The organism is Herpetosiphon giganteus (genome assembly GCF_016907925.1).
GTDB classification, from domain to species: domain Bacteria; phylum Chloroflexota; class Chloroflexia; order Chloroflexales; family Herpetosiphonaceae; genus Herpetosiphon; species Herpetosiphon giganteus.
This window is the reverse complement of the sequence record NZ_JAFBCZ010000037.1, coordinates 1-54,939: the sequence shown is the minus strand read 5'-3', so window position 1 is coordinate 54,939 and position 54,939 is coordinate 1. Positions and strand designations below refer to the sequence as shown.

The following is a 54,939-nucleotide window of genomic DNA, read 5'->3' as shown; positions in this document are numbered from 1 at the left end:
CGGTTTTGCTCTGGGTTTGGTTTCGTCACCATCCAGTATACCAAACCGAGGTCGTGCTGTATCCCCTGGTTGAGCGTCCCTGTCCGCCCTTAAACGCCTGGAGGCGGGACGGAAGGGTGGTGATCAACAATGCTGAGTAACAAACTGATTTTGCTCCCCAAGCAGCGCGAATGAACACAGAAATATCAGCAGTAGCATGGGGATTACGATCTTAATTTAATCATAATAGATTAACGAGATTTTACCCCACATGGATTTTGCCCTATAATACGAGCACCGCACCGCTCTGGATCAGTGGAGATGACGAGTGTAAGACTATCGTAGGAACGCCTAGCTTAAGGAGGTCTCATGTCTTTCCGTAAACCGGGTAAGCGTTCGATTGGCTGGCTCTTGCTGCTGGTATTGATGATACCGCTGATTGCCGCCTGTGGCGCAAGTGCCACCCCAACTGCCACCGTTGCTTCAACTCCTGCGACTGGTGGCGAACCCACTGCCGCCGCAACTACCGCTCCTACAGATGACACCGCCGCAGCCACGCCAACCGAAGCCGCTGCCGCAACCGAGGCTCCAACCGCTGGCAATGCCGATGATTATTTGGTCTTTGGTGGTTCGGGCGAGCCAGATTCGCTCGATTCAATGGATACCACGACTGGCACAGCCTTGATCGTGACCCGCCAGATCCAGGAATCATTGCTTGGTTTCAAGCCAGGCACCTTGGACGTACAGCCAGAATTGGCGACCAAATGGGAACCAAACGCCGACTCGACCGAGTGGACGTTTACCCTGCGCGAAGGGGTCAAATTCTCAGATGGCACCGACTTCAATGCTGATGCAGTTGTCTTCAACTTCCAGCGCTTGTTCGTGCCCGATTTTGAGTTTGGCTTCCGTGCCGAGGGCAAGCAATACAACATCGTGCCCGACATCTTTGGTGGCTATGCTGGCGATGCCAACAGCGCTTTCAAAGAAGTTGTGGCGGTTGATCCAACCACGGTCAAGTTTGTCTTGACCCGCCCTGTGCCGTTGTTGCCAAGCTATTTGGCTGCTTCGTACTTCGGGATTTCATCGCCAGAAGCGGTGAAAGCTGCCAAAGAAAAATATGGCTCGCCTGAAGTTGGCGGCGTTGGCACTGGCCCCTTCAAATTCGAGCGCTGGGATGCTGGCCAAAGCATTACCTTGGTGCGCAACGAAGACTATTGGGGCGACAAGGCCAAAATGCCAGGTGTGGTTGTACGCTTTATTGCCGAAGCTCCCCAACGCTTGGCCGAGCTAGAAGCTGGCACGATTGATTTCACGATCAACTTGAGCGCCGATAGCCGCGATAAAATCGCTTCGAGCGCCGAGTTGCAAGTTGTCGATTTGACTCCGTTCAACATCGCTTACTTGTCGTTGAACATCAACAATAAGCCATTTAACGATGTGAAAGTTCGTCAAGCAGTGGCCTATGCAATCAACAAGCAAGAAATTCTCGATGCCTCATATGGTGGCGTTGGCTCGATTGCCGACGACTTCTTGCCCGATGGCTTGTCGGATTATCGCCCAAGCGATTTAGAGTCATATGCCTATGACCCTGACAAAGCCAAAGCCTTGTTGGCCGAAGCTGGCTATGCCGATGGCTTTAGCACCATGGTCTTGACCGATGGCACCGAATTGCCTTTGGAATTGTGGTATATGCCGGTTTCACGGCCTTACTACCCCGATGCAAAGTCGGTGGCCGAACTCTACGCCGCCCAACTCTCCGACGTTGGGATCAAGGTTGAACTCAAAACCGAAGATTGGGGTGTCTACCTCGATAACTGGGATGCTGGCCTGAAAAACGGCATGGTGATGTTGGGTTGGACGGGCGACTATGGCGACCCAAACAACTTCTTGTTCACCCACTTTGGCCCAGGTAACGCCGACGAAGCTGGCTATGCCAACGAAGAAGTTTGGAAGTTGCTGGCTGATGCTGGTGGCGCAACCACACCTGCCGAATCGATCAAATTGTTCCAAGAAGCTGGCAAGTTGATTAACACCGATTTGCCACGGATTCCAATCGTTCATGCTCCCCCAGTCTTGGCAGCCAAGAAATCTCTGCAAGGTTGGGTGCCAAACCCAACTGGTGGCGAATCCTTCGCGCCAATTTCGATCACCAAATAACCAATAGCCGAGCCTACGCCGCTTGTTAGCCCTTAACAAGCGGCGTATAGTAAGGAAGAATGCATGCTTGGGTATATTTTTCGTCGGCTGCTTGGCATTATTCCCGTCCTGCTTGGCATTTCACTGCTGGTTTTTACTCTGTTGCGCACCATCCCCGGTGATCCCGCGATTATTATTTTGGGCGAACGTTCAACCCCTGAACAACGCGCAGCTCTGCGCACCAAACTCAAGCTTGATCGGCCCTTATACCTCAATTTTGAGGGCGGCAATGTTTTTGAAAGCCAATATGTAACCTATATCACCAATTTTGCCACTGGCGATTTTGGCGATTCGATCAAAACCCGCCAAGCAATCTCCAAAGAATTAAAGGAGCGTTTTCCAGCGACAATTGAATTGGCGCTGAGCGCCTTGTTGATTGCGGTCGTGGTTGGAGTCACCACGGGCGTGGTTTCGGCGACCAAACGTGGCTCGTTGCTTGATGCTGGCAGTATGATTGTGGCGCTGCTGGGCGTTTCAATCCCCATTTTCTGGCTTGGCTTGATGATGCAATATTTGTTCTCGGTCAAGCTCAAATGGCTCGACCCCAGTTTGCGGCTTGATACCAGCTTGCATGGCACATTTAAGCCAATTACGGGCCTGTATTTGCTCGATGGCTTGTTACTTGGGCGATTTGACATATTCACGAATGCCTTTAAACATTTGATTATGCCGAGCCTCGCCTTGGCAACTGTGCCGCTGGCCAGCATTGCGCGTATGACGCGTTCGGCGATGCTCGAAGTGCTCTATCAAGATTACATTCGCACCGCGCGGGCCAAAGGTTTATCGGCGCGGATTACGATTTTGCGCCATGGCTTGCGCAATGCCCTGATTCCGGTGATTACGGTAATTGGGCTGCAACTGGGCTTTTTGCTGGGCGGAGCCGTTTTGACTGAAACGGTTTTTTCGTGGCCAGGCATTGGGCGTTGGTTGCTCGATGGCATTTTGGCGCGCGATTATCCAGTGGTGCAAAGTGGCGTGATGTTTGTTTCGCTAGTGTTTGTGTTGATCAATACCTTGGTTGATATTTCCTACCGCTTCTTTGACCCACGGATTCAATTTAAATAACGCTGCTCGGCGTTTTGCACTGGGCTAGTAAAGGGTGACTATGGCGACAACTGAACCAACTATCACCAATAAACCGACGAGCGATCAAGCGTTACTGTTGCGCAAGCCGCGTTCGCTCTGGAGTGATGCTCGGCGGCGGCTATTGAGTAGCACGGTTGGCATAATGGGGCTGGCGATTTGTGCCTTTTTGTTTGCGATTGCGATTATCACGCCGATTGTGCAACCACTCGACCAAACCCTCAATCGTGATACCGCCAATAAATTGCAGCCGCCATCGTGGCTGATGAGCCAAGAAGAGCGCGCCGACGCTGCCAAGAAAAGCATCGATAAAGCGCGCAAAGATACGCCGTGGGGACGTTTTGAACGTCCATTCGGCACCGACCAACTAGGCCGCGACATCTTTATTCGGGTGTTGCATGGTGCGCCAATTTCGCTGACGGTTGGCACGTTTGCGGTGGTTTTGGCGGTTATTTTTGGCTCGCTGCTGGGCCTGGTTTCAGGCTTTTTCGGCGGCATTATCGATACGATTACGACATGGCTGATGGATATTTTGCTGGCCTTTCCGTCGATTCTGCTGGCAATTGCTTTGACCGCAATCAGCAATAATCGTGAATCGTTTTCGTATAAATTTAGCCAACAAATTACCAACCTGCCAATTTTGCAAACGATCTTTGACCCGCCGTTGTTCAATGCGATGTTGGCGGTGGCCGTAATCGAAGTACCAATTTTCGGGCGGATTGCACGGGCGGCGGTGTTGAGCGTGCGCAATCAAGAGTATATTCACGCTGCCGAAGCGGTTGGAGTGAGCCGCACTCGGATGCTGATGCGCCATATTTTGCCCAACAGCTTAACTCCCATTTTGGTGCAAATGACCTTGAGCGTAGCTTCATCGATTACCAGTGTGGCGGCGTTGGGCTTTTTGGGGCTTGGCGCACAACCGCCGCGACCTGAATGGGGTTCGATGCTATCAACTGCCCGTGAGTATGTTGGCACTGGCCAATGGTGGTATGCGCTGTTCCCGGGGATTGCGATTATGCTGACCGTGCTGGGCTTTAATTTGCTGGGTGATGGTTTGCGCGATGCGCTTGATCCGCGGCTGAAGCATTGATCGCGTAGCGATGAGCGGTCAGGGGTCAGAGAAAAGGATGAAGGATGAATTATGAGGGATAAAGGGGCCAGGGGTCAGGCTATGGGCTATAGACTAGCGGAACATTGTTCGTGCAATTCGTGGCTTCGGCCCCTTCGTGTTCCTTCGTGCGCTTCGTGGATCAGATGTTTAACGCAGAGGCGCAGAGAAATAAGGCTATGGGCTATGGGCTATCGGAACATTTTTGGGATTGCAATGGATTCAACAGCCAACAGCCTTTCGTGGAATTTGTGGCTCAAATGCGCTTCGTGTTCTTCGCGTTCTTCGCGGTTGCTTGGTTCCTGATCACTTCCAACCGATCCCCAAAGCCTGTTTCGCCACCCTTCCGTCCCGCCCCGGCGGGAAACGCAGGGGGTTTTCAGCCCCCTGCACCCCCAAATGTTTCTCCGTGGATTGTTCTTCCGCTGGCTGCTCACCAAAATTTTCCTTTCCGCTGTTTAACGCAGCGGCGCAGAGCAACCGAAGGATGAGGGATGAATCCAATTGCCAATAGCCAATAGACTATAGCCTTTCGTGGAATTCGTGGCTAAAAAACCAACTTTCGTGATATTCGTGCGCTTCGTGGATCAGATGTTTAACGCAGCGGCGCAGAACAACCGAAGGATGAATGATAAAGGATGAGGGATGAATCCAAGAGCCAAGATCCAACATCCTATAGCCCCAGCTTCGTGTCCTTCGTGCTCTTCGTGGTTAAAAATGGTTACATCGAAAGTTGTTTTGGCAAGCCAGCGGCCCACGCTTCAATTGCTGACCAATTGCGATAATCGCCTTCGCGCCAGCGCCGCACGAGCATTGCAGCGCGAAATAAGAGTCGATAACCTAAGCTGATTTTGCTGAGATCAAGCACGCCAGCAAACATACCTTCGCTCTGGGGCTGCACCAAATTGCGCACAGGTTGCAGCCATTCGGCCACTTCGGCGCTGGTTTTGGCTGGTTGCTTGGTCATTGCCAGGGCCAAACAGGTCAAAAAGGCAGCAAAGGGTTTGGTTTGTAATGCAGTTTGATGCTGCTTGACGAAGGCCAACGCCTCTGGCAACCACCGATTTTTATGAATCGCACTGCCCGCCACGACTGCCTGATAGCGACTCAAATCGCGCACTTGTTGCATTGGTACAAGCTCGACGTTCAAACCTTGTGCAGCGAGCACATTGGCGATCGTTTCGGCTACGCCAATCGTGGAGCCGCCGCGACTGGCATAGGTTACGAGGATTGTTGGATTCGCCATACCAAACTCCTTCCAAAATTAAATGCCCTCACCCCAACCCCTCTCTCGTGGCGCGAGGCTTTAACCCGCTGGTTCTTGCACAATTCGTCGGTGAACAATGGCTCTCTCCCTCGCCCGCGTTTCAGTGGGCGAGGGGGCTGGGGGTGAGGGCATTTAGCGATTTATGCTAGCAAGTTGCCAAACACCACGGGCTGCTGCTTCACGGGCATAATTGCTGAAATCATTGGGCTGGCGACCTAACGCGCGTTCGACTCCATCGCTGAGGTAGGCATTGCGACCATCGAGCACTTCGCGAAACAAAAATTCGACTAACCAAATCATGTCGGCGGGCCATTGTTGCTCGTGCAAGGCCCTAATATAGGCTTCGATTGGAATTGGCTGATAATCGATTGGGCTACCATTGGCTTGGGCAATTTCGTTCACTGCTTCAGCAAAGGTCATTAAGCGTGGCCCAGTCACTTCGTAGAGTTGGCCAGCATGAGTTTGCACATCATTCAAGGCGGCGATTGCAACATCGGCAATATCATCTGCATCAATAAATGGCTCTTTGACCTCGCTGGCAGGCAAGAAGATTTGGCCATTCAGTAACGGCTCATGAAAAAACGATTCGCTGAAATTTTGCATAAACCAGCTAGCTCGCACAATCGTCCAAGCGATTCCTGAGGTTTGAACGACTTGCTCGCATGCTTGAGCGGCAGCTTCGCCGCGCCCAGATAACAGCACCAAATGCTTGACTCCGCTGGCGACGGCCAATTGGCTGAATGCACGAATCGTTTCGATGGCACTGGGCACGGCTAGATCTGGTTGGTAGCTGAGGTAGACGCTTTGGACATCGGCCAAGGCTGCGGGCCATGGTTGTTGATCATCCCAATCAAAGCTGGGGCTGGCTGAACGTGAGCCAACCCGCACGTTATGGCCTTGCGCTTGTAAACGCTCAACAATTCGTTTGCCAGTTTTGCCAGTGCCGCCAGTTACCAAAATCAGATTATTCGCTGTCATGGGTTTTCCTCACTAGAAAATCAAATCCATGAGCAGTCTAAATCTTCACGTAACGTTAACTGCAAGCCCTATTTTGGCGCACTCATCAGATATTCATTTTTGAATTGGCTCGATTGGAAATTGCACTTCGGTCAGTAAATCGCTGCCATCGGGGTTTTCGGGCAAGCGCAGCGAAATTTCACGTGGCAGGGCGGTTGGGCGATAGCCATTAAGTTCGGCCCAACGCCCAATCTGCTCATAACTGGTCAGAATTTTTTCAATTGGGCCTTGCACAACGCTGGTGGCCATGAGTTCGTTGGCTGGGTGTTGATCAAAGCTTAATTGAAGTTGCTGGGAAATCTTGACCGGAGCATGCGCAGGTTGCTCAATAAAACAGCCAATTTCGAGATCCATATCAAACAGCGAGTCATTGTGAGTTTGGCAAATGCAAAAACACATGCCATAGCGTTTGCTGGTTGGCAAATGTTGGCGAATTTGTTGAATTGCCTGCAACCCGGATTCGAAATTTTCGGCGACGATGCGGGTGCTGAGCACTGCTTGGCTGGGCATTGGCTTGAGCACAACATTTAGCGGCTTATCGAAATCGTTAAACGCATTCAGCCGCGATTCTATGCGCTGAATGCGTTGCATTTCTTCGCGCAGATGGGCCTCGATTTCAGCTTTTTTCTGGCGCAAGAGGCCTTGCATTTGGTCGGCAGAAATTTGATCGTGGGTTAAATCGCGAATCTGTTCAAGCGAAAAGCCCAAATCTTTGAGCACCAAAATGCGATTTAATGCAGGCAATTGCTCGGCACTGTAATAGCGCCGACCATTACTATGATCAATAGTTGCTGGTGGAAATAGGCCTAATTCATCGTAGTAGCGCAAAAAACGCTTCGAAACTTGAGCAATTCTGGCGAATTCACCAACCGTAAACATGCGCAACACCTCATTTGTGGCTGAGATCAACACTCGTCGGAGCAAGCTATGCGTCATTAGTCCATGCTTCATTATAGTGCTTGTTGGTGCTATGGGGGATAAATTGCTCGATAGGACGAATAGCCTATAGGCAGGCGTTGGTAATAGGCGTATTGTTGTCGCTATCTCATCGCAACAGCTTTGTTTAATTCGTTTTCTCGGCACAAGCGCTTAAGCCTGCTGGCTATTTGAGTGTGCCTTTTTTCAGGGCCTTGTTTGGGTTCAATTGTAGGCTTGGTGGTATTAATAAGGGAGCTTCTATGATTCGTGAAACCAGTCGGTTTGCCCGGGCTGTTCGCCTGAGCTTAATCCTATTGTTGGGCCTTCAATTGGTAGTCCATCCCCAAACATCGTCTGCAGCTCCCAACCCTGCTGCCGCCTTGCCCGCCCAAGCCCAAGCAACTGGCTTAATTCGTGGCAAAACCGAAGCGCTCGACCCCTACTTGCAACGCGTTGCCGCTACTGATCCTGATTTATTTCAAGAAGCTGCCTTATTGGCTGTCCAAGATGTATTTAATGGCACCTTGCCCGAGATCGCTGGCGATAAAGCGATCGAGGAGCAAATTAGCTATTATCTTAATCGGGTGGCGCTGGGCTTGCCAATGCAACCAAGCGTTAATGATCCAGCAGTCAGCTCGGCGCTCCAAGCTGATGCCTATTTGTGGGAAAATAATCAAGCGGCGATTGGCGCAACCTGGCAGATGACTGCCCGCCCTGATACTAACCCGCAGGCCTTTGCCCAAGAATTCGATGCCCTCGCTGCTGCGCAGATGCCAGCAGTGATTGTAAACTCGCCCCGCACTGAAACTCCAACACTTACAGTTGTCGAGCCAGCGCTTGATCCGGCGGAAACCGTATTTGTCCCAGCCTTGCCAAGTAGCCCAGCTCGACCGAAAGCCCGCTCGGTTACGCCAAGCAGCCCAGCAATGAGCCAATTTTTGGCCAGCTTGCCAAGCCAGCAGGCAGAAGCCAATTTTAGCGGGTTGCGGATTCAACCCCAAGTGGCGATCAATAATCCAGTTCAAACGCCATACGCCAAGTTGGCAATTACTGCAACTGCTCCTTTAGCAACAAGTTTTGATGAGTTGATCACCTACACGGTGACGATTAGCAATACTGGTGGTCAAGCTGCCTCAGCGGTTGAAATGACCCAGCGTTTGCCAGCAAATGGTATTTTTCAAGCGCCAGTCAATGGTTGTCTGCTCAAAGATGTTGATCAGGTGATTTGTACGGTTGGCAATTTGAATGTTAATCAAACCAAAAGTTATGAAATCCCGGTAAAAATGAAGGGTAATGGCATTTTAACCAGCACCCTGACGGTCAAAGATTCATTAATTATCAACCCTGATACCAAACTAGCCTCGATTAAAGTGACTACAGCTGTTACCTCAACCAAGCGAACCCAACAAGAGGTTGGCAAGATTGTGATTGCGGCTGAAGAATTTACAACGTTTTTTGGCGAGACCGAGGCTTCGGGCGCGGTCGAAATTGGCTTTAAAAAGAATGGCAAATATACCTATCACCTGCGCCTCGGGCCAGATGATAAAATTAAATGGGATGCGGTTGGTACGCCAACGATCGTGACAACCTATGGCAGTGTCTCGCAAATTGAAGAAAATTTTCCCTTGTTCAAGGGCGATTTTGAAATTGATGTGAGCAAAGACAAGCCATTTATCACGCCAAGCCCCACAATTACGCCAACAATTAAGCATTTGGCTGGCTTCCAACTTTTAGGCAGCGCCGTGATCAGCGATGTGGCAATTCTGTCTGGTGAAGCGGGCTTTATGACCGAACTCAAGGTCTCGTTGCCTGGCATTACCACCACCTCGAATTTAACCCCTACCACCAAAATCACTACTACCACCTTGCTGCAACCAAGCGGCATTCTCACAGGTACAAATCCTGTTTCAGGCACGGTGAAGCAGAATACCTTGCGCGTGACTGGGCTGATTAAGCCAGGTGGCAAGGGCGAAGCCAAAATCAACGAGTTTGAAATGTTCTTTGCTGGCTTGAAGGTCAAAGTAAAAGATGCGACCTTCAGCGGCGATAAAATTAAAGTCAAGCAAGCGCTATTAACCATGCCCAAGCAGCTTGGTGAGCTAACTGGGATTGTCGCGCAGATCGAAGTAACCTCAAAATCAATTACCTTTGGCGGGGTTGGGGTGAAAATTCCCTTGCCCAATATTTACCCCTTAGGTAAACCGACGACGAGCACCAATCCACTGAGTTCAACCAGTCTTTTGGCTCAAACAGCTGCGTTGAGCCAAACCGGAGCGTATACTCCAGCAATCGCCTTTATCAAAAACTCCGCCACGATCATGTACGATAGCAAGGATGGCTTTAGCCTCCAGATTGATAGTACGCTTGATTTACATGTCGCCAGTAACGATCGCAAAATTCCGGTTGAACTCAAAATCGATTGGCAAGGCAACGTCAAAGGCACAATCAAAAAACTTGAGCTTAAAATTGCCGGCCATGATCTCGAAATGAAAGATGTGGTGATTAGTAATTCGGGCTTGAAGGTTGATGAAGCCAGTTTTACCATTACCTTCCCATCGGAGAAGAAGCAAGAGCCAAAAGCCGCAGCTCGGGCCGCAGCAACAGAAGGCGATAAGAAAAAAGAAGATAAGAAATTAACCATCACAGTCAAGAAGGTTTCAATCACCAAAAATGGCTTTGCGATTGGCGAAGGCGCGATTGCTAGCGATTTGCCCGATTTTGGGCTTGGCGAGAGCATTCGCTTTACTAAAAATAAAGTTAAGTTTGTAGTCACCAACCCGATTACCGATGCTGCCATGGAACTAGAGCTTGAAGGCACGCTCAAAGTGCTGATCAAGAGCAGCGAAATGGAAACCAAATTCAGCGCCAAATGGGATAAAAAGGGCAAGTTCTCTGGCAAACTCAAAGAATTAACCCTGACCGTGGCCAGTTCGAAGCTCGAATTGAAAAATGTTGAATTCAACACCCAACGCTTTTCAACCAACTCAGCCAGTCTGACCTTGCCAGCGTTTCTTGGCAGTACCAAAATCATTCTCACCAAAGTGGTGATTGACGAGAATGGGCTTTCATTTGGCGATGCGGCGGTCAAAATCCCGGTCAAATTTACGATTGGCAAAGAAAATGGCGAACCAAGCCCAACTAATTCAGTCACAATTTCGGGCACGCTGGGGCTTGATTTCAAGCAAGATAAATCGTATAGCTTTGTGTTTGCTGGCAAAGTTTCAATCACCCTCGCCTCGCAAACTGCCGAAGCTGAAGGTATGGTCCAGATCGATAAAGATGGCAAAGTAACTGGCAGCGTCGATAGTTTCGAGTTGACGATTGCAGGCATGAAGCTGGCAATCAAAGAAGCGAGCATCGAAAACGGCACGGTTAAAGCCCGCGAAGCCACATTTGCAATCCCCAAAGAATGGGGCGGCTTATCGGTCTCGGTCTACAATATTGAGATTTCCAAAGAAGGCTTTTCGATTGGCGGTGGCTCGTTCAAATTGCCAGAAATTAAAGTTGGCGATATGTCGCTGAGCCTCGAAGGCACGCTCAAGAAAGAAGGCAATGGCTGGATCATCGCTGCTGGCGGTGAGTTGAAATTGCCCAATGCAAGTGGCGCTGGCTGTAGCGGTCTCGGCGTGAGCGTCGAGATTTTTGCTGGCAGCAATCAAACCGTGGCAATGCGGATTGTGCCTGCTTCGGCAGATGCGATTAATGCCTTCCAATTGCGCAAAGTTGGTGTCGTGCTCAAGTGTACGATTCCCTTGGGGACAAGTGGCTTTGATCTAACGCGGATTGAGGGTACGGTAACCCTGACCAGCAATGTGACCAAAATCGAAATGAAGGCCACAATCGAAAGCAAAATGGGGATTGGTAGCTTCCGTGCCGTCACAGCCGATGGCAATATGTCGATGGAATATGTCAAAAACCCCTATAAATTTGAGATTGGCATCGGCGCATCGATGAAGATTTTCTCGATGTTTGAAGCAGCTCGTGCGAGTGCCAAAATGCGCTTTACCGATGGCGCAGTGCCCTTCTTGTTTACCGCCGAAATGAATATTAACGCTGTGATTGCCCGTGGCAATATGAAACTGACTGCCTGGACCAAAGATGGTGCATTCAACTTGGTTGGGCGCATCTATGGCGAAGTTGGGGTTAAACGCGGGGCCTTGGTCGATAGTTGTTGGCGGGTTTGGCTGCCATTCCGCACCCGTGAAGTCTGTTTGCGCATTCCCAGCGACGATTTCTTTATTGGCGCAGGCATGGAGTTTGGCAAGTTCAAGCGGGGCAATGGCGATACGTGGGGCTTCAAAGCCAGCGTCAATATTGCCGGAGCCAACTATGGAATTTATGTTGATACCAATGGCCGATTTAGTGTTGGCAATGTTGATGATTATCGTTTGATCGATGCTCCATCGCTGCGCCGCGCGCAATATTTGCACGATTTGAACGCCAAACAGCAACTCAATCGGGCGAGCCTAAGTGCTGAAGATACAGCCTTGTTCAACGACTACAGCTTCAACAATCAAGAAATTATTATCAGCACGGTCGAAATGACTCGGCCTGGCGATTTGATGTTGAGTATGTTACGCTCGGTCAGCGATAGCGATTTGCAGGTGAGTTTGGTGCGGCCTGATGGCTTGCGCATTACCGGCAGCAATCCTTCAGGCAACGTGACCTTTAATGAAGTGTTTGTTGATCCACGCGATATTCGCGACCCAATCACTCAAGCACCTGACCTCACGTCACCGCCAATGATTCAAACCAGCCTGAATGTGACCAATGCAGACCTTGGTCAGTGGAAATTGGTCTTGCAACGTGCGCCAGCCTTCGATTTTATTATCAATATTAGCGGCACGGTCTATGGCCCGCCAATTGAAAAATTGGCAGTTAGTAACCAGAACGACAGCAATAATCTTGTTGATTTGGCATGGATGCAAAGCACGCCTTACACCGCAACCGCAACAATTTATGCTAGCCAAGATACGATCACCGATACGGCGAGCTATACCAAAACCAATAACTTCTTGCGTGCCGATGGCATTATGGCCACCGAGACGATTACGGTTGATGTTGGGACGGTAACGAAGTTTGGTGGCTATCCGTTAGCAAGCTTCGATTACGCCGAAGGCGTCCAAAACGCTAGCGAAACGCTAGATCTTTCCTCGCTCAAGAGTGGCGTTTACAACCTGTGGCTCGAAGTCAACGATGGTCAAAATCCACCAAGCCGTCAATACTTCCCCAATACGGTGAGCGTGTTGCACGAATTGCCGCCGACTTGGACGAGCACCACCGTGATTACGCCAGGCTATGGCAGCTTGGATATTGCTTGGGAACCGCATCCAAACCCTGATATTGATGGCTATGAAATTCATGTTCGCAGCCAAAACGATCAATTTGATGAGGATCTCGCGATTATTGATGTTGGGGATGCTGGCACGCAAATCGTGACCGGCTTAACTGGTGGCGAGGCCTACGATGTGATGATCGTTGGCTACGATTCAGGTACAGGTCGAACGTCGGAGTCGAGCTTTGCTGCGGCAACGCCATTGGTTGCGCCATTCAGCATCAGTGCCAATCCAAGTGGATTAACCTTGGATGCTGGCGTGGCAGGCACAAGCAATTTGACGATTGCTTCGAGTGTCAATCCTTATCCAGAGCAAGTGTTTTTGGAAATTGCCGAATTGCCTGAAGGCTTTGCAGCCCAAATTAACACGCCAATTCTGACCCCAACCTTGGTTGGAGTTCAATCGAGCGTGGTGCTAACCCCAGCCGCCAGTTTGCTTGGTGGAACTTACACCGTGACCTTGGTGGCCTTGTCGAATGGCAGCGAGCGCTATCTCAGTATTCCAGTGACGGTGCGCGAACCAGACTTTAGCCTGCGCACCAGTGTCGATAATCTGACCCTGACGAATTTCAATAGCACCAGCGTTGAGATTGATGCAACCTATCAATTTAGCGAACGTGATGAGGTTTTCGTTGATGTGGTAGATATGCCAGCTGGTGTTGATTGGTCATTCACCCGCTCAAGCTTTATGCCAGGCGAAAAAACGCGCTTGATTCTTACCGATACGCTTGATCTTGAGTATGGCGATTACCCAATTACCTTGTTGGCTTTTGATAATGAACATGCCTACACCAAAACCCTTAATCTTGCAGTAACTGGCTTCTATGTCGAAGCAGTTGAGAATCAAGCGGCTCGACCGCATGAAGTTGGCGCGCCCTATGTTTTGACGGTCGATGGCAATGATTGGAATCAGCCAATTGAACTTACTATTGAACAGAAATCCGATCAGCCATTGTTCTTTGCTAGCTTGTCGAGTGCTACTGCTGAAGTTGGGCAACTGGTCAATCTGCAACTAAGCCCATTGATTGATACTGCTCCTGGTAGCTACGAAGTCTTGGTGCATGCGGCGAGCGCTGGCTATACCCAAACGATTCCATTGTATGTCACGGTTCAAGCCAACGAACTGACGACCGACGTGGCGATGGGCTACGAGGGTTTGACTGAAGGCTATGTGGTTGCCGGCGAAAGCTACAGCTACATCCTTGCACCGAAGAATATCAGCCTTAATCCAGCGCGTGATGTCATCGTAACTGAACGCATGCTGAATAATACATTGGTGACGCTTGCTGATGCTGATGGCTGTGGCGTGGCAACGAATGGTACGACAACTAGCTTGAGTTGTAGCATTGGCGATATTGCCGCTGGCAGCCAAAATAGCGCCAAAACGCTGACTTGGCAGGTCAAGCCCGATGTTGCTGAAGGCTCCTTGATCTCACATACTAGTGAGTTGTTGGTCAACGATACAACAATTTATAGCGAAACCTCAGCAATTGATAATCGTGGCGAAGTGGCCTTTACGGTCGAACGTTTATCGGATCTCGATTTGACGGTTGATTATGCAGACGTGGTGAATGCTGGCGAATTGGCCACCCTTACCGCGACAATCACCAATCTTGGGCCATCGGTTGCAGCCGAAACGGTCTTGGAATTCTATCTCCCAGCAGGTACAAGTTTGCATACTGCCAGCGTTGGCTGTGTTCAAGAAGCTGAATTGGTCAGTTGTCAGTTGGGAAGTTTGGCAGTTGGTCAGGTTGCAACGGTTGCGGTGACGCTCAAGATTAATCCTGATCAACGGGAATATCTGGAAACCTTGGTCGCCGTTGATAGCGATTCGTATGATGAGGATTTGAACAATAATGCCGTTTACACCTTCGCTGAGGTTGCAGCTGCTGCTGATTTAGCCGTCACGATTACGCCAAATCGGAGCGCAATCAACGAAGGCGAAGCAGTTGAATATCTGGTGACGATCGTCAACCAAGGCTCAGCCACCGCCAATAATCTACAAATCGAACTTGATTTGCCAGCCGAAGCCGATATTGTTGAGCTGCGGATTGGCAATGTGTTGGAGCTGCCTGAGCAATTGATGCTTGCACCTGGAGCAAGTTTGACCGCAACGATTGGCATTCTCTATCCTGAGGACGACGCTGGTACGCCAATCAGCATTCAAGCAACCGCCTTGGCCGATGAAGCGAGCGCTGTAACTGCCACGAGTGCCAATCTCAGTGTGGCGAATTTGGCCCCAACTGGGCTGTTTACCAACACCATGGTTGTCAACGAAGGCGAGTTTGGCGTGCTTGCAGTAATGATCGACGATGCTGGAACCAGCTACGATCCATTGAGCGTGGCCTGGGATTTGGATAACGATGGGGCGTTCGACGATTCGAACACGGCAATTACGCGCTTTGATGCCCGCTCGATTGATGGAACCACGACCCGTCCAGTTGCGGTCAAGATTCTTGATGATGATGGCGGCGAAACGATTCTGAATGGCACGGTGATTGTGCGCAATGTTGCGCCAATGGTTGCTGCTGGCCCTGATCAATTCCAAATCTATAACGAGCAATTTACCCTTGATTTGGCCTTGAGCGATCCATTTGCCAACGATACCAAGACCGCCAGCATTGATTGGGGCGATGGGGTGATTGATACGCTGCCGCTGGCTGCCCAAGTAACAGCTGCCAGCGCAGACCATACCTATGCCGCAATTGGCAAATATGCTACCAAGGTTTGTGTGACTGACGATAACCAAGGCCAGGGTTGTGATGAAGTGGTGTTGTATGCCATGTGTCGCGATAATGGACTCTTAGTACGCGTCGTTCAACAAAACACCCAAATTAGCATTATTTTGGAGAATGCGAGTGGGAATGTGGCCATTCCGGCGGGCATGCCATTGACCCTGTATCACGGCAATACGGCCTTACAAAGCTTTGTGCTGGATCAGCCGTTGGCGGTTGGGGCTTCGCGTACGCTCAACTATACCTGGGCCAATGCCCCCTTGAGTGCAACTCTGCGGGTGGCCACCGACGATAACGGTACTGGCACAAAATCGACCGATTTCTGTTCGGGGAGTGTCTACAAGTGGGCGATTAACACGACGATCTATGCACCGGTGATTATGGTTAATCGCTAAGTTTGCTGATTGCGCTTGCTCGTTTGCGGGCACGGGCATCACTATAAAAAACCTGACTGGGGGCTGGAATGCTTGCTTATTCCGGCCCCTAGTTGCATTTTTAAGCAGCGTGGGGTAATTGCGAGGTGGGTTTACAATTCATCGCGTTCGAGCCATTTGGCAATGCTGGTTGGCGCTTTGAAATTGGTCACATCGTGGAGCACTTCATCAAGCGTTGTGCGAATTGAGATAAAGCGCCGATGTTCTGGAGCCACAAAGCCTTGGCTGACCGCCGCTTCGATGAATGTCAGCAGCGGGTCGTAATAGCCTTGGACATTCCAGACCACAATTGGTTTGGCGTGAATGCCAAGCTGGGCCCAGGTTAAAATCTCAAATAATTCCTCGAACGTGCCTAAACCACCGGGAAGCGCGATAAAGGCGTTTGAGCGTTCGGCCATCATTGCTTTGCGTTCGTGCATACTGCGCACAACAAAGCGTTGCGATAAACGGGGGTGGGCAACTTCTTTTAAAAACAGGCCATCGGGAATAATGCCCTCGACATAGCCGCCAGCTTCGAGCGCGCTATTCGCCAAGATGCCCATCAAGCCATTTGAAGAACCACCATAGACTAAACCGAACCCACGTTGCGCGGTCGCGATTCCAAGTTCCCTAGCAGCATTGCTATAGTCGGGCTGCGCTCCATTGCGCGAACCACAGAACACACACACACTAAATCCTGGTCGTTTGGGTGTCATGCCAATCTTGCTCCTTGTGTTGTTGCCTGCGGCACATGTCATCATAGCATGGAACCGCTTGCAATGAACCATGCGCTAGTTAAATTAATCGTCAATGATGGGAGATAATTTTTTGCAGTAAAGTTTGCTCTACAAACACGATATAATGATTAAGCTCCATGCTGATTCATCGTTATTAAATGGTGATGCGCCGCTCGGCTTTGCGGCCAATTGCAACCCAGAAGGAATAGAAATGGTTAACCCTGAGAAAGTGCTGCAAACTTTGCAGATTTTGCGCGAACGCTTTGGGCCACGGGTGCTACACACCCAACGCGATCCGCTTGATGAATTGGTTTTAACGATTCTTTCGCAAAATACCTCTGATCGCAATAGTGGGCGGGCCTTTCGCGAACTCAAAGGACGTTATCCAAGCTGGGCCGCAGTGCTCAACGCCGAAGCAAGCGAGCTTGAGGAGACGATTCGGGTTGGCGGCTTGGCCAAAATCAAAGCGGCCCGCATTCAAAATACCTTGGCTGTCATTTTAGAGCAACGCGGTGAATTTAGCCTCGATTTTTTGCGCGATTTGAGCCTTCACGAGGCGCGTGCTTGGTTGACGGCCTTGCCTGGCATTGGCCCCAAAACTGCTGGCTGCGTGCTCTGTTTTGCCTGCAACCAGCCAGCCATGATCGTCGATACTCATATTCATCGCGTGGCCAAACGCATTGGCATGATCGGCCCCAAAGTTTCGGCAGATGCAGCGCACGATTTGCTAGAAGCAGTTGTGCCTGACGATCAAATGTACCAGTTTCATGTCAGTGTCTTGCTCCATGGCCGCCAAATTTGCCATGCCCAACGCCCAGCCTGCGAGCGCTGCCCACTCACCGAGATTTGCGATTTTTATCAGGGGTCAGGTGTTAGGGGCTAGGGGTCAGGGATCGGGAACCAAGCAACCGCGAAGATCGCGAAGAACACGAAGCTGGGGCTATTGGCTATTGGCTATTGGCTCTTGGATTCATCCCTCATCCTTCGGTTGCTCTGCGCCGCTGCGTTAAACAGCGGAAAGGAAAATTTTGACGTGCAGATAGCGCAAAACAGTCCACGGAGAAACATTTGGGGGTGCAGGGGGCTGAAAACCTCCTGCGTCTCCCGCCTGGAGGCGGGACGGAAGGGTGGCGAAACGATGATTAGGGATCAGTTATTGGGGATCGGGGATTGGGCGTTGTGTAACCGCGAAGAACACGAAGCACTAATAGCATCAATTTTGGCGTGCAGCTAGCGGAAAATCATTGGGGTTGGCAACAGATGGTTGGCACAGCACGGGCTTCCGATCCCTAGCCCCTGACCCCCGACCCCTCGCGCGAAACCCCCTGCGTCTCCCGCCTAGAGGCGGGACGGAAGGGTGGCGAAACAATCACATAGGCATGAATCCGATCAATCGAATTGACAATTGATTAGCACGAATGTGAGCAACAAAAACGATTGCGCTTAACACAAAATCTTTGCTTCAATCAGTTTGTTCGCCAATAAAACATATTCGCCCAAGTGCTAGCATGATTTAATCATCTTGCTCATGCGATTGTTGTGAAAAGAGGCTGAATCTGCTAAGATACGCTCTGAAACCGGTTCCAAACGTGGTTTTAAGCGAAATCAAGCAAAAAAGCCCATTGCCAAGCGTCGCAACCTACCGTACAATAGCGGGCGTGGGGCAATGCGGCTAGAGTATGCAGACACTGCATGTCTGTAAGGAGTACTCCGGCATGACTCAGCGTGCTTTTCCTTCCGATTTCCTCTGGGGTTCCGCTACATCGTCGTATCAAATTGAGGGCGCTGCGTTTGCCGATGGCCGTAGCGAATCAATTTGGGATCGTTTTTGCAAACAACCTGGCGCTATTCTTGATCAATCAAATGGTGATATTGCCTGCGACCATTACAATCGCTATCGTGATGACGTAGCTTTGATGGCACGTTTGGGCTTGCAAGCCTATCGTTTTTCGGTGGCTTGGCCGCGCGTCTTGCCAAACGGACGCGGTGCGGTCAATCAGGCAGGCTTGGATTTCTATCGACGCTTGGTTGATGAACTTTTGCAACATAATATTCGGCCATTTGTAACGCTCTATCACTGGGATTTGCCCCAAATTCTCGAAGAGCAAGGCGGCTGGCCAGTGCGCGCCACCGCTGAAGCCTTTGTCGAATACGCCGATGCGGTTAGCCGCGCTTTGGGCGATACGGTCAAGGATTGGATTACCCATAACGAGCCATGGTGCGCTGGTTTGCTCGGCTACCAAAATGGCGAACATGCTCCAGGCCGCAAAAATTGGAACGATGGCCTCAAGGCCAGCCACCACTTGTTGCTTTCCCACGGCTGGGCCGTCGATGTGATTCGGCGCAACGTTCCCCAAGCAAGCGTTGGGATTACCCTGAACTTTACGCCAGCCATGCCTGCCTCGCGCAGCACCGAAGATCTTAATGCCACCCGCCATTTCGATGGCTTCTTCAATCGCTGGTTCCTCGACCCAGTGTATGGCCGCGAGTATCCCGCCGATATGGTGCGCGATTACACTGAGCTTGGTTATTTGCCCAATGGCCTCGATTTCGTCCAAGACGGCGATTACAAGGCCATGGCCGCAACCACCGATTTCTTGGGCGTAAACTACTACAGCCGCGCTGTGCTTCACGATCCCAAAACTGGCACCGCACCCAAACTGGATTCGGAATACACTGATATTGGCTGGGAAGTTTATCCTCAAGGCTTAGGCGATTTGCTCAAGCGCTTGGCATTTGCCTACAACCCAGGCAAAATTTATGTGACTGAAAATGGTGCTAGCTACAACGATGGCCCTGATGCCAATGGTGAAGTCAACGACACCCGCCGCACTCAGTATTTGCACGATCACTTGAGCGTTTGCTCCGATGCAATCGCCGCTGGCGTGCCCTTGGCTGGCTATTTCGTTTGGTCGTTGATGGATAACTTTGAATGGGCCAAGGGCTATAGCCAACGCTTCGGCGTGGTTTGGGTCAATTACGAAACCCAAGAACGGATTCCCAAGGCCAGCGCCCACTGGTATAGCCGCGTGGTCAAGGCCAATGCAGTGCAACCATTGGAAGTTTTAGCCTAATTAAGTTTTCGTGGTGGCGGATTTGCGCTTGCTGATCCGCCACCGTCCGTAGCACGCCCCCAAGCCAACCCCAAGCCAAATTCCTATCCATCCTAGTGTTCGCCACGGCCAACTTGCGCCCCGCAAGGCTAATGGCTGGCGATATTCCGTGCGTTTGGCGGCAAAACGTGCACTTGCTTGATCTTGATCTGTCGCAAATCGGCCAAGTGCCAAGCCAAAATAATTGCTATTTTGCGCCAAATCGATGCGTTCATAGCCGATGTTATGCTGTTGCGCCCATGTTTTGGCTGGTTGATTTGCCCCAAAGCTGAGCAAACTATCAATTGTCGGGGCTGCATCAGCCTGAAAGCGTGGAATCAATTGCACGCCATGGGCTGAACGAATGCTTGGCTCAGCAGCAATTGTACGAAAATCATAGACCCACGAACCAGTATAAACATCAAAAAACGCCGCTAGCGCTAGCTCGTCAATTCCCTGCTCAAGCCAAATGCCCATGGTCTGTTTAGGCCAATAGAATGCTGCATTTAGCAGATACACGCTATCGCTTGATGCAATGCGATAGGCTTGCATGGTAGCGCTTGCAAGATAACGCTGATCTGCATAATTAATTGCTTGGCCAAGTTGTTGGATCACTACTGAACCATGGGTTTTTTGCAAAAAATACAGAGTTGCATCAATCCCTGAGGTTAGCCCAGCCGTGGTGATGATTTGCTGATTTGTATCGACATAACGTTGATTGCTTTGCCATTGTACCTGTGGATAACGCTGCGCCAAACGAGCAAGATCGGCCCAATGTGCCGTGGCAGGCAATCCATCAAGCAAGCCGCTTTCGGCCAGAACTTCAGCGCCAGTGCACCACGCCATTAATACGCTGGCTGACTGGCGTTGTTGGCGTAGCCATGCCAAAACTGGCTGATTTTCGTGAGCTTGAATCTCGGTAATTGCTGGCACGATAATCAGCGCTGGCGGTTGATCAAGCAGCGCCGCTACGCTCGCAAACGAGTGATCAGGCAGCACATCCAGTCCACCGCTCAAGCTACGCAAACTCGTTGTTTCAGCGACAATATACAAATTGTACAGGCCAGTTTTGGCTAATAAGGCATAGGGCGCGAGCACATCGGTAATTTCGCTGACTGTATTGCCTAGCACTATCAGCGTAGTAGGTTTTTGGGCATCGTGGTGCTTTGGTTGTATTTGAATGTTGGGGTTATTATTGCGCATACTCATGGCAATTTGCATTGAGTAATAGCTGCCAACGCTGGCGGCAAGTGCTAATGGCAGGCAGGCGAGCAGCAAGTAGCTCATGCTGCGCAAAAGACGTTTTAACATGAAACTGACTCCTGATGATGGCGATGTTGCGTGGGCGTTGTGCCAAAATTGCGCTGCCAAAGCCGCCGAAAATGGCGCGCATCACTAAAGCCTACCTCTTGCGCAACCTGCTCAATGCTCCAAGCCGGATTATTGAGTAAGGTCGCAGCAAGTTCGAGCCGCAGCTGTTGCTGATAGCCAATTGGGGTTAGGCCAATGCTTGCACGAAACGCTCGATTGAGCGAACGCACGCTGAGTTTGGCAATTTCGGCCAATTGTTCGAGGCTAATTGCGTCGCTAACGTGCTCAGCCAAATAATCTTGGGCACGATGCACCCCGAGATGCAGATGATTGCGATATTGCAAATAGATGCTGTGTTGAGCTTGTTGGCCGCTGCGCCGCAAATACAGCACTAATTGACGGGCAATTTTGGCGACAATTAATGAGCCATAATCTTGCTCAACCAGCGCAAGCGCCAAATCGATCCCTGTGCTGATGCCTGCGCTAGTGATAATTTGCCCAGCTTGAATGTATAACACATTGGCTCGAACATTGGCTTTGGGGTAGCGCTGCTGCAAGAGTTCAATCGCAGACCAATGGGTGGTACATGCGCGCTGATCGAGCAGACCAGCCTCGCCCAGCACAAATGCTCCACTACAAATTGCCGCGATTCGGCAACCAAGCGTGGCCGCAGTTTGCAGCCAATGAATGATCGCAGGATCGATTGGCTGCGCTTGGTTTGCATAGGCATCAAGTTGCACCCCTGGAATTAAAATTGTTGCCTCAGGCTGTAATGTTGCTAAGCCCGATTGGGTTTGCAGCACTAAACCTTGGGCGCTAACGACGCTAGAATCTATACCACAAAACTGTAATTGATAGCCTGCGCCTTGCAAGCTTGCTTCGTGAAATACTTGGCTTGGTCCAGCGCAATCGAGCAATTGCACAGCTGGCAACAGCAACACATAAATTGGCCTGCTAATCTCAGTCATACTGCATCCTCAAATTGGTTTATAACAACGATCTGGCCATAAGCATAGCTGGCAGCAATCGTGGCTACAAGGCTCGATCGTGCCAATCAGCGGACGGATTTGGCCAAGCAGAGAACATAGAACAAAGAGCATAGAACATACTGCCCAAGCAATTGATTCACGAAGAGCACGAAGAATGGCTATGGGCTATCGGGGATTGTTTGAAATTCCAATACTTGTTCCGATAGCTCATAGCTGTACTGGTACATCAGGTTAACAACCGCCTGATCCCCTCACCCCAACCCCTCTCCCACGTGGCGGGCGAGGGGCTTTCATCGCGTGGTTCTGTCGCTCTGCGTGGTGAACCTGGGTGCTCCCCCTCGCCCGCGTCCAGTGGGAGAGGGGGCTGGGGGGTGAGGGGACATGGTTGCCAATCCAATTCCCGATAGCCCATCGCCCATCGCCTGTAGCCAGTTCCCTACCTACATAGTGACATTTTCTAGCCACTTGACGAAGTGCAGCCCATGGTTTACAATCTTTTTCTGTAAGCGTTTGCATAAATAAAAACCCAAACAAGCCTCTCTAGGTGCAAAACCCCACAACATTTCTGTAAGTGCTTACAATCACAATCTGGTTCGCAGATGCAAAGGCGCACAACGCAATGAGCAAGAAACTCGACCAAGCAACCCAAACCCTCAAAACACCCCGGAGCCGCCGTAGTAACGGCAATGGCCTAAGCAGCACCACGATTATGGATGTGGCGCGTGAGGCCGGGGTATCGTATGCAACAGTTTCGCGGGTAGTCAATAACAAAGAATATGTTAAATCGGATACCCGTGAACGTGTGTTGAAAGCGATTACAAGCTTGGGCTATGTCGTCAACCAGCAGGCCAGAAGTTTGGCTGGCGGGCGTTCATACGCAGTTGGGTTGTTGGTGCGTGATCTTGGCTCAAGCTATATGGGCGAAATCGTCAAAGGTATTGATGATGCACTGAGTGCAGCGCAATACAACTTGATGCTCTACACTACCCATCGCCGCAAAATCAAAGAACGGATTTACGTCAACAATTTGATCCAAGGGATGACCGATGGGCTGCTGTTGGTTTTACCAGAAAACCTCGAAGCCTACTTAGAAACCCTTGATCAAACCCAGTTTCCCTATGTCCTGATCGATCATCAAGGGCTTGATGAGCGCACGCCAGTCGTAATTACGACGAATTGGCAAGGTGGCTATGATGCCACGCGCTACCTGATTGAGCTTGGTCATCGACGGATTGGCTTTATCACAGGCATGATGGACATGCTCAGCTCGCAAGATCGCCTGAGTGGCTATCAAGCAGCCTTGCGTGACCATGGCTTGCCTGTCGATCCGCAATTGGTTTATGAGGGGACGTTCTATCAACCAGGAGGCTATAGTGGAGCGCAAAGCTTGTTGCGGCTACCAGAACCGCCAACAGCAATTTTTGCCTCGAACGATGTTATGGCCTTTGGGGTGATGGAAGCAGTTCGCGATGCCGGATTGCGGATTCCAAGTGACATCTCGGTGATTGGCTTTGACAACATTGCGCAAGCCTCGCAGGTAGCACCGCCACTGACGACGGTCGCCCAGCCATTAGAACAACTAGGGCGCGAAGCTGTTCGAATGTTGCTCGTGCGGATGAATAATCCTGAGCAACCGATTGAGCGTAGCATTTTGCCAACCACCTTGATCATTCGCCAATCGTGCGACGTTCCTCGGAACGTGTAACGCGACAAAGTTGTCGCCCGCCTGGAAAGTAGGGCCCACCGACCAGCGCGGGTGTGTGGATAGAACGATCTATCGCATACAGAAAGGGTATCCACCATGAAGCTACGGTTTCCTGCGTTGATGATGCTGGTTATTATCTTTACCAGCATGTTGGCCGCATGTGGTGATGCGTCAACCCTCACGCCACAAGCAACTCAAGGACAAAGCACAACCGCTCCAGCCGCTACTGCAACAGAAGCTCCTGCCACCGGCAGCACCGATGCAACCGCCGAACCAACTGCTGCGGCAACCACAGATACCGGTTCCACGAGCAGCGATGGCAAAGTATTTTTGACGGTTTCTGACCAACAACAATCAACTTGGGTGCGCAACTTCAACCCATTTGCCAGCGATAACCGTTGGCCAACCGCCGCCGGCATCTACGAACCAATGTTTATTTATAACATTGCAACCGGCAAAATTGAGCCATGGCTCGCCACCGAATGGGCTTGGAATAGCGATAACACCGAGTTGACCTTCACCATCCGCGATGGCGTAAAATGGTCAGACGGCGAAGCTTTGACTTCAAAAGATGTTGTCTACACCCTCAACTTGATGAAAGATAACGAAAAGCTGCAAGGCAATGGCCGCGCTGCAATGCGTTTCATCGATACGGTTACTGCCGATGGCAACAAAGTTGTCGTGAAGTTCAAAGAAGTTTCAACCATCGCCATGTATGATATTGGCCATCAAATGATTGTGCCAGAACATATTTGGAGCAAGATCGCTGATCCTGTGACCTTCACCAACGAAACTCCTGTGGCCAGCGGCCCATTCACCGAAATCGTGCGCTTCCAAGACCAAATTTGGGAGCTTGGCAAGAATCCAAACTACTGGCAAGCTGGCAAGCCATACATCGATGGCATTCGCCAACCAGCCTACCCAAGCAACGATGCTGCCAACTTGGCAACGATCAATGGCGAAAACGACTTGGCCAGCAACTTCATTCCTGATGTTGAAAATACCTATGTCGCCAAAGATCCAGAAAACAACCACTACTGGTTCCCACCAGTCAATGCGCCAGTGATGTTGCTGTTGAACACCACCAAGGCTCCGTTCAACGATCCCAACGTGCGCAAAGCAATCAGCATGGGCTTTGATCGCCAACAAATTACCGAAATCGCTACCTACAGCTACAACTCACCATCAGATGCAACCGGTTTGCCCGATTCATTTGCTGATTGGAAAAATCCTGAAGCTGTTGCTGCTGGCGATTGGGTCAAATTCGATGTTGAAAAAGCCAACAAAATGTTGGATGAAGCTGGCTTGACCCGTGGTGCTGATGGCATCCGCGTGTTGCCAGATGGCAAGCCAATGACCTACGACATCAACGTGGTTTCAGGCTGGACCGACTGGGTAACCGCCGACCAAATCATTGCTGAAAGCTTGAAGGAAATTGGCATCAACGCCACCACCCGCACCTACGACTTTAGCGCTTGGTTCGATAAAGTCCAAAAGGGCGAGTTTGATATGTCGATTGGCTGGAGCAACAATGCCCCAACGCCATTGCAATTCTATCGCGGCTTGATGTCGGGCGAAACCGCCGATACTCCTGTTGGCGAAGCCAACGGCGACAACTGGCACCGCTATGGCAATCCAAAGGTCGATGAATTGTACTCACAATTTGTCAAAACCTCAGACCCAGCCGAACAAAAGAAAATTATGAACGAAATTCAGATGATCTTCGTTCAAGAAGCTCCAGCTATTCCAATTATGCCAAACATCTACTGGGGCGAGTACAACACCAAACGCTTTACCAACTTCCCAACCGCCGAAAACCCATATGTCTTGCTTTCATCGTTCGCCCAACCCGACCGCTTGATCCTCTTGACCAACATCAAACCAAAATAAGCAGTGTCTGGTTTGGTCGTGTGCTGGAGCCATTATGGCTCCAGCACCAACCCGACCCAGGCGCGAAACCCTGAAAGGAAGAACCATGCGTTTCTTGTTGCGACGGCTGGGCTTTTACGCGGTCGCGGCTTGGGTCTCGCTTACCGTCAATTTCTACCTGCCACGGCTTATGCCTGGTGACCCAGCCTCTGCCATCTTCGCCCGTTTTCAAGGCAAACTCCGCCCTGAAGAAATCGATTCGCTGCGCAAAGCTTATGGCCTAAGCGATGCCCCTTTGCTCGAACAATATTTCACCTATTTGAAGAGTTTGAGTCGCGGAGAGTTCGGCATCTCAATCAACTTCTTTCCGGCACCAGTTACAACTGTGATTGCTACTGGCTTTATGTGGACGATTTTGCTGGCTGGTTTAGCCACCGTGATTAGCTTTTTCTTCGGTAATGTGTTGGGAATTATCGGCGCTTGGCGGCGTAACGGTATTCTCGATTCAGTCGCTCCACCACTATTGACCTTCATCGGCGCATTCCCCTACTTCTTTTTGGCGATGCTTGCGCTGTATTTCCTTGCCTTTCAAGCAGGCTGGTTCCCCTTACGCCACGCCTATAGCGATGCGCTATCGGTCAATTGGGGCAGCCTCACCTTTATAAAAAGCGTGGTTACGCACATGATTTTGCCAGCAAGCTGTATTGTGCTGGCTTCGATCGGCGGTTGGATGCTTGGCATGCGCAATACGATGGTCGGGATTCTCTCCGAGGATTACATCACCATGGCGCAGGCCAAGGGTTTATCGCAAAAACGGATCATGTTTAGTTATGCAGCCCGCAACGCCTTGTTGCCCAACGTTACTTCGTTTGGCATGGCGCTTGGCTTTGTGCTCAGCGGCTCCTTGCTGACCGAAATCATCTTTGCGTATCCAGGTTTGGGCTATTTGTTGTTGCAAGCAGTGCGCAACTTGGATTATCCATTGATGCAGGGTTTGTTTTTGATGATTACCTTTGCGGTGCTTGGAGCCAATTTCTTGGTTGACATTTTGTATGTGTGGCTCGACCCACGCACTCGACGTTAGGAGTAGTGCCATGCAAGCAACCCCTGAAAAAACCTTGGTCTCAAAGTCCAGCGAAGCAACCAAAATCGCTCGGCCTTGGCTCGCTCGCTGGCCCTTGCTACGGGCTTTTGTGCGCAATCGCAAAGCCATGCTTGGCGTAAGCATTCTGTTTTTCTTCATTATGGTGGCCTTACTAGCACCATGGATTGCCCCAGGCAACCCCAAGAAGATGGAAAGCCGTGCTCACTTAGCTCCGGCGTGGGTCGCTGATAAGCCCGCTCCTGGTGGCAAAACCTTCTTACTCGGTACAACTGGCCAAGGCCAAGATGTCTTTCGCCAGCTAATCTGGGGTGCACGCTTATCGCTCAGCGTTGGCCTTAGCGTTGGCATCGCCTCAACAATTGTGGGCACAATTATCGGTCTCACAGCTGGCTATCTTGGCGGCTGGGTCGATGATCTGCTGTCGCTGTTGACCAATGTGATGTTGATTATCCCGGGCATGCCGTTGCTGGTTATTCTCGCGGCCTTTCTCAAGCCGGGGCCAGTGACGGTGGTGATGGTTTTGACGCTCACTGGTTGGGCCTGGCCTGCCCGCGTGATGCGTTCGCAAGTGCTTTCGCTGCGGGCCAAAGATTTTATCGCGGCCTCAGTCGTCAGCGGTGAACGCACACCGCGAATTTTGTTTAGCGAAGTCTTGCCAAATATGTCCTCGGTGTTTGTGGGCAGCATGGTTGGTTCGACGGTCTATGCGATTGGCGCTGATGTTGGTTTGGCCTTCCTTGGCTTGACCGATGTTGGCACGACCAGCTGGGGCACGATGCTCTACTGGGCGCAAAATAATGCCGGCATTTTGACTGGCGCGTGGTGGACATTCGTTCCAGTCGGCATTTGTATTGCCTTGTGTGCCTTTGCCTTGACCATGCTTAACTATGCCCTCGACGAAATTACCAACCCTCGCTTACGTGCCGAAAAGGAGACTACTCATGGCAAGCGCAACCGTGCCAACGTCCTTGTCACCCCAGTCGTCCGCAAGTAGTGCGGCTGAGCCGTTGCTCGATGTTCAGGATCTTTCGGTCGAATACCAGACCTTGCGCGGGCCTGTTCAAGCGGTTTCGCACGTTTCGTTCAGCATCGGCCAAGGTGAAGTGTTTGGCCTTGCTGGCGAATCGGGCAGCGGTAAATCGACGATCGCCCACGCGATTATGCGTATTTTGCACTCGCCCGCGGTGATTACTGGTGGCAATGTGCTGTTCGATGGCGACGATGTGCTCGAAATGGATATGGATGGCCTCGAAGCCTTCCGTTGGCGTGATGTTTCGATGGTGTTTCAGAGCGCCATGAACGCCCTCAACCCCGTTTTGACCGTTGGCGAACAAATTGCCGATGTGATTCAGCGCCATCAGCCCAAAACCACCAAGCAACAAGCCAAAGATCGAGCTGCCGAATTGCTCGATATTGTGGGGATTGATCGCAATCGGGTTGATGATTATCCGCATCAGCTTTCCGGCGGGATGCGCCAACGGGTGGTGATTGCGGTCGCGCTTGCGCTCAAACCACAATTGATGATTATGGACGAGCCAACCACCGCGCTCGATGTGGTCGTCCAAAAAGATATTATGCAGCAAATCGAGTATCTCAAAAAAGAGCTTGGTTTCTCGATTTTGTTCATCACCCACGACTTATCGCTGATGGTTGAGTTTTCCGACCGCATCGGCGTGATGTACGCTGGTGAGATTGTCGAAACCACCAATGCTCATGAGCTATTCAACAAGCCGCTGCATCCCTATACCCAAGGCTTGATGGCCTCGTTCCCAGCCTTGGTTGGCCCCAAGGAAACCCTAACTGGGATTCCTGGTTCGCCGCCAAATATGCTCGAACCACCAAGCGGTTGCCGTTTCCACCCACGCTGTTCCAAGGCCTTTGCCCCATGTCCACTGCAACAGCCAAGCCTACGCGAAGTTGAACCAGGCCATTTTGTGGCTTGTCACTTGTATTGAGGTGCGTCATGACCAAAACTGTGTTAACTGCTGAGCAGTGGCAATTAGCCCAATCTCCCGACCCTGTGGTGCTCGAAGTGCGCAATTTGACCAAACACTTTCCAGTTGGTGGCATGTTTCGCAGCAAACATGTGCATGCCTTAACTGATGTGTCGTTTGCAATTCGCCGTGGCGAGGTGCTGGCGGTCGTGGGCGAATCGGGCAGCGGTAAAAGCACAACCGCCCGTTTGATTGCGCGCTTGATGGAGCCAACCAGGGGCGAGATTTTATTCCGTGGCCAAAATGTCTTGCAAACTGAAAAACGTGGTGCCTCGCTCAGCTACCGCAGCGGCGTGCAGATGATCTTCCAAGATCCGTTTGGTTCGATGAATCCAACGCACTCAGTTGCCCACCACATTATGCGCCCGCTGCAGATTCACCATAAAGTTGAGCGGCGCAGCGATTTGTTGCCGCGCGTGCACGAGTTGTTGGCGACGGTCGGCCTTAATCCGCCCGCCGATATTGCCAACAAATATCCCCACGAGCTTTCTGGCGGCCAACGTCAGCGGGTTGCCATTGCTCGCGCTTTGGCAGTCGATCCCGAAATTGTGCTGGCCGATGAACCAATTTCGATGCTCGATGTCTCGATTCGGATTGGTGTGCTGAACCTGATGGCCAAGCTCAAAAAAGAAATTGGGATTGGCTACCTCTACATTACCCACGATATTGCCAGCGCTCGCTATTTTGCCGACCGGATTATGGTATTGTATGCGGGCCAAATGATGGAAGGTGCCGATAGCGATGAATTGATCGGCAATCCGGCCCATCCCTATACCAAACTCTTGCTTTCAGCGGTGCCGAACCCTGAAGTTGCGCTTGGGCAGCGTGAAGTTGTGGCCCGTGGTGAGCCACCTTCGTTGATCGACCCGCCGCCTGGTTGCCCGTTTGCGGCGCGTTGCCCCCAAGTTATGGATGTCTGTCGCAAGGTTATGCCCGATGTGCAAACGATTGCGCCAAATCACTGGGTTCGTTGCCATTTATATGGTGAGGGTAGCGGAGGAACTGCGGCATGAGCGTCACGCTAACTGCCAATGGTCTCGCCGTCAATGGTCAGGAGGTGCCGGTTTATTCCGGCACTATCCACTATTGGCGCTTAGAGCGCGACCGCTGGGAATACATTCTCGACCAAGCCAAAGCGCTTGGTTTTTCCATGGTCGAAACTTACATTCCTTGGGGCGTGCATGAAACCGCTCCCGGCGAATACGATTGGGGCCAAATCGATCCGCGCAAGGATTTGGCGGCCTTTATTCGGCTATGCTATGAACGCGCAATCTGGTTAATTGTCCGGCCTGGTCCATTGATCAACGCCGAACTGACCGATTTTGGCTTTCCCAAATGGATTTTGGATGATCCCGCGATGCAGGCCCGCACTGCGCTCGATACGTTGCATTTTAGCTTGGCAGCCGGCTTGCATCCGCCGCATCAATTTCCGGTGCCATCGTATACCAGCCCCGAATATATGGCCGCAGTTGGCGTGTGGTTCGACCACATGTGCCAAGTGATTGTGCCGCAACTTGCGCCGCATGGGCCAATTGTGGCGGTGCAAAGCGATAATGAAACCTGCTATATGTTTCATGAGCAAGCCTACGCCACCGATTATAGCCCCTCGGCGTTGGCCTTGTATCAAGCAATGTTGGCTGAGCAATATGGCGCAATCGAGGAATTGAATCACGCCTACGCCACCAATTATGCCAGCTTTGAGGCGGTGGTTGCACCGCGCGATGCAGATATTGCCAGCCGCCCCGATTTGATTGCCCACCTCGATTGGGTACGCTACAAAGAAGTGCATGTGAATTGGATTGTCGCCACCATGGCCGATATGCTGCGCGAGCGCGGCGTAGTTGATGTGCCCTTGTTCCACGACGTAGCCTTTCAATATCGCACGCCGCTCGATATTAACGCCATGGAAGCCAACGGCCATGTCGATTGGGTTGGGATCAATTATTACCGCCAACCGCAAGGCTTTGATGGTGCGACAACCTTGGTGCGTTATATGGCTGGCACGACCCGCTTGCCCTTCATCCCTGAGTTTGGCAGCGGCTTGTGGATTCACCACGCCATGACTCCAATGCCAGCCGAAACTGAGTTTGTGAGCTTGGCGGCACTCATGTATGGAGTCAAAGCCTTTAATTTCTATATGTTGGTCGAGCGCGATCGTTGGCTGGCCTGCCCAATCACCCGCCATGGCGATTATCGGCCAGAATATGCCCAATTCTTCGAGCGTTTGCTGGGCTTTTTGCAGCAGCAACAATGGTGGAACTTTCAGCGCAAGCCAGAGGCGTTGGTGCTGATGAGCTATGATCTAGGCCGCTACCGAGCAGCAACCTCGACTTTGCACTATGGCCATGTTGATCTGTTGGGGCTACCGCCAGCGCTCAATCGGGTCGAATTAGATTTGGGTTTTGGCACGGATCTGGAAGCTGAAAGCGACGATTTTGATCCTCAAAGTTGGTATGGCTCGTTGCGACGCACGCTCGAAATCAACCATATCGATTACGATTTGAGCGATAGCCATTTGCGCAGCACTCGTATTGCCGACTATAAATTGGTGTTTGCCCAAAGCGTCGATTGGATGAGCAACGCCGATCAACAACGCTTGTTGCAGGCTGCCGAAGCCGGAGCGACGGTCTGGCTTGGCCCAACCTTACCAACCCTTGACGAATATTTTCAACCTTGTACGATCTTGGCTGATCAATTGGCGGGCAAGCGTCAAGTTGCTTTGGGTGCTGGCCATTTGGGCCTACTTAGTCAGGCCGAATTAGGCCCGTTTTGTGCCGAACTGGCCGCTGGTTTACCCGTGCGTCCACAACATCAACAGCTGGCGGTTACCAGCCATCACTATCAAGGTCGCGAGATAGTGTTTATTGCTAATCCAACCGCCGAAGCCATCAACTCAAGCTTGGATTTTGCCCAGCCAGTGCGCTTAACCAGCATCTGGGGAGCATTCGAAGGCGCTGCATTGCAACCACAGCACCCGCTTAGCCTAGCAGCCTACACGATTGCCATTGTTGAGGTGCAGCATGATTGATCGTTTCTGGCAGGTGTTGGATCTTGATCCAATCACATGGCGCAATATTGGGCGCTTTATCGAAGTTGGTAAATACTTCCAGGCAGCAAGGCCTGGCGAACATGGCCTGTATGTGCTTCACGATGGCCAACAGATTTTGCGCGCGGTGGATAGCAACAATCAAATTCAGCGTGAAATTACGGGCCAGCTGGCAACCACGCCGCAAGCCTTGGCCGAAGAATTGGCCAGCGAAGGCCGTTGGGATCGGGTGCATGTGATCAGCAAGCAGCATTTGGCCGACGTTGCCCGCCAAGCGCAACAGCCGGAACAACGCGGCCTAAGCATGCCTGCCTACTATCATCTGGTGTATTCGCTGTTGTGGGGCGAGGGCCAAGGCTATGTAACCGTGCCGCCGCCAGCAGGCCACTGGAACCATTGGACGTATGCTGGGATTGAGCAATTTTTGGCGCAACTTGGCTCAGAGGCTGGGCTTGCGCTGTGCGTGTTTGATGCTGAGCAATTGGCGATTGGCTTGCTTGCTGAATTGCATAATGGCCAAATCGCCTATGTGACGACCTTCGATGCTTATGCAGCTGAGGCCGTGCCCGAATTGAGCGCGCATGGTTTAGAGCATGTGCTGAAATTGCTTGAACAGCGCGGCATGCCAGCGGGAGCAGCGTTGCTCTGTAGCCGAGCTGCCTTCGAAGATTGGCTGGTTGCGCCCGACAAACTTGCCAGCTTACAACACGCGGCGGTGGCTAATGAAGCGTGGTGGTGGTTGCGCGAGCCATTGTAGCAAACACCACCTTCAAAAAAACACCACTCCCAAGTTGCATCAATTGCCATGAGCCACTATGATGCATGCAACGAATTTTTAATCATTACACTGCGTGGCAAGCATGAAGCATGCAACAACTTTAGCAGCGTTACATGCTGCATTGGCCGAAATTCATAACCCAATGCAGCATGTCGATGTGCTGAACCGATTAGTTGCCGAATTGCGTTTAGTTGACCATGAACAGGCTTGGGCGCTCAATCATCAGGCCGAGGGCTTGGCGCGCATGGCTGGCGACGATGGTAAGCCCTACACCCAAGGCTTGATCGATTGTTTTTATTGGCGCTCCAAGCTGCTCTTTAGCGAACAATCGTATCATCAGGCCTTGACCTATCTTTTTCGCGCCAGTAAATTGTGCCAGCTGACCCCGCCACGCCAGCCCGACCCGCATTGGCTCGATATTTTGGATACCAGTTTTCAATCGGCCTCGCTTGGCACCGAAGATAGCGATGCCTTTTTGGCAAGTGGCATTCATAGCGCAGCTGTACATAATGCGTTGGGTGTGTTGCTGATTGTGTTGGGCAATTATACCGAGGCGTTGCAATATTTGTTGCGCGCCAAGCGCGATGCTGTCCAATTAAATGATCAATGGTATGAAGCCTTGATTTGCAATAATCTGGGCTTTTTGCATTGCGAATTGCAAAGCCCAGAAATTGCGCTTGATGAATTGGCCCATGGCTTGCGTTTGCTCGAAGCAATGACCCAATTTCCGGCCCACCTACGCATGCGCGCCGAAATCCTCGATAATAGCGGGCGTGCCGCTTGTGCCCTGCGCCAATTTGAGCAGGCAGTTGGCTATGGCGAACAAGCGCTAGCGCTGTATCACGAAATTGATTGGCAACAAGGCCAAGCTGAGTGTCATAATAATTTGGGTTTGGCCTATGCTGGACTGGCGCAATCCAATCAAGCAATTGAGCATTTTACCTATGCCTATGAATTAGCATGTGCCTCAAATAATAGCCATGAAGCAATCGAAGCATTAATTCGCCATGGTGTGTTGCTCAATCAGATTAAGCACTATCAAAATGCCCGTGTCATTCTGGAACAAGCGCTAATTTCGATCAACCCAAGCACCAATCAACAAAAAGTCTATCGAATTCATCAAGCCTTGGCTGATACATACGAAGCTTTGGGCGATTTTAAAGCCTCATTAAAACACTATAAACACTATTATGAATTAAAAGATACGGTTTTTAACGAGCAATCGGTGCGTCGTATGCAAGTGCTGCAAACAATGTATCGTTTAGATGAAGCACGCAATCAAGCTGCACTCTATCATTTACAAAACGATGATTTACACCAGCAATTAGCCGATATTCAACAAATTAACTTGCAGTTGACCGAATGGGCCAAAACTGATTCGCTAACCGAGATTCTCAATCGGCGCGGCCTCTACGAGCAAATTGAGCAAGCACTCCAACATCAACCAGCAGAGCATCAAGGCTGGGCCTGTATTATGTTTGATATTGATTTCTTCAAAACGATTAACGACACCTATGGCCATGATAGCGGCGATGAAGTGTTGCGCGGCATTGCTCAACGAGCGCGCTTGGTGCTGCGCCATAGCGATGTATTTGGGCGCTACGGGGGCGAAGAGTTTTTGGTCTTTTTGCCGCATACCTCAATCCAAGAGGCAATCGTTATTGCCGAGCGCTTGCGCACCGCGATTGCCAACACGCCATATGTGCTCAAACAAACCGCTGTCACTGTTACGATTAGCCTTGGCATTGCTTGGACTGAGACAATTAATGAGGCTGAACGGCTGACTCAAACCGCCGATCAAGCCTTGTATCGCTCGAAGGCCGCAGGCCGCAATTGCTATACAGTCGAGCGCTTCGATCCAGCAATTAGCCAACTGTCAGTGTAATGCGTTGCGCAGCTGAAATTGCTAAAGTGTTGGCGAGGGTTTGCAAATGCTCGTTAATATAGGCCCGATCATAGGGATCACTAATTCCTTGATCGGCTCCCCGCGTGATGATGCATGCTTGCTCCCAGAGCATTGCACGACGCTCTTGGTCGTTGCTCGCTAAGGCAACTTCATTCAACAACACCAACAAGCGCGCAGTTACTGCAATTTCGCTTTTGGCATATTGCCGAATTTGGTTGATGGCAGTGCCCAACATCTGACGAAACGTAATTGTGTTTGCAACCACCCGTAGCTGATCAAATTCATCGTAGCGACATGGCGATTGCTCAGGGCGACGAATGGCCTGGGCTAGCACATCGCTCAATAAATCGATCGCATTAATGGCCGTGCTTGGGTCATTCACCGCAGGCGAAATCGCTTTAAGCGCAATATCAACCAGTTGGCGAATGCCAAACAACACATCATCAAACAACGTGCGCTCTAAGCCAAACTCAAACACATCTTGAAATTCAGCGATCGCATCGCGATCAAGCTGCCGTTGAGGGAACATGTGTAATAATGGATTCCCAGTTGGCACAAAATCGCCGACCGCACGATCCATATAAACGACAACATCGAAACGCTGGGCTAACGCCAACAATGGCACTGGATCGATCGCCTGAATATAGCCACCTTTGGGATTGTGAATTGTGGTTGAGGGTGTGCTGGGGGTTGGCGGCGCTGGGATGTGCTCCATTGCATGGCCCAAGGTTTCTGGGAAGCGTCGATCTAAAACATCGATTGTGCGTTCAGCTGCGCGGGCAATTAACACGCTGGCTTGAATTGTCTCGGCAATGTGGTGCACAAAATAGATAAAGGCCACAATACTCAAAAGCGTGAGCAGAATGCTCGTGGCAAGTGAGAGAATCGGCACAAAAATTAACGCTGCTTGATCGTTAATCTGGCCTAACACCAGCAAACTATAGATAAATGTCCCAATAAATGTGCCTAAAACATACTGCGAAGGCGTATCGCGCATCACATTACGAATAATCCGTGGCGAAAATTGCTGCGAGGCTAACACCAAGGCCACCATAATGATCGAAAACGTAACCGTTGTCACGGTCAACATCGAACTCGTGACCGATGAAAGAATCGCCCGTGCATCGTCGATTCCAGCCCGTAAAAAAAACACCCGATCAACATCGAAAACGCGATCAAACTCGACGGTGATAAAGGCCAAAATCGCTGAACCAATTGCGATCAGCGTTGGTCGAAACCATAACGATGAATCCAGCTTATGATACTGATTTTCGAGTTCACGGGTTATACGCATAACGCCTCTTGCTTGGGCAATTAATCGCCTGAAAAAACAGTAAGATGGGCTGATCGTGCACCAAATTTTCAGTTTATGCAAGTTTTGCAGCTTGCAGCATGGGTGCGATTAACCACAAAAGGGGATGCGAGCATGCCCGCATCCCCTTGCCTAACACTTTTTAATTAGTTAAGCTGATTCACCGCCCAAATTTCAGCATCGGCGGGAGTTTGAAACATTCTGGTTGGGCGGCCACTGCCACGGCTAATCGTCATATACAAGTTGCCGGTAATCCGACTTGTTGCCGATTCGACCACGATTGCTAAGCCGCGCGAGGGAAACTTCGCATCGCTATTAGTATAAATATGACGAGCTTCGCGATCGATCGCTTCTAAGGCCCGCATATCGAGAATAACCGCACTGTTTGGCCGATTGGCCAAGAGCCGTTGCATGACTGCTACATTTTCAGTCGCGTCAGCAGGCGTTTCTTGGGCTGCAGGGAGCGAGATGATCCATAAGATCCCACGTGGATCTAAGGAGAATTGCGCAGTACGGGTCTGCGCATCAATCTGGCGTGAGTACATTGTCATGCGAAAAGGCTCCGAACTAGGACTGTCATGCGAATACGACGGCAAAAACGGGGCCGTCAGTTGCAGCATTCGCTGATCACGGGTAGGATAAGCGCGGTTCATTGGTTCGAGGTTGACGATGCCAGATCATAGCGCTGCGGTGCGTGCATTTCACGAGGCGATTGGAATGGAGTTGCCAGATAGCCCTCAACTCCCATCTGTCGCTGTGCAAGTGTTGCGCCAAACATTACTTCAGGAAGAATATACCGAGCTTCAGGCGGCGCTTGCCGCTGGCGATCTCGTGGCTATTGCTCAAGAAGCCGCTGATTTACTGTATGTTACCTATGGCCTATGCCTTGCCTATGGCATCGAGCTTAATCCGGTATTTGCCGAAGTGCATCGGGCAAATTTAGCCAAAACTACAGGCCCGCGCCGTGCCGATGGCAAACAGCTAAAACCTGCCGATTGGCAGCCACCTGATGTTGCAAGCGTCTTGGTGCAACAATCCAAAGCGTCGTTTGATGTCTAGGGTTCAGCACATATGAACCGTTGCTGATCCTAGCCTATTTCGGAGCTGGCGATAACCCCTGCAAGCAGGATTAACCCGCAGGATGTTTGCTCCCACCTTAATTGGCGCGCTGCTTGCTTGGAGTGGGATAGCAGCGCCATGATGTGGTATAGAAATTTGGAAAGATAGTTGTCTATGGCTCATATGCGCCAGTTTGATCGGGTGCTGGCTTTGCTCGTCGTTGGCCTTTGTTTCTGGACGTTGCTTTTGCCAATGCCAGCCTTATCGAATGCCAATGCGCCGGCTGCCTTGGTACAATCGAGCTTAACGACGCTCAATCAGCAGGCAGAACAACGCCAAATTGCGGTTGCGGCAGCAGCAGTGCTTGATGGCGAGCGCGGTGATTTCGAGCGGCGTGGCGTGCAATTAGCCCAACTTCGCCCCGACCAACAAGCTCAAGCCCGTCAAGCCTTGGCCGATGATGTGAATTTGCTGGCTCAAGCTTCGTTGGCTGCTGAACAAGAGCGCCAAGCCTTGCAGGCCTACGATGCTGCCTTGATGGGCCAAACCCGCGATTTGGGAGCCTTGTCCGAGCAATTGCGTTCTGCCACATGGCCAATCGTCGAGCAGCTTAAATTGTATCCGCCGCCGCTTGGCACGCGAGGCGATTGGCTGGCTCCAAGCAGCGCATATTTTCAAACCCGCGCGATGACAATTAGCACAGGCACACTCGATCAAGCAACCGAAGCGGCGATTGAAGTTGGGCGGGCTAGTTATAGCCAGCGCCAATTGCGTGAACTCGACCAAACCTATCGCCAAGCGCTCGACCAATATGCGCAAACCTTGCAACAAACCAGCGCCAGCCAAACAACGCAGCGCCCATGGTGGCGTTGGGCCTTGGCCATTAGCTTGGCGTTAGGTTTGGCAGGCTTGTTGTGGTGGGTTTTGCGCCAAGTCTTGGTCGCCGATTGGCTGTTTTTAGCTGCTGGCGTGGCCTTCGCCGCGTGGTTTGGCTTACCTTGGCCGTTGGCTGGGCTTGGGTTATTGGCATTAGTTGGCCTGATTATGCTGCGCCCAAGTTTGGCCACATGCTTGCCCTTGCTGGCGATTCCGCTCTATTATCGGGCGCGCTTAGTTGGCAATCTCAGCTTTCCGCTCAACGAAACCTTGTTTGGCATTAGCTGCGTATGGCTTAGTTTGCACGTGATTTGGCGCTGGTTTCAAGGCGAGCGCCCGCAATTAAGCTGGCTCAAAGTGCGTTGGCATTGGCCAGTTATTGCGCTTGGGCTGGGCTTGCTGCTAGCCGCTGGGCTTAGTTTTAGCTCAAGCGGCTTGGTTGAACGCGCCACCGCCTTGCGCGAACTGCGCCGCACCATCGTCGAGCCAGCATTGTGGGCCTTGCTGGCGCTTGGTTTATTGGCGACTCAGCGCGTCAAGCCCCAAAGCATGCTCTGGAGCTACAGCATAATGGCGGCCTGGATCGCAGGCGATGGCTTGGTGCGCTTTGCTTTGGGCGAAGGCGTTTGGGCGACCACCGGCGTGCCGCGCTTAATCGGCCTATTGCCTAGCTCGACCGCACTCGGCGTGTATTTGGGCGCTGGTTTGGCTGGCAGCGTGGCCTTGGCCTTGAGCGCTGAATCGCTGCAACAGCGCCAAGCTGCCTGGCTGTTGAGTATTCCACTGAGCTGCGGCGTATTGTTGACCTTCACGCGCGGGGCATGGCTGGGCGTAATTGGGGCAATTGCGTTGGTGTTAGTGTTGCAACGACGTTGGCGTTTGCTGCTTAGCGCTGGTGGCGTGGCGCTTGTTGGCTTAGTGGGCTTTGGCTTGATTCAGCCCAGTTTGTTGGCGCGGGTGCTGCGGCTAGGCGAAGGCACTGGTTCAGCTCGCCAAGAAATTTGGGCTTCAGCCTGGCGCGCCGTGCAGGATCACCCGCTGCTGGGCTTTGGCTTAGATCAATTTGCTCACCTTGAGCCAAGCCGCTATGGCATTCCACAAATTCGCTTTTTGACCTTGGCCCATCCGCATAATCTGTTGCTTGATGTTTGGTTGCAACTAGGTTTATTAGGCTTGCTGGTGGTTTTGGCCATGCTTGCTTGGCAAATCTGGCGCTGGTTGCGTAGCAGCGAAGCCTTGCGCTACGTTGCGTTGGCCATGCTCGCCGATTTAATCATTCATGGCATGCTTGACCAAACTATGCTCGGCGGTGATATGATATATCTCTGGTGGAGCTTGCTCCTTATCAGTGTGTGGCGGCCAGCCGCAACGGAGGAATCATGAGCGACGGTTTCTTTACTTTGCCCTGTCGAGTTATCTTGCCTGCTGAACAACGTGAGCGGTTGGAGCGGTTGTGTCGGGCGCGTGCGATGGAAGTTAGCGATTTGGTCAGCGAATTAGTGGTGCAATATTTGGATGAAGTGCCCGATTCAGCTTTGGCCGAGCCAATTCCCGAGCCATATGCACCATCGCTGAGCGAGCAATTGCGCCAAAACGAACGCGAATTGCGCCGTTTGCGGATGCGTCAAAATCAATTGGGCGCTTCGGCTCCTGGCTGGCTCGATAATTATGTGGCCGATATTGAGCGCGAAATTGCGGCACTGCGCCAAAAGTTGGCAGGGTAGGAACAAGGGGGCAGAGATTAGGGGTCAGAGGTCAGGGTAAGATCGTCAAGTAATGTGACCCTCTCGCTCTACTCCTGATCCCTCATCCCTAACCCCTGACTGTAATGGTTCATTGGATTGACAACGAGGTGCATGCCCTCACCCCCAGCCCCTCGCCCACTGAACGCGGGCGAGGGGAGCATAGGTCTCGTGGTTCCCCCTCGCCTCGCGGGCGGGAGAGGGGTCTAGGGGGTGAGGGGATCAAAACGTGGTTAACCTGATGAACTATTACACCTGACCCCTAGAAAAGGACTTTCAATGAACATCTTATATCTCTTGCACGATCGGCTGCAAATTGCCTTTATGCTCTTTATGATCATTATTGGTATTTGGGGTTGTTTTATCTTTTTTACTGGGCGCTCGATAACTGGTGATTTTTGGGGTGCGTTGGTGATTGGCGAAGGCTTGGTGATTGTTGAGGCAATTGTCGGGATTTTGCTCTACATTGGTGGCGCTCGCCCGCAGCGTGATCTGTTTCATATTTTGTATGCAGCAGTCGCGGTTATTTCGATTCCGGCCACCTTTGCCTTCACCCGTGGCCGCGATAATCGCTTTGAAGCATTAATCTATGGCTTGCTCGGCTTCTTTTTGATGGGAATTGCCTTGCGCACCCGCACCACCGCCTTGTTGGCCCTCTAAACTACCGCCAACCAACGACAATTGCCTCAGTGCTCCGCTAAATGATTTAGTGGAGCACCCGTGTTTTAGGCCAACGCGTGAAACTGAGCGGCCAAATTCATAGATTCCTCGCCTGTTCAGCCTCAATTAATTTAAAATCACGAGCATTTTAGCAACATTCTGCTCAAAAATTGTAGCGTTAGTTACTACAACCGCAGTTTAACCTATGCCTAAACAATTCAATTAGCATAGGAGCCGCTTATGTTTGGCAACAAAAAGGCAAAACAAGAACGTCACGCTAAAATTGTTGAACTGGTACGTCAAGCCGATCCTGATGGCGTAACTCCCGCTGAACTTGCCAAATTACTTGATGTGCCCAACTCCACAATCCTCCGCGATTTACCAGAGATTGAGAAAAAAGTGAAGTTTGATGAATTTAACAACCGATTAAGAATCGCTACATTAGATTACTGGGATTAAATTTTGCAATATTTTGCGCTACACTATGCTATATTTGGTATACAAAAGCTGCCTAGTGTGAGGTTGGCCTCATGAGCGATGATCGCCTACGAGCAAGAGCTGCCCGCTTATATGGAATTGCCCGCTACCTCTATGAATGTGGCAACCAAGGTGCAAAGGTCATTGAGATTGCTGAACACTTTGATATTCATCGAACCCAAATTTACAAAGATTTGAAGTTTATGGAACAAGAAGGTGAACCGATTTATCAAGCTGGCTCGCGCTGGTATTTGGATCGCGATCGCTATATTCATCGCTTACCAATTAATTTACGCGAAGCATTAGCATTTTATCTAGCTGCAAGGTTACTTTCTAAACAAAGCGATAAACATAATCCCTATGTTGTTTCTGCTTTAGATAAACTTGGCAGTGCTTTGGCCAATAATCATCGCAATATTGGTTTACATATTCAACAGGCAGCGAATGTTGTCCGCCAGCGCCCAGCAGATGCTGGGTTTACGAAAATTTTTGAAACCTTTGCCCGAGCTTGGGCTGATCAATGCAGAGTCGAGGTAACCTATCTCTCAGCTAAATCCAAATATAGCAATTGGGAGCAGCGGACTATCTCACCTTACTATTTAGAAGTATCGGGCATTGGCTACTCAACCTATGTAATTGGCCACGATAGTAAGTCGAATGCGATTCGCACTTTCAAGCTTGAACGGATTGCTACAGCTAATTTACGGGTATTCGATACGTTTGAAATTCCCGTGTCATTTGATCCACAAGAGCGGCTTGGCAATGCTTGGGGCATTATCTGGCCTGCTGAAGGCGAAGATCCGGTTGATGTACGTTTGCTTTTTTCACCAGCCGTTGCCCATCGGGTCAAAGAAACAATTTGGCATCCCAGCCAAGTTATTGAAGATTTGCCCAATGGTGGTTGTCGCTATGGGGTGCGGGTTGGGAGCACCTTGGAAATGCGGCCATGGGTGCGAGGTTGGGGCCGCGATGTTGCAGTTGAATGGCCGCTGGCATTTCGCCAGGAGATGGTCGACGAATTACAAGCAGCCTTAGAGTTGTATACGGACGAGTAGCACTCAGAAAAGTATCCTCAACGGATCGATGGTGATTGTAAATAATCCTACGATAGTTTCAGTACGCTCAGCGCGTCACTAGTTAGGATGAGTATATAGGAAATTCATAAGTTTGACAAATTTTGTTGATTTAAATTATCCTACGATAAGGCTGAAAGTGTGGTAAAATGCTTTCAACGCTTACTTTGGAGGGTATATGAAGCCACAACCGCTAGCTGTTTTGAAAGACTTGGAACAAGGTCGGATTGGTCTACGCTTTGAAAAGATCGGGCAGAAAGGTCAATTTGAGCAATTATTGAAACTCTTCCGTCAAGCTTTTCCATTGGCGACTGGTCATTGGATTGGCGCTATCTATTGGTTAGTTCTTCAGGAATCGCAAATTCCATTCATCTATGGATTTGCTAACCAATATGGATTGAAAGTTCAAAAGGAGGTTTAACCATGCTTAAGGAAACTGGGCATCCGCTGGTAGATGTTGGTTTTGCCACGATTGCCGCCCACGTCAATAAAAATAGCATCACGGCGGTTACTGCCGATGATCTTGAAACCGTGGCGGCCTATCTTGAGGCTGAGTTTGTGGTAAATCCTTTGCGCTCGTTTCTCACCGTTGCATTTACCAGCAATGCCTGGTTTATCCAAGATGCTTACAACCCCGATAAGCCGCAATTGACTGACGAACAGCGGGCAACTCGCCGCGCAACCCGCAAAAAATTGGCCGATGCTCACTTGCGCCAATGGCAACAACCAAGCACCAGCGAGCACCGTTGTGTTTTTACTGGCGAGCCAGCGGTTGCAGAGGTTTTATCAAATACATTAACTGTTGGCCGAGCAGCACGGGCGCAAATTCCCTTATTGCAAGGGGATGATACGATCAACTTTTTTCCCAATGGTAATGCTGGGTTGCCAGTTTCGGGCATCGCCTTATTGGCCTTACAAGCCTTCCCACTGGGGAGCGCCAAAGCCGGCAATGGCATTCTGGTAGTGCACTCGGCTAACCCACGCCTAACCTTAAATTTTGCTAAAACCTTTTATCAGCGGAACAAGCTCAAGATTGGGCACGCGCATATTGCCGGCGATGATCGGATTCCAGGCGAAGTGCGCTCTCCAAAAACCTTATTAATTGAGACACTGTTTGAAATTCAAGCCGAACGCGAAAATTACGTTGATGATGACCAAATTACCAGTATTGTAGCCTACAACCTGAACAATGGTAAAACACCAAGTCTAGCAATTTATGAGCTACCACATGAAACTATTCATTTTATGATCAAAGCTAAAGGCCATTCCCCAAAGCAATGGAATCAATTAGTCCATAGCTCGTGGGAGCAAAGCGCTGGTAAAAAATCAAATAATGATTTTGTGCCACGCCGTAATTATTTTTATGAAGATATGTTTGATCTACCTAACAATGCCAAATACTTTATACGTAGATATTTTCTCAAAATGCCATATTTGACTAGGATTGATGATGATATTCAATCACGCTATTACTTGCATGATACCTATCATTTGATCGATTTTCCGGTGGTTGAGCTTTTTCTAAGGGAGGTTTTTCTGATGGATGATCTGCGGATCGAACGGATTAAGCAATTTGGTGATAAATTGGCCAATTATATTCGTGCTGAAAACGGTAAACGCTTTTTTCGGACATTTGCTGGTGAATCTGATTATACTAATTTTCGTCAAGGATTGATTAAATCTAATGAAGATTATGTGCGCGTAACTAAAGAGCCATTATTTACGATTGATGAATATGTAGATGTGTTTGAACGCCAATACAGTGATAAACACCATGATTGGCGCTTATCACGCGATCTGGTACTAATTCGCATAATCGAACAATTAAAGGATTGGTTGGGACAGAATCCAGATGCACTGCCTGAACGACCTGAACCAAAACATTAATAGTCGAAATTAATCACGATTTATACTAATTTAGGAGGATTGTACAATGGCCTTTGTTACGGGATTACTCTTGATCGATGCCTCAGCATCAGCATTAAATAATCTTGGTGGTATTGAAAAAGAACGTGATGCTAATACCGTTGGAGTCAAACATATTCAGGTTTATGGTGATGGCGATTACCCCTACGTTTCTGCCCAAGCTTTCCGCTATTGGCTGCGTACGACTTTGGAGGATCGTTTTCCTGTTTGGGTTGCTTCTCCAATATATCGTGAAGATAAAATTGCCTATACTGATGCCAACCCTATGAAATGGTGGGATGACGATTTGTTTGGCTACATGCGTGCGCCATCCAAAAAAGAATCAGCAAAACCTAAGCGTGACTTAAATCAAGCGACTGAAACAACCGACACGATCACTAGGGTTTCACCATTTCGGGTTGGAACGTTGGTAGCAATGAAATCAGTCAAAATTGTGAAAGATTTTGGTACGATGTCGCGCCACGAAGGTGATCCAGTTCCCCATGTCCATCAATTTTATCGTGCAACCTTGAAGGGCTTATGGTCGCTTGATTTGCGGGCTGCTGGCACTTTTTCCTACCGCAACAAAACTGGTTTCCGCAACCTCGATTCGGTGCGCGAAGGGCTGGCCAAACAGCAACAACTTGAACACCTTGAGCAAGCCAAAGCCTATCGTTTGCCTTTAGAAGTACGCCAACAGCGGGTTAAAACCCTGTTTGAAGGCATGGCGCATCTCGAAGGTGGAGCCAAGCAAACCTTGCACTACACCGATGTCGCGCCAGTCTTGACGATTTTTGCAGTCACCAAGGGCGGTAATCATATTTTCAATCATGTTGTGACCACAACCGATCGGGGCAAGCCAACGATCAATACAGCTGCGCTTGATGAAGCCTTGCGCGTATTTGCCGATGAACTGCTTTCGCCGGTATATGTGGGCTGGGTGCGCGGCTACAACGATCAAGAACGCCAAGCCTTTGAAAGCTATCTTGCCAACTCGTCTGCGCCGATTCAATTAAGTCATCCTCGCGAAGCCTTCTTGAACTTTGCCGAAAGCATTTTGGTCGCCGAAAACCATCACTGGATGGAATAGGAGCAGATTGATGGATGTTTTGAAAATTGTGGCGGAGGGCGTAGTTACGTCCTTCCGCTACCCCCACTTTGCATTAAGCGTGCAGCCAAGTTTTACTATGCCGCCGCCCGCAACAATTTATGGCCATATTTGCTCAGCAGTTGGTGATTGGATTGACCCCAGCGGAATTCAATTTGCCTACCATTTTACCTATGCTGGCGAGGCTGAAGATTTAGAGCATATTCATGTGCTTTCGGCTTCATCGGGCAAATTGCCCCAAACCAACTACCCGAAGGTGCTTGAAGGCAATGTGAATCCCTTTCAGCGTAAAATTCTGTTTCAACCACGCCTAACCTTGTATCTCAACCGCGTTGATCTGCTCGCTGCGTTTAAAAGCCCCCACTACGCCGTCGTTTTAGGCCGTTCGCAAGATTTATTTAGTTATCGGTCGGTAACAACGGTCACATTAGAACCGCGCGATCAGATTTATCTTGAACATACATTGCTGCCGTTTGAGATGGCGACTCGGATTCCAAGTGGCCTTGTCACATTAATGCCTCGCATGTTGGATTACTACAATGATCGGCAGCCAATCTGGGAGCGCTATGTCACATTGAATCGGCGAATTTATTCAAACCATGCCAACTTTCTCCACTTCGAGCACGATCATTATCTAGCTGATCCTGAGGAAGTTACCGCCAATGGCTTTGCGCGTGGGTTGATTTTTCATTCATTTCTAGGAGGCTAGGTTAAATGAGTGATGGTTTTGTTGAGCCAGACTTCCTCATGCCCATTTTGGCCAAAAGTGCTGATCGTAGCGAGCATAATATTCCCGAAACGCTGGCCCGTCATACCTGGTTGGTGGTGAAAAAAGTTGCCGAATTGGCAAAAAATCGGCCAGATTTAACCGTTGTGGCCAATACAGCAGATCTTTGGCATCTGCTGTATTGGGGCTGCTTTCTGCATGATTTTGGCAAAGCCACTGGTGGCTTTCAACAACAATTGCAGGGTGTTTCGTGGAATGGTCATCGCCATGAAGTAATCTCATTAGCATTTTTAGATTGGATTGCTGCTAATTTTCCGAAACATGAACAAGCATGGTTGGCTGCGGCCATTGCCTCGCATCATCGCGATCGTGGCGTTATTCAAGAAAAATATCTGATTGATAGTGTGCTCGCTGATGCTTGGTCGACATTTGATCGTGCCAATGTGCCGTTGATGTGGCGCTGGCTGAGCGAATATGCCAACCAGTGGATTAGGGTGTTGGGGCTTGAGTCGTTTGGGGTTAGGCCTTTGCAATTTCCCAATTCAGAACAGGCAATTCAGCAGGTTCAAACTGATGCATGTAGCCGCATTCGCTATTGGTTACGCCAATATTATCGATTAAAACAAGTTTTCGATGATCAGCCTGAGCATGCGCCGGTTCCACTGCTAATTTTGCTGCGCGGCTTGACAACCACTGCCGATCATATGGCATCAGCGCATTTAACAAGCATTCCCTCGCCGCTGCAAGAAAGCTGGCAAGCCTTGGCCAAACGGATTCTGCGCGGCGACCAACAAGTTTATAGCCATCAGCACCACAGTGCTCAAGCCCATGGAGCATCATGTTTGCTGATTGCGCCAACTGGAAGCGGCAAGACCGAAGCTGCATTGTATTGGGCTTTGGGTGAGGGCCAGCAATTAATTCCGCGTATTTTCTATGCCTTGCCTTTCCAAGCGAGTATGAATGCTATGTTTGACCGTTTACGTCAGCCAGATAAAGGCTTTGGCGAACAAGCGGTAGGTCTTCAACACGGTCGAGCTTTGCAGGTTTTATATCTACGCTTGCTAGAGAGTGAAAATGGGCTTGATTCACGCACAGCTGCCGAGCGAGAACGCTGGGAACGGAATATTAATAGTTTACATGCGCGACCGCTAAAGGTATTCAGTCCCTATCAAATGCTTAAAGCTTTATTTCAAATTAAGGGCTTTGAGGCGATATTGAGCGACTATGCCCAAGCGCGGTTTATTTTCGATGAAATTCATGCCTACGAGCCACAACGCCTTGCCTTGATTATTTGTTTAATTAATTATTTATCCAAGCATTTTGCGGCAACTTTTTTTGTGATGTCAGCGACATTCCCTAAAATCATTCGCGAGAAGCTATCAACAGCCTTGGGTCAGCCTCAAATTATTCAAGCATCAGAAGATTTATTTCGAGCCTTTGCTCGTCATCGTTTGCAATTACTTGATGGCGAATTGACTTCATCCAGCAGTATTGAGCAGATTATTCACGATTTCAAAGCTGGCAAGCAAGTCTTGGTCTGTGCTAATACAGTTCGACGTGCTCAAACAATTTTAGCACTCTTGAATGAAGCTGGAATCGAAAAAGTAGATCTTTTATTAATTCATAGTCGGTTTACGATAAAAGATCGTAGTGCACTCGAACAAATAATTATGCAACGCTGTCAATTAGGCTTAGCCCAACCTGAACCATTTATTTTGATTGCAACCCAAGTAATCGAAGTCAGCTTAAATATTGATCTTGATACGTTGTATAGTGATCCAGCACCACTTGAGGCGCTTTTACAACGCTTTGGGCGGGTAAATCGGTCGCGCAGCAAGGGCATTGTTCCTGTGCATGTGTTTTGCGAACCGCGTGATGGCCAAGGCGTATATGGCCGCAATAAAGATCCGAATCATCAGGGCCGGATCATTCAAGTTACACTCGACGAGTTGGAAAAACATAACGGTACAGTTATCGACGAATCGCTGATTGATCAATGGCTTGATAATATTTATGCAGATTCGATTATTGCTGAGCAATGGCAGGCCGAATATCAAAAAACCTATAATAATGCTCAATCGATTGCCGATAATTTACGCCCTTTTGAAAGCGATAAAACAACTGAAGATGAATTTGATCAGCTTTTCGATAATGTTGATGTTATTCCCCAAGCACTTGTTGCAACCTACCTTGATTTATTGAATAAGCACGACTATGTTGAATCTAGTCGTTATTTTGTTGGCATCAGTAAACAAAAATATGCCCAATTCAAACAAAATGGTTTAATTCTCGCCTTAGAAGATGCAGCATTAAAACATCCACGTTGGATTATTAATTTGCCTTATAGTAGTGAAAGTGGTTTGTCATTTGAGCAAGCCCCACTTAATGATGATTGGAGTTAATATGACCTTTAGCGTGCATCATATTCGCGTTCAAGCTAAGGCGATTGCGCCGCTTCAGTTGCACGTGCATACTGGGGCGGCGTTGCGCGGCGCGTTTTTTAATGCGCTCTGGGAGCGCTTTTGTACTAATCATGCAGCCAAAACTTGTGCTGAATGCCCGTTATTGCAGGCTTGTCCGGTGAGCAGTTTAATGGCTCCGCATCGCGATGATTCGCCACGTGGTAATGACATTCCGCGGCCATTTGCGATTCGGCCACCGCTCCATCATGCTGGTTCGTTCGCCCCCGATGAACAATTTGCCTGGGGCCTGACCTTGATTGGCCAATCAACCAAGCTTTTTCCCTATGTGGCGATGGCTTTACATATGATGGGCCAGAATGGGCTTGGCAAACGGGTTGCCGCCAACGATTGGGAACGCGGGCGGTTTGTCGTCGAGCAGGTTGACGCTGTGCAATTGCTGCACGATCAGACCCAGCTTATTCAAGCTGCTGGAAGCCAACGGATTCAAACGCCCAACTTGCCAATGACGTGGGTCGATGCTGAACAAATTGCGCAAACGCTCTCAAACGCGACCATCAGGCTGCATTTTATGACTCCACTGCGCATTATCGAGCAAAAAATTCTGCTCAAAGTGCCCCTGTTACGGCCAATTGTTCAACGCCTGACCGAGCGCCACGATGGCCTCGCGCGCGAGCATGGCAGCGAACCATTTTCCTACGAACAACGGCAGGCCTTTCTCGGCGCAGCAGCTGCGATTAAGCTCGTCCAAAACGATACGCACTGGGTCGATCTTGATAGTTATTCAGCACGTCAGCGCCGTAAAACCCCGATTGGCGGTCTCGTTGGTAGTGCCGAGTATAGCGGCGATCTGGCGTTGCTCTTGCCGCTGTTGGTCTGGGGCAGCGTCATTCAAGTTGGCAAAGATACCACCAAAGGCAATGGCGTTTATCGAATTTCATAACCAATCTTGGAGCATACGATGGAATTAATTGTCCATGAACGGGGCACATTTATTCAAAAACATCAAGGCCGCTTGCGTGTTATGCGCGAAAAAGAACGCTTGGCCGAAGTTCCATTGCTGATTCTCGATCAAGTAATTATTGAATCGTATGGAGTTGGCATTTCATCCGATGCTGTGCGGGCTTGTGCTGAACACGGAATTCCGATTCATTTTTTGAGTAGCACTGGCACTGCCTATGCCTCACTCTACAGCGCTGGATTAACTGGCACCGTCCAAACCCGCCGTGCCCAACTCCAAGCCTTTGAAAATGCGCGTGGAGCGTGGCTGGCTCGGGCTTTCGTCTGTGGCAAATTAGAAAATCAACATAATTTGCTGCGCATGATGGCCAAATATCGTAAAACTGCTGACCCCGCTTGTTTTGAACGGGTTCAGCCGATTATTGCTGAAATGCGTGACCATATTATTGAGGCCGAGCGCGTGCTCCCTGAGCAGCTTGAGCACATTCGACCGATGCTCTTGAGCATCGAGGGCCGTGGTGCTGCGCGCTATTGGCTGGGAGTACGCGAATTATTGTTGTGTGATCTCGATTGGCCTGGGCGCGAAACCCAAGGTGCACGCGATCCGCTGAATAGTGCCTTGAATTATGGCTATGGCATTTTGTATAGCCAAATTGAACGCTGCTTGGTTTTGGCGGGGCTTGATCCATATGGCGGTTTTATGCACACTGATCGGCCAGGCAAGCCCTCATTAGTGCTCGATTTAATTGAAGAATTTCGCCAAACCGTGGTTGATCGTACCATTTTGGGCTTGGTGAATCGCAAAATGACGATTGAGCAAGATGAAACTGGCCGATTAAGCGAACATACCCGTGAGATGATTCGCGAGCGCTTATTTAAACGCCTCGAAGCCAGCGAACCCTATGAGGCAAAACGGGTCAGTTTACGGGTGATTATGCAATCGCAGGCTCGCCATCTGGCAACCTTTGTGCGTGGCGATCGCGAAACCTACACGCCTTTTATTGCAGCGTGGTAGCCCATGCGAACCTTACTAATCTACGATATTGTGGATGATCGGATTCGCACAAAAGTCGCCGATTTATGCCTTGATTATGCGTTGCAACGGATTCAATATAGCGCTTTTATGGGCGATATTCCACGCACGCTGAGCGAAGAATTATGGCTCAAAATTAGCAAATTAGTCAGCAATCAAGAACATTCGATTGAACTGATTCCAATTTGTGCCAAAGATTGGGTTGAGCGCCGCAGTTCATCAGGCAAGCCCAAACCAGCCGCACCAGTTGCCGACGACGACGATGGCTGGGGCGCAAGGAGCAATGATGATGACGGATGAAGCAGGCTATTTTCTCGAAGTTACCGACATTAAACAGTATCGAATCTGCCCGAGAGTGGTGTTTTATCGCTATTGTTTGCCGCGAGTTCGGCCAATAACTGGCAAAATGGCGCTTGGCATCGAGCGTCATCGCGAAGAAATTGGCCGCGAAGAACGGCGCTCGTTAAGGACTTATGGTTTGACGAGTGGCGAGCGTCAGTTCGATATCTTGCTGCGCTCAACACGCTATCGATTGGTTGGAATGCTCGATTTAATCATCATTACAGAAAATGAATGTATTCCCGTTGAATACAAGCTCTCGGAACGCATGCCTGGCAGCCATGTCAAAGCTCAATTAGCTGCCTATGCGTTGCTGCTGACCGAACAATTGCAAAAGCCAGTTCGGCGTGGATTTAGCTACCTCTTGCCATTGCGTAAGGCAGTTGAAATTCCGTTGGGCCAACGGCTGCTGAATGATGTGGAGCGGAGCATTGAGCAAATCCATCAGCTGATTGCCCATGAAACGATGCCAGCAGCGCCCAAGCAACAAGCAATTTGCGTAAATTGTGAATTTCGCCGCTTCTGCAACGATGTGCTTTAGTTTTTTTTGACCAGCGCAGCGCCGAATTCGCAACTCGATTAATTGAGGGCTGATTTTTGGCTAATGTGGGAGGATTGATCGAGTTAGGATGTGGATATAGCTGATTGCAAAGCCCTAGCTTTGTTTCGCAACTCCCCCCATTTTTCGCCCAAAATTCGAGTTGCGAAACAGCCCTAGAATCGAGTATGATACCGTGAGCATGAAGCTTCAACCGAGACGCTACACTTGACGCTGCGGCGTAGAATGCGGCATCCGCAGGATTTACCTAGGCGCAAGCGCGTAACAAATCGGCGATTTCAATTAATCGATCCGCATAGAGGATACTGAAACCCGAATATTGAATGCTGCCCAGCAGGGCCAAGCATATTTCAATTAATCGATCCGCATAGAGGATACTGAAACATTTTGAGCCAGCGGAATGATTGCCAGCGTTCATATTTCAATTAATCGATCCGCATAGAGGATACTGAAACTTACCTTTGGGCTTTTAACTCCACAATCGAATAAAATTTCAATTAATCGATCCGCATAGAGGATACTGAAACTGAAATTATTTCACCCCCATTTTTAGGCTTTTTCATTTCAATTAATCGATCCGCATAGAGGATACTGAAACATTAAGTCCATCATCTATCAAGATACTGGAATATTTCAATTAATCGATCCGCATAGAGGATACTGAAACGGGCGTTTGTGGCTCATGGTGTTGCCTCACTTTCCTATTTCAATTAATCGATCCGCATAGAGGATACTGAAACTGCAACCACCGGATATCGCCAGGATGTACTGGTTTTAATTTCAATTAATCGATCCGCATAGAGGATACTGAAACAGGGCAAGGGCGCAAGCTTCGCCAAAAGCATCGATTTCAATTAATCGATCCGCATAGAGGATACTGAAACCGCGCCTCTATCGTCTCTACGCGGCAAACAACGAAATTTCAATTAATCGATCCGCATAGAGGATACTGAAACGTTATCGGCGGCTACGAAGTCTATTACAACGGCAAATTTCAATTAATCGATCCGCATAGAGGATACTGAAACGTTCTTTTGAGTGTGTACCGCTGCGATAAAAAACTTATTTCAATTAATCGATCCGCATAGAGGATACTGAAACACAGATAGTATACCACAGATAAAAAGACGATCGTATGATTTCAATTAATCGATCCGCATAGAGGATACTGAAACACTGCACCACTTGCCCAACGGCAGCAAGGCTGGATTTCAATTAATCGATCCGCATAGAGGATACTGAAACGTACCGTAACCAGTCGAAGCCCAAGCCCAAGCAGATTTCAATTAATCGATCCGCATAGAGGATACTGAAACAGTACAACCGAACACGCTCGCGTTTGATGTCGTCTGATTTCAATTAATCGATCCGCATAGAGGATACTGAAACACCGTCAACGAGGCAACCCCGATGCACGCCGGAATGAATTTCAATTAATCGATCCGCATAGAGGATACTGAAACACCAACACGGACGATTGTAATCGCGTCAAGTAGTGATTTCAATTAATCGATCCGCATAGAGGATACTGAAACGCGCGAAGGCGGGCCATGATTATGGTCGAGCTATATATTTCAATTAATCGATCCGCATAGAGGATACTGAAACTGCTCGGTCAAGGTTGCCAGTATCATCGCAAAGCTATTTCAATTAATCGATCCGCATAGAGGATACTGAAACGATCAATGGGTTGTTTAATCGGGCGTGCGATCTGAATTTCAATTAATCGATCCGCATAGAGGATACTGAAACACAAGAAACGATTCCTGCACTTCCTGAGGAAGCCGGATTTCAATTAATCGATCCGCATAGAGGATACTGAAACTGCACTAACATCGCGCGCTGCATTCCCTTTTGTAAATTTCAATTAATCGATCCGCATAGAGGATACTGAAACAGCGTTGCCAGATACATTTCAAAATGGGAGCGGAAATTTCAATTAATCGATCCGCATAGAGGATACTGAAACTTGACGTAAACTTTGCGGACGTTCGGCCATTAATTAATTTCAATTAATCGATCCGCATAGAGGATACTGAAACAGTCGAAACCAGCAGGGTCGTTCTTGTTTGCGTCAATATTTCAATTAATCGATCCGCATAGAGGATACTGAAACTTGCCTGCGGCTTCCACATCGGCAGCAAGGCCGGTCATATTTCAATTAATCGATCCGCATAGAGGATACTGAAACATTTTGACCAATTCATCAAACGTCAAGGCGCAACGCATTTCAATTAATCGATCCGCATAGAGGATACTGAAACTCAGCTACATGGCAGCGGTCTACGGCTGGTTTATATTTCAATTAATCGATCCGCATAGAGGATACTGAAACAGGCAAGACCGCCAAACGCAACCGCCGCTATAACGATTTCAATTAATCGATCCGCATAGAGGATACTGAAACCTAGGGTCAAAGCTACTGAACGTGGCGCGGCCAAGGATTTCAATTAATCGATCCGCATAGAGGATACTGAAACTTGCGAACGTGTGCCATGGGTTGCCTCACTTTCCGAATTTCAATTAATCGATCCGCATAGAGGATACTGAAACAACTGGTACAAAGTGGTTTGCTAACGATTTTGGCGATTTCAATTAATCGATCCGCATAGAGGATACTGAAACTAGCCACGTCGATCAAGAGCGCTGAAGCTGAAATTTCAATTAATCGATCCGCATAGAGGATACTGAAACACGCGTTGACCACGATGGATTCAGCCTGTTGCGCGATAATTTCAATTAATCGATCCGCATAGAGGATACTGAAACACGGTCATGTTGACGCAAACAAGAACGACCCCGCATTTCAATTAATCGATCCGCATAGAGGATACTGAAACACCAAAACCATACTATAACGAGTACTACACAATATTTCAATTAATCGATCCGCATAGAGGATACTGAAACTGATTCATATTCCACGCTCGTGATCACGCCTTGCATATTTCAATTAATCGATCCGCATAGAGGATACTGAAACATGACTTAGCGATTGAAGAGGTGCAATAAATGAACTATTTCAATTAATCGATCCGCATAGAGGATACTGAAACTAAGTGACCAAGCCAACTAACCTACAGGAGCTACGAATTTCAATTAATCGATCCGCATAGAGGATACTGAAACTTTTTCTCCTAACAGGTGGTTGCTTTCGATGTGTATTTCAATTAATCGATCCGCATAGAGGATACTGAAACGTTAATCGTCAAAAGCCTTGTTCGACACCTCGCCCTCATTTCAATTAATCGATCCGCATAGAGGATACTGAAACTTGCAATCAGGGCAATCATTGTTGATTTGGGGCAACATTTCAATTAATCGATCCGCATAGAGGATACTGAAACAGCCCACGCCGCGCTACCTGAAAACGAAGGCACGTATTTCAATTAATCGATCCGCAGAGAGGATACTGAAACGATCTGATCGAGCAAGGGCTTGAAAAAATTGAGATTCCAATTAATCGATCCGCAGAGAGGATACTGAAACGCAGTTGCAGGCGGTCTAATCATCGGCGGCGCGTTATTCCAATTAATCGATCCGCAGAGAGGATACTGAAACGTGCCATGCCGTTGATCGACATCATCGTGCCATCGGATTCCAATTAATCGATCCGCAGAGAGGATACTGAAACACTTAGGCAGTTCAGCCCAGAGGCTTTGGTGAATATTCCAATTAATCGATCCGCAGAGAGGATACTGAAACAGCCTTGAGCGCATGCGCTGGTGTCCTCGCTGTGGCCATTCCAATTAATCGATCCGCAGAGAGGATACTGAAACACTCCCGATTGTCTTACAGCCGAAGAAAAAAGGCATTCCAATTAATCGATCCGCAGAGAGGATACTGAAACTTGATACCATCATCGCGCAGCGTCCACGTTTGCGGCATTCCAATTAATCGATCCGCAGAGAGGATACTGAAACGTGCGATTGACCACAATCTGGTAGGCAATGCCAGCAAATTCCAATTAATCGATCCGCAGAGAGGATACTGAAACCAACGAGCGCAGTCCGGAACGTGTCAATATTTTTGAGACGGGTGACGATCAGGAATTCCGTTTCAGCCGCGCCGGGTCGTCGGCCTGCGCAGCCACACTGAGTGGCGGG

At 49.8% G+C, this 54,939-nt stretch carries 38 protein-coding genes and 1 CRISPR repeat array; of the genes, 30 read left to right on the top strand and 8 right to left on the bottom strand.

What is annotated here, in order from left to right; genetic code table 11:
• The first annotated feature begins 348 nt into the window (after window positions 1-348).
• From JOD20_RS23300 to JOD20_RS23290, 3 genes are all read left to right on the top strand, one after another.
• A complete protein-coding gene (locus JOD20_RS23300; protein ID WP_204757576.1) occupies window positions 349-2,136 on the top strand; it encodes an ABC transporter substrate-binding protein in 1,788 nt (595 codons plus the stop codon).
• 63 nt (window positions 2,137-2,199) lie between these two features.
• The gene (locus tag JOD20_RS23295; protein ID WP_204757575.1) at window positions 2,200-3,240 is read left to right on the top strand and encodes an ABC transporter permease; all 1,041 of its coding nucleotides are present in this window, start codon (window positions 2,200-2,202) and stop codon (window positions 3,238-3,240) included.
• A 40-nt stretch (window positions 3,241-3,280) separates the two neighbouring features.
• Window positions 3,281-4,348, top strand: a complete 1,068-nt coding sequence (locus JOD20_RS23290) for an ABC transporter permease (protein WP_204757574.1) — start codon at window positions 3,281-3,283, stop codon at window positions 4,346-4,348.
• A 739-nt stretch (window positions 4,349-5,087) separates the two neighbouring features.
• Here the strand turns inward: JOD20_RS23290 and JOD20_RS23285 are convergent.
• The 3 genes from JOD20_RS23285 to JOD20_RS23275 all read right to left on the bottom strand — a co-directional run bounded on the left by JOD20_RS23285 (window position 5,088) and on the right by JOD20_RS23275 (window position 7,586).
• The gene (locus tag JOD20_RS23285; protein WP_204757573.1) at window positions 5,088-5,612 is read right to left on the bottom strand and encodes a flavodoxin domain-containing protein; all 525 of its coding nucleotides are present in this window, start codon (window positions 5,610-5,612) and stop codon (window positions 5,088-5,090) included.
• A 153-nt stretch (window positions 5,613-5,765) separates the two neighbouring features.
• Window positions 5,766-6,611: an NmrA family NAD(P)-binding protein gene (locus JOD20_RS23280; protein ID WP_204757572.1), complete on the bottom strand. Its 846-nt coding sequence runs from the start codon at window positions 6,609-6,611 to the stop codon at window positions 5,766-5,768.
• A gap of 93 nt (window positions 6,612-6,704) precedes the next feature.
• Entirely contained in the window at window positions 6,705-7,586 is an 882-nt protein-coding gene (locus JOD20_RS23275) for a MerR family transcriptional regulator (RefSeq protein WP_204757571.1), read from the bottom strand.
• A gap of 242 nt (window positions 7,587-7,828) precedes the next feature.
• Between JOD20_RS23275 and JOD20_RS23270 the strand changes: the two genes are divergently transcribed.
• The gene (locus JOD20_RS23270) at window positions 7,829-16,033 is read left to right on the top strand and encodes a CARDB domain-containing protein (RefSeq protein WP_204757570.1); all 8,205 of its coding nucleotides are present in this window, start codon (window positions 7,829-7,831) and stop codon (window positions 16,031-16,033) included.
• 131 nt (window positions 16,034-16,164) lie between these two features.
• Here the strand turns inward: JOD20_RS23270 and JOD20_RS23265 are convergent, their stop codons facing one another.
• Window positions 16,165-16,767, bottom strand: coding sequence for an LOG family protein (locus tag JOD20_RS23265; protein WP_204757569.1), 603 nt, complete (start codon window positions 16,765-16,767; stop codon window positions 16,165-16,167).
• 232 nt (window positions 16,768-16,999) lie between these two features.
• Between JOD20_RS23265 and JOD20_RS23260 the strand changes: the two genes are divergently transcribed.
• Both JOD20_RS23260 and JOD20_RS23255 read left to right on the top strand, forming a co-directional pair.
• The gene (locus JOD20_RS23260) at window positions 17,000-17,671 is read left to right on the top strand and encodes an endonuclease III domain-containing protein (RefSeq protein ID WP_204757568.1); all 672 of its coding nucleotides are present in this window, start codon (window positions 17,000-17,002) and stop codon (window positions 17,669-17,671) included.
• 832 nt (window positions 17,672-18,503) lie between these two features.
• A complete protein-coding gene (locus tag JOD20_RS23255) occupies window positions 18,504-19,862 on the top strand; it encodes a GH1 family beta-glucosidase (RefSeq protein WP_204757567.1) in 1,359 nt (452 codons plus the stop codon).
• On the opposite strand, the gene JOD20_RS23250 is transcribed toward JOD20_RS23255, so the two are convergent.
• The gene (locus JOD20_RS23250; protein ID WP_204757566.1) at window positions 19,863-21,191 is read right to left on the bottom strand and encodes a DJ-1/PfpI family protein; all 1,329 of its coding nucleotides are present in this window, start codon (window positions 21,189-21,191) and stop codon (window positions 19,863-19,865) included.
• On the bottom strand, window positions 21,185-22,159 hold the full coding sequence (locus JOD20_RS23245) for a GlxA family transcriptional regulator (protein WP_204757565.1): 975 nt from the start codon (window positions 22,157-22,159) through the stop codon (window positions 21,185-21,187). The genes JOD20_RS23250 and JOD20_RS23245 overlap by 7 nt, the downstream gene beginning before the upstream one ends.
• Window positions 22,160-22,799: 640 nt before the next feature.
• Here JOD20_RS23245 and JOD20_RS23240 point away from each other — a divergent pair.
• The 9 genes from JOD20_RS23240 to JOD20_RS23200 all read left to right on the top strand — a co-directional run bounded on the left by JOD20_RS23240 (window position 22,800) and on the right by JOD20_RS23200 (window position 34,562).
• Window positions 22,800-23,885, top strand: coding sequence for a LacI family DNA-binding transcriptional regulator (locus tag JOD20_RS23240; RefSeq protein ID WP_204757564.1), 1,086 nt, complete (start codon window positions 22,800-22,802; stop codon window positions 23,883-23,885).
• A 96-nt stretch (window positions 23,886-23,981) separates the two neighbouring features.
• Window positions 23,982-25,775 (top strand): ABC transporter substrate-binding protein, encoded by a 1,794-nt coding sequence (locus JOD20_RS23235; RefSeq protein ID WP_204757563.1) that lies wholly within the window; start codon window positions 23,982-23,984, stop codon window positions 25,773-25,775.
• Window positions 25,776-25,860: 85 nt separating this feature from the next.
• The gene (locus tag JOD20_RS23230) at window positions 25,861-26,838 is read left to right on the top strand and encodes an ABC transporter permease (protein ID WP_204757562.1); all 978 of its coding nucleotides are present in this window, start codon (window positions 25,861-25,863) and stop codon (window positions 26,836-26,838) included.
• A 10-nt stretch (window positions 26,839-26,848) separates the two neighbouring features.
• Window positions 26,849-27,853, top strand: a complete 1,005-nt coding sequence (locus JOD20_RS23225) for an ABC transporter permease (RefSeq protein WP_204757561.1) — start codon at window positions 26,849-26,851, stop codon at window positions 27,851-27,853.
• Complete coding sequence (locus JOD20_RS23220; RefSeq protein WP_110518377.1) at window positions 27,801-28,814, top strand: ABC transporter ATP-binding protein; 1,014 nt, start codon at window positions 27,801-27,803, stop codon at window positions 28,812-28,814. Before JOD20_RS23225 ends, JOD20_RS23220 begins: the two co-directional genes overlap by 53 nt.
• Before the next feature lie 8 nt (window positions 28,815-28,822).
• Window positions 28,823-29,866 (top strand): ABC transporter ATP-binding protein, encoded by a 1,044-nt coding sequence (locus JOD20_RS23215; protein WP_204757560.1) that lies wholly within the window; start codon window positions 28,823-28,825, stop codon window positions 29,864-29,866.
• Window positions 29,863-31,881, top strand: coding sequence for a beta-galactosidase (locus JOD20_RS23210; protein ID WP_204757559.1), 2,019 nt, complete (start codon window positions 29,863-29,865; stop codon window positions 31,879-31,881). The genes JOD20_RS23215 and JOD20_RS23210 overlap by 4 nt, the downstream gene beginning before the upstream one ends.
• Complete coding sequence (locus JOD20_RS23205; protein ID WP_204757558.1) at window positions 31,874-32,656, top strand: hypothetical protein; 783 nt, start codon at window positions 31,874-31,876, stop codon at window positions 32,654-32,656. The genes JOD20_RS23210 and JOD20_RS23205 overlap by 8 nt, the downstream gene beginning before the upstream one ends.
• A gap of 103 nt (window positions 32,657-32,759) precedes the next feature.
• Window positions 32,760-34,562: a sensor domain-containing diguanylate cyclase gene (locus JOD20_RS23200; protein WP_204757557.1), complete on the top strand. Its 1,803-nt coding sequence runs from the start codon at window positions 32,760-32,762 to the stop codon at window positions 34,560-34,562.
• Here JOD20_RS23200 and JOD20_RS23195 read toward each other — a convergent pair.
• Together JOD20_RS23195 and JOD20_RS23190 are read right to left on the bottom strand one after the other, a co-directional pair.
• Window positions 34,543-35,877 (bottom strand): DUF2254 domain-containing protein, encoded by a 1,335-nt coding sequence (locus tag JOD20_RS23195; protein ID WP_204757556.1) that lies wholly within the window; start codon window positions 35,875-35,877, stop codon window positions 34,543-34,545. The two genes, JOD20_RS23200 and JOD20_RS23195, sit on opposite strands and share 20 nt — an antisense overlap.
• 164 nt (window positions 35,878-36,041) lie before the next feature.
• Complete coding sequence (locus tag JOD20_RS23190; protein ID WP_054532648.1) at window positions 36,042-36,446, bottom strand: DUF7793 family protein; 405 nt, start codon at window positions 36,444-36,446, stop codon at window positions 36,042-36,044.
• Window positions 36,447-36,564: 118 nt separating this feature from the next.
• Between JOD20_RS23190 and JOD20_RS23185 the strand changes: the two genes are divergently transcribed.
• The 15 genes from JOD20_RS23185 to cas4 all read left to right on the top strand — a co-directional run bounded on the left by JOD20_RS23185 (window position 36,565) and on the right by cas4 (window position 50,815).
• Entirely contained in the window at window positions 36,565-36,954 is a 390-nt protein-coding gene (locus JOD20_RS23185; RefSeq protein ID WP_204757555.1) for a pyrophosphohydrolase domain-containing protein, read from the top strand.
• Between the two features lie 174 nt (window positions 36,955-37,128).
• Entirely contained in the window at window positions 37,129-39,213 is a 2,085-nt protein-coding gene (locus JOD20_RS23180; RefSeq protein ID WP_204757554.1) for an O-antigen ligase family protein, read from the top strand.
• Window positions 39,210-39,554 carry a hypothetical protein gene (locus tag JOD20_RS23175; protein WP_204757553.1) on the top strand — a complete coding sequence of 115 codons (345 nt, stop codon included), beginning with the start codon at window positions 39,210-39,212 and terminating at the stop codon, window positions 39,552-39,554. Before JOD20_RS23180 ends, JOD20_RS23175 begins: the two co-directional genes overlap by 4 nt.
• Before the next feature lie 297 nt (window positions 39,555-39,851).
• Window positions 39,852-40,232, top strand: a complete 381-nt coding sequence (locus tag JOD20_RS23170; protein WP_204757552.1) for a hypothetical protein — start codon at window positions 39,852-39,854, stop codon at window positions 40,230-40,232.
• A gap of 240 nt (window positions 40,233-40,472) precedes the next feature.
• Window positions 40,473-40,691 carry an HTH domain-containing protein gene (locus tag JOD20_RS23165; RefSeq protein ID WP_204757551.1) on the top strand — a complete coding sequence of 73 codons (219 nt, stop codon included), beginning with the start codon at window positions 40,473-40,475 and terminating at the stop codon, window positions 40,689-40,691.
• A gap of 71 nt (window positions 40,692-40,762) precedes the next feature.
• Window positions 40,763-41,764 (top strand): helix-turn-helix transcriptional regulator, encoded by a 1,002-nt coding sequence (locus tag JOD20_RS23160; protein WP_204757550.1) that lies wholly within the window; start codon window positions 40,763-40,765, stop codon window positions 41,762-41,764.
• A 196-nt stretch (window positions 41,765-41,960) separates the two neighbouring features.
• On the top strand, window positions 41,961-42,203 hold the full coding sequence (locus JOD20_RS23155; protein WP_204757549.1) for a hypothetical protein: 243 nt from the start codon (window positions 41,961-41,963) through the stop codon (window positions 42,201-42,203).
• 2 nt (window positions 42,204-42,205) lie between these two features.
• Window positions 42,206-43,669 carry a type I-B CRISPR-associated protein Cas8b1/Cst1 gene (gene cas8a1, locus JOD20_RS23150; protein WP_204757548.1) on the top strand — a complete coding sequence of 488 codons (1,464 nt, stop codon included), beginning with the start codon at window positions 42,206-42,208 and terminating at the stop codon, window positions 43,667-43,669.
• A gap of 46 nt (window positions 43,670-43,715) precedes the next feature.
• Window positions 43,716-44,777, top strand: coding sequence for a type I-B CRISPR-associated protein Cas7/Cst2/DevR (cas7i, locus tag JOD20_RS23145; protein ID WP_204757547.1), 1,062 nt, complete (start codon window positions 43,716-43,718; stop codon window positions 44,775-44,777).
• A gap of 10 nt (window positions 44,778-44,787) precedes the next feature.
• Window positions 44,788-45,504 carry a CRISPR-associated protein Cas5 gene (cas5, locus tag JOD20_RS23140; protein ID WP_204757546.1) on the top strand — a complete coding sequence of 239 codons (717 nt, stop codon included), beginning with the start codon at window positions 44,788-44,790 and terminating at the stop codon, window positions 45,502-45,504.
• A 5-nt stretch (window positions 45,505-45,509) separates the two neighbouring features.
• Complete coding sequence (gene cas3 / locus JOD20_RS23135) at window positions 45,510-47,924, top strand: CRISPR-associated helicase Cas3' (RefSeq protein WP_204757545.1); 2,415 nt, start codon at window positions 45,510-45,512, stop codon at window positions 47,922-47,924.
• Window position 47,925: 1 nt separating this feature from the next.
• Window positions 47,926-48,885, top strand: coding sequence for a CRISPR system precrRNA processing endoribonuclease RAMP protein Cas6 (cas6, locus tag JOD20_RS23130; RefSeq protein ID WP_204757544.1), 960 nt, complete (start codon window positions 47,926-47,928; stop codon window positions 48,883-48,885).
• 18 nt (window positions 48,886-48,903) lie between these two features.
• The gene (cas1, locus tag JOD20_RS23125; RefSeq protein ID WP_204757543.1) at window positions 48,904-49,917 is read left to right on the top strand and encodes a CRISPR-associated endonuclease Cas1; all 1,014 of its coding nucleotides are present in this window, start codon (window positions 48,904-48,906) and stop codon (window positions 49,915-49,917) included.
• Window positions 49,918-49,920: 3 nt separating this feature from the next.
• Window positions 49,921-50,235, top strand: coding sequence for a CRISPR-associated endonuclease Cas2 (gene cas2, locus JOD20_RS23120; RefSeq protein WP_204757542.1), 315 nt, complete (start codon window positions 49,921-49,923; stop codon window positions 50,233-50,235).
• A complete protein-coding gene (cas4, locus tag JOD20_RS23115) occupies window positions 50,225-50,815 on the top strand; it encodes a CRISPR-associated protein Cas4 (protein ID WP_239584034.1) in 591 nt (196 codons plus the stop codon). Before cas2 ends, cas4 begins: the two co-directional genes overlap by 11 nt.
• 293 nt (window positions 50,816-51,108) lie before the next feature.
• Window positions 51,109-54,830: direct repeats of the CRISPR family, unit length 37 nt; unit sequence ATTTCAATTAATCGATCCGCATAGAGGATACTGAAAC.
• Window positions 54,831-54,939 lie beyond the last annotated feature (109 nt).

Bases quoted from the DNA above. Each gene is read 5' to 3' on its own strand.
- cas4 (WP_239584034.1), top strand. From the start codon at position 50,225: ATGACGGATGAAGCAGGCTATTTTCTCGAAGTTACCGACATTAAACAG.
- cas6 (WP_204757544.1), top strand. From the start codon at position 47,926: ATGACCTTTAGCGTGCATCATATTCGCGTTCAAGCTAAGGCGATTGCG.
- JOD20_RS23245 (WP_204757565.1), bottom strand. From the start codon at position 22,159: ATGACTGAGATTAGCAGGCCAATTTATGTGTTGCTGTTGCCAGCTGTG.
- JOD20_RS23170 (WP_204757552.1), top strand. From the start codon at position 39,852: ATGAACATCTTATATCTCTTGCACGATCGGCTGCAAATTGCCTTTATG.
- JOD20_RS23255 (WP_204757567.1), top strand. From the start codon at position 18,504: ATGACTCAGCGTGCTTTTCCTTCCGATTTCCTCTGGGGTTCCGCTACA.
- JOD20_RS23275 (WP_204757571.1), bottom strand. From the start codon at position 7,586: ATGACGCATAGCTTGCTCCGACGAGTGTTGATCTCAGCCACAAATGAG.
- cas5 (WP_204757546.1), top strand. From the start codon at position 44,788: ATGGATGTTTTGAAAATTGTGGCGGAGGGCGTAGTTACGTCCTTCCGC.
- JOD20_RS23185 (WP_204757555.1), top strand. From the start codon at position 36,565: ATGCCAGATCATAGCGCTGCGGTGCGTGCATTTCACGAGGCGATTGGA.
- JOD20_RS23270 (WP_204757570.1), top strand. From the start codon at position 7,829: ATGATTCGTGAAACCAGTCGGTTTGCCCGGGCTGTTCGCCTGAGCTTA.
- JOD20_RS23260 (WP_204757568.1), top strand. From the start codon at position 17,000: ATGGTTAACCCTGAGAAAGTGCTGCAAACTTTGCAGATTTTGCGCGAA.
- JOD20_RS23160 (WP_204757550.1), top strand. From the start codon at position 40,763: ATGAGCGATGATCGCCTACGAGCAAGAGCTGCCCGCTTATATGGAATT.
- JOD20_RS23190 (WP_054532648.1), bottom strand. From the start codon at position 36,446: ATGACAATGTACTCACGCCAGATTGATGCGCAGACCCGTACTGCGCAA.
- JOD20_RS23295 (WP_204757575.1), top strand. From the start codon at position 2,200: ATGCTTGGGTATATTTTTCGTCGGCTGCTTGGCATTATTCCCGTCCTG.
- JOD20_RS23265 (WP_204757569.1), bottom strand. From the start codon at position 16,767: ATGACACCCAAACGACCAGGATTTAGTGTGTGTGTGTTCTGTGGTTCG.
- JOD20_RS23180 (WP_204757554.1), top strand. From the start codon at position 37,129: ATGGCTCATATGCGCCAGTTTGATCGGGTGCTGGCTTTGCTCGTCGTT.
- JOD20_RS23220 (WP_110518377.1), top strand. From the start codon at position 27,801: ATGGCAAGCGCAACCGTGCCAACGTCCTTGTCACCCCAGTCGTCCGCA.
- JOD20_RS23165 (WP_204757551.1), top strand. From the start codon at position 40,473: ATGTTTGGCAACAAAAAGGCAAAACAAGAACGTCACGCTAAAATTGTT.
- cas8a1 (WP_204757548.1), top strand. From the start codon at position 42,206: ATGCTTAAGGAAACTGGGCATCCGCTGGTAGATGTTGGTTTTGCCACG.
- JOD20_RS23300 (WP_204757576.1), top strand. From the start codon at position 349: ATGTCTTTCCGTAAACCGGGTAAGCGTTCGATTGGCTGGCTCTTGCTG.
- JOD20_RS23175 (WP_204757553.1), top strand. From the start codon at position 39,210: ATGAGCGACGGTTTCTTTACTTTGCCCTGTCGAGTTATCTTGCCTGCT.
- cas1 (WP_204757543.1), top strand. From the start codon at position 48,904: ATGGAATTAATTGTCCATGAACGGGGCACATTTATTCAAAAACATCAA.
- JOD20_RS23250 (WP_204757566.1), bottom strand. From the start codon at position 21,191: ATGTTAAAACGTCTTTTGCGCAGCATGAGCTACTTGCTGCTCGCCTGC.
- JOD20_RS23195 (WP_204757556.1), bottom strand. From the start codon at position 35,877: ATGCGTATAACCCGTGAACTCGAAAATCAGTATCATAAGCTGGATTCA.
- JOD20_RS23200 (WP_204757557.1), top strand. From the start codon at position 32,760: ATGAAGCATGCAACAACTTTAGCAGCGTTACATGCTGCATTGGCCGAA.
- cas7i (WP_204757547.1), top strand. From the start codon at position 43,716: ATGGCCTTTGTTACGGGATTACTCTTGATCGATGCCTCAGCATCAGCA.
- JOD20_RS23155 (WP_204757549.1), top strand. From the start codon at position 41,961: ATGAAGCCACAACCGCTAGCTGTTTTGAAAGACTTGGAACAAGGTCGG.
- JOD20_RS23210 (WP_204757559.1), top strand. From the start codon at position 29,863: ATGAGCGTCACGCTAACTGCCAATGGTCTCGCCGTCAATGGTCAGGAG.
- JOD20_RS23205 (WP_204757558.1), top strand. From the start codon at position 31,874: ATGATTGATCGTTTCTGGCAGGTGTTGGATCTTGATCCAATCACATGG.
- JOD20_RS23225 (WP_204757561.1), top strand. From the start codon at position 26,849: ATGCAAGCAACCCCTGAAAAAACCTTGGTCTCAAAGTCCAGCGAAGCA.
- JOD20_RS23290 (WP_204757574.1), top strand. From the start codon at position 3,281: ATGGCGACAACTGAACCAACTATCACCAATAAACCGACGAGCGATCAA.
- cas2 (WP_204757542.1), top strand. From the start codon at position 49,921: ATGCGAACCTTACTAATCTACGATATTGTGGATGATCGGATTCGCACA.
- JOD20_RS23235 (WP_204757563.1), top strand. From the start codon at position 23,982: ATGAAGCTACGGTTTCCTGCGTTGATGATGCTGGTTATTATCTTTACC.
- JOD20_RS23215 (WP_204757560.1), top strand. From the start codon at position 28,823: ATGACCAAAACTGTGTTAACTGCTGAGCAGTGGCAATTAGCCCAATCT.
- JOD20_RS23280 (WP_204757572.1), bottom strand. From the start codon at position 6,611: ATGACAGCGAATAATCTGATTTTGGTAACTGGCGGCACTGGCAAAACT.
- JOD20_RS23240 (WP_204757564.1), top strand. From the start codon at position 22,800: ATGAGCAAGAAACTCGACCAAGCAACCCAAACCCTCAAAACACCCCGG.
- JOD20_RS23285 (WP_204757573.1), bottom strand. From the start codon at position 5,612: ATGGCGAATCCAACAATCCTCGTAACCTATGCCAGTCGCGGCGGCTCC.
- cas3 (WP_204757545.1), top strand. From the start codon at position 45,510: ATGAGTGATGGTTTTGTTGAGCCAGACTTCCTCATGCCCATTTTGGCC.
- JOD20_RS23230 (WP_204757562.1), top strand. From the start codon at position 25,861: ATGCGTTTCTTGTTGCGACGGCTGGGCTTTTACGCGGTCGCGGCTTGG.